This window comes from Cryobacterium sp. TmT2-59 (genome assembly GCF_004403545.1).
Lineage (GTDB): Bacteria > Actinomycetota > Actinomycetes > Actinomycetales > Microbacteriaceae > Cryobacterium > Cryobacterium shii.
In genome coordinates, this window is the sequence record NZ_SOGM01000049.1 from 1 (window position 1) to 55,991 (window position 55,991).

Below are 55,991 nucleotides of genomic sequence, written 5' to 3' on the forward strand. Positions count from 1 at the left end.
TCGGGCGCGATCACGGTCTTCCAGACCAGGGCCTGAATCCGGATCTCGTCCGCGGGCACCGCCACCGGGTGGTCGCCGCCGCCTCCGGTGGCGGCGGCAACGAGTTCGGACTCGGCCGTCTGCACCTGGTCCAGGTCGGTGCAGCGGAGCGTGGGTACCAGGGCGGTCAGGATCGCGTCGACGCTGTCGAGGCCGATCTCCCCGGACGCCAGGCCCGCCGCGGTCGCCGGGAACGCGGGCGGCAGGGCCTGCCTCGCGAGGGTGAACCGGGTGCGCAGCTGCGCGCCCAGCCGGATCCGGCGCTGCGCGGTCGGACGCGAGACCAGCGTCACCCGCTGGATCAGGTCCGACGGGGTGAGGCAGGCCTTCCGGACCGAGAGCCGCCCGGTATCGAGCTCGGGCCGGGACCGGTCGGCGATCGCCGCCGCCGTCGCCACCCGCAGGGCGTCCACCCTTCGGCCGAGCTGCTCCACCGCCGCGGTCACCTGCAGCAGGCCATCGTCATCGCACCCCCGCACCCCCTGAACACCACAGCGTGGCACCCACCTCGCCCGCGAGGGCCGCGAACGCAGCAGCCACCACAGCGGCGTCGAGGGTTGCAGTGGGGTCATCCATANGATTTAGAAGATAAATACTACCCTAGGTCAGGCAGTTGGGCCCGAGCAGGCTCTTCAGCTCCCCGAAGAGGTCCGCGCTGATCTTCACCTGGTGGGGCAGCTCGAACACGCGCGCGGTGTTGCCCTTGATCAATTTGAGCCTGACCTCTGACGTTCCGATGTGGCGGGTGATGACCTCGCCCAACGCCGTCACGGTGTCGGTCGTCGCCCGGGACTCCGCCAGGGTGACGGTCAGCGTCCCCGAGTCGGAGGCCTGCCCGAGTTCCGGCGCGAAGATGCTGTACGCGTGCAGGTTCATCCCGTCGTCGCGCATGCTCACCCGGCCCCGCACGACCACGATGGAGTCGCTGATCAGGTCGGGCGAGAACTCCTGGTAGGCCTTGCCCATGAACATCACGGCGATCTCCCCGCCGAAGTCCTCGACCTGGATGATGCCGTACTGGTTGCCCGACTTCTTCGCGATCCGGTGCTGCACGCTCGTGATCAGCCCGGCGATGGTGACGGTGTCGGCATCCTGGGTCTGCTCCGACGCCATCAGGTCGACGATGGTGGTGCTGGCGTGCTTGGCCAGCGGGATCTCGAGCCCGGCCAGCGGGTGGTCGGACACGTACAGCCCCAGCATGTCCCGTTCGAAGGCGAGCTTCTCCTTCTTGCCCCACTCGGGACGGTCCGGCACCTGCTCGGTTTCCTGCGGGTCGTCGAACAGGCTGTCGAAGTCGAACCCGACCATGCCGTGTTCCTCGTCGCGCTTGATTTTCACGGCCGATTCGACCGCGGCCTCATGGATTTCGACCATGCCGCGCCGGGTCGCTCCGAGGGAGTCGAACGCACCGGCCTTGACGAGGGACTCGATCGTGCGTTTGTTGGCCACCTGGATCGGTACCTTGCGCAGGAAGTCGTGGAACGACTCGAACCGCCCCTTCTCCTTCCGGGCGAGGCGGATGGCGTCGACGACGTTGAAGCCGACGTTGCGCACCGCCCCCATACCGAAACGGATGTCCGTGCCCACGGCCGCGAAGTAGCCGATGGACTCGTTCACGTCCGGCGGCAGGACCTGGATGCCCATCCTGCGGCACTCGTTCAGGTACAGCGCGAGCTTGTCGCGCGAATCGCCGACGCTGGTCAGGAGCGCGGCCATGTACTCGGCCGGGTATTTGGCCTTGAGGTAGGCGGTCCAGTACGAGAGCACCCCGTACGCGGCCGAGTGCGCCTTGTTGAAGGCGTAGTCGGAGAACGGGAGCAGGATGTCCCAGACTGTCTTCACCGCGTCCATGGAGTAGCCGTTGGCGACCATTCCGCCGGAGAAACCCTCGAACTGCTTGTCCAGTTCGGATTTCTTCTTCTTGCCCATCGCCCGGCGCAGCAGGTCCGCCTGGCCGAGGGAGAAGCCGGCCAGTTTCTGCGCGATCGACATGACCTGTTCCTGGTAGACGATCAGGCCGTAGGTGGTGCCGATGACGTCCTGCAGGGCTTCTTCGAGCTCGGGATGGATCGGGATGATCTCCTGCTGACCGGTCTTCCGCAGCGCGTAGTTGGTGTGCGAGTTGGCGCCCATGGGGCCGGGCCGGTAGAGGGCGATGACAGCCGAGATGTCTTCGAAGTTGTCGGGCTTCATCAGGCGCAGCAGGGAGCGCATGGGCCCGCCGTCCAGCTGGAACACCCCGAGGGTGTCGCCCCGGGCGAGCAGCTCGTAGGCCAGCGGGTCGTCCAGCCCGAGCTCCTCGAGCACGGGCCGGTGACCACGGTTGACCGCGATGTTGTCGAGGGTGTCGTCGATGATGGTGAGGTTGCGCAGCCCCAGGAAGTCCATCTTGATCAGGCCCAGGGCCTCGGATGCCGGGTAGTCGAACTGCGTGACGACCTGGCCGTCCGCTTCGCGCTTCATGATCGGGATGATGTCGATCAGCGGGTCGGAGCTCATGATCACGCCGGCGGCGTGGACGCCCCACTGGCGTTTCAGGTTCTCCAGGCCCAGGGCCGTGTCGAAGACGGTGCGGGCCTCGGGGTCGGATTCGATCACCGCGCGGAAGTCGGCCGCCTCGCGGTAGCGCGCGTGGTCCTTGTCGAACATGCCGGTCAGGGGCACGTCCTTGCCCATGATGGCCGGCGGCATGGCCTTTGTGAGCTTGTCGCCCATGCCGAATGGGAACCCGAGCACCCGGGAGGCGTCTTTCAGGGCCTGCTTGGCCTTGATCGTGCCGTAGGTGACGATCTGGGCGACGCGTTCTTCGCCGTACTTCTCGGTGACGTAGTGGATCACCTCACCGCGCCGGCGCTCGTCGAAGTCGACGTCGAAGTCGGGCATGGAGACGCGGTCCGGGTTCAGGAACCGTTCGAAGATCAGGCCGTGGATCAGCGGGTCGAGGTCGGTGATGCCCATGGCGTAGGCCACCATCGAGCCGGCGCCCGAGCCACGGCCGGGACCCACCCGGATGCCCTGCTGCTTCGCCCACATGATGAAGTCGGCGACCACGAGGAAGTAGCCGGGGAAGCCCATCTGGATGATGATGCCGATCTCGTAGTCGGCTCGTTTGCGCACGTCGTCCGGGATGCCCTTCGGGTAGCGCTTGGCCAGCCCGATCTCGTTCTCCTTGACGAACCAGCTCTCCTCGTTCTCCCCTTCCGGGCAGGGGAAGCGGGGCATGTAGTTGGCTTTGGTGTTGAAGTCCACCTGGCAGCGTTCGGCGATCAGCAGCGTGTTGTCGCAGGCTTCCGGGTGGTCGCGGAACAGGTGCCGCATCTGCGCGGCGGTCTTGAGATAGAACTCGTCGGAGTCGAACTTGAAGCGGTTCGGGTCGTCGAGGGTCGAGGCGGACTGCACGCAGAGCAGGGCCGCGTGGGCGGTCGCGTCGTGGGCGTGGGTGTAGTGCAGGTCGTTGGAGGCGACCAGCGGAAGTTTGAGCTCTCCGGCGAGCTTCAGCAGGTCGGTCATGGTGCGGCGTTCGATGTCGATGCCGTGGTCCATGATCTCGCAGAAGAAGTTCTCCTTGCCGAAGATGTCCTGGAAGTCGCCGGCGGCCTTCTTCGCCTCCTCGTACTGCCCGAGGCGGAGGCGGGTCTGCACCTCGCCACCGACGCATCCGGTCGTGCCGATCAGGCCGGTGGAGAACTCGGAGAGCAGCTCCCGGTCCATCCTTGGTTTGAAATAGTACCCCTCCAGGCTGGCCTTGGACGAGAGCCGGAACAGGTTGTGCATCCCCGCCGTGGTCTCGGAGAGCAGGGTCATGTGGGTGTAGGAGCCGGCGCCGCCGACGTCGTCCCGGTTCTGGCCGGAGGCGCCCCAGCGCACCCGGGTCTTGTCGCGCCGGTCGGTGCCGGGAGTGATGTAGGCCTCGGTGCCGATGATCGGCTTGATGCCGGCCTCGGTGGCGGTGCGCCAGAAGTCGAAGGCGCCGAACACGTTGCCGTGGTCGGTAATGGCGACCGCAGGCATCCCCTGCTCGATGGCCGCGTTGATCAGCGGTTTGACGCGCGCGGCACCATCGAGCATCGAGTACTCGCTGTGCACGTGGAGGTGCACGAACGAATCATTCGATCCACCCGACTTATTCTGAGAGGACAAAACGGCTCCGAGGTGTTGAGGTTGGACTCTCCAGCCTAGGCATCGCGCAGCACGTCGAGTGCATGCGCGAGGTCGGCGGGGTATTCGGTGGTGAACGTGACCCAGTCCCGGGAATCGGGGTGGAAGAAGGCCAGCTGCCTGGCGTGCAGCCATTGCCGGGTCAGGCCCAGACGCGCTGTGATCGACGGGTCTGCACCATACATGGCGTCGCCGACGCACGGATGCTGCTGCGCGGCCATGTGCACGCGGATCTGGTGGGTGCGTCCCGTCTCCAGGTGTACCTCCAGCAGCGACGCCGACCGGAACGCCTCCAGGGTCTCGTAGTGCGTGACGGAGTCCTTGCCGCCGGCGATCACCGCGAACTTCCAGTCCGACCGCGGGTGGCGGCCGATGGGAGCGTCGACGGTTCCCGCGAGCGGGTCGGGGTGCCCCTGCACGACGGCGTGGTAGATCTTCTCGACTTCGCGATCGTGGAATGCCTTCTTCAGCCAGGTGTAGGCAGCTTCGGATTTGGCGACGACCATCAGGCCGCTGGTGCCCACGTCGAGGCGGTGCACGATCCCGGCCCGTTCGCTGGCCCCTGAGGTCGCGATCCGGTAGCCGGCCGCGGAGAGGGCGCCGAGGACGGTCGGCCCGGTCCAGCCGACACTGGGGTGCGCGGCGACGCCGGACGGCTTGTTCACGACGACGATGCTCTCGTCGTCGTGAACGATGGTGAGGTCCGGCACCGCGATGGGAACGATCGCCAGGGCTTCCCGGGGCTGCCAGGTCACCTCCAGCCAGGCTCCCCCGTGCAGGCGGTCGGACTTGCCGACCACGGCGCCGTTGAGCGTGACCCCGCCGGCCTCGCACACCTCGGCCGCGAAACTCCGCGAGAAGCCGAGGAGCTTGGCGATGCCGGCGTCGACGCGCACGCCGGCGAGTCCGTCCGGAAGGGGAAGGGAGCGAGTTTCCATAGAGAGGATCAGGGTGCTAACTGGGTGGGAGCCACGTCGGACGTGTCTGAAGCGCTGGTGCGGCGGCCGTCGAGGCCGATGCCGCGAATGGTCAGGTACATGAAGATGATCATGCTCGACACGATGGCCATGTCGGCGACGTTGTAGATGGCGGGGATCAGCCAGGGTGTCGCGATGAAGTCGATGACATGTCCCTGACCGAAAGACGGCTCCCGCAGGAGACGGTCGGTCAGGTTGCCGAGCACGCCGCCGAGCAGCAGACCGAAGACGAGCGACCACGCGAGTGAGCGGATGCGTCCGGCGAACCAGACGATGAGGAACACCACGACGACGGCGATGATGGAGAAAACCCAGGTCATCCCCGTGGCCAGGGAAAAAGCCGCGCCCGGGTTCCGGACGAACTGCAGTTGCAGCACGCTTCCCAGAACCCGGACGACGTCACCCTCGGTCAGTCTCGTGACGACGAGGAACTTGCTGATCTGATCCAGTGCGTAGATGGCCAGCGCCACGAGGGCGAGGACGATCAGCGCAGTGGAGCGTTTCTTCGCTCCGACCTTAGGCGCCAAAGCTCTGGAAGCTCGGCTTCGAGGCGTTGCTCGACTCGACCGGCGACGTGGCGTCGAGGTCGTGCAGCTGGGACTCGATGTAGCTCTTCAGCTTCTGGCGGTACTCGCGCTCGAAGGTGCGCAGGTCATCGATCTTGGTCTCGAGGACCGAACGCTCCTGGTCGAGGATGTTGAGCTGCGCACGCTGCTTGGCTTCCGCCTCGGCGACGAGACGGGCGGCGGTGGCGTGGCCCTCGGCGATGAGTGCATCGCGCTTCTCGGCGCCCTCCTTGACGTGCTCCTCGTGCAGGCGGCGGGCCAGCTGGAGGAGGTTCGTGGTGCCGGCGGTCTCGTCGATGGGCTCGGCGACAACCGGAGCCGGGACGGGCACGGCTGCGGCCACGACGGGCTCGGCAACCGTTTCGGCGATCGGCGCGGACTCGACGGGCTCGGCAACGGGCTCGGAGGCGCCGCCACCGGAGGAAACGCGAGCCTTGAGCTCCTCGTTCTCAGCGGTCAGTCGACGAAGCTCGACAACGACCTCGTCAAGGAAGTCATCGACCTCGTCCTGATCGTAACCTTCGCGAAATTTAGTCGACTGGAACCGCTTGTTGACTACATCTTCCGGAGTTAACGCCATGGCTTTCCACCCTTAAAACTTGAGTTGTGAACATTTGTTTGCGTTCGACCAACGGTACCAAGGTCCGACGTGATGTCGAACCGCGCCGACCGGACGCGTCGTCGGTCAAGAATACATGGCCCGAGTGTGAGGGGGTCTATAACCTCTGCGCGAACGTCATCACGGACATTCCGATGATGACGCAGAGCATGGTCAGGCTCCAGCCGAAATCGAACGCGATGGGGCCGAGCCGGAGCGGCGGCAGGAGCCGCCGGAAGAACTTGATCGGCGGGTCGGTCACGGTGTATACGAACTCGATCAGCACGAGCGTGAAGCCCTGAGGGCGCCACGACCGGTTGACACTGCGCACCAGATCGACGATGAACCGCCCCCACATCACGAAGAAATAGAGCAGCAGAACGAAGTACGCGAGGCCCGCGATGATCCCGATGATGGACACGGTGCGCGCTACGACTGGGCGAAGAAGGACGCCTCGGCGTCGGTTTCCTCAGCCGCGTTGTCGCCGGACACGACGACGTGGGACGGGGACAGCAGGAAGACCTTCGCGGTGACGCGCTCGATCTTGCCGTACAGGCCCTGGGACAGGCCGCTGGCGAAGTCGATCAGACGCCGGGCATCCGCGTCGCTCATCTGGGACAGGTTGATGATGACCGGGATGCCGTCCCGGAAGGATTCGGCGATCACCTGGGCGTCCTTGTACTGGCGCGGGTGGACGGTGAGGATTTCATTCATGTCTGAGGTAGCCACATTCTTAGGGGTGGAAGTCTTGCGCAGCGGTGTCACCGGTGCACGGCCGGCCGAGCCGGCGGAGTGCGACGAGGCGGAGTGCGAAGAGGTGGAGGCGGAGGAGTGAGGAGCCGCGGTCTTCGGGGCCGCCGAGTGCGACGATGCTGGACTGGACGCAGCGGAGTGCGGGGCGGTCGACACGGGCGCAGCAGCGGGCGCCTCGTATTCGAGTTCCTCGTCTGCCAGGCCCAGGTAAACCATGGTTTTCTTGAGCGGGTTGGACATCTCGACCTCCGTGTTGGTGATTCTACTTATCCAGATTAACCGGGTACCGGGCGATTACCGGTGATTGCTGTGCCAATTCGAAGGTGTGTCGCCCCTTCGCTGATCGCCTCCGGGTAGTCCTGGGACATGCCCATGGACAGGAACTTCGCCTCCGGCGCCAGCAGCCGGATGCGCTCGCCCAGCTCACGAACCCGGGCGAAGGCCCGCCTGGGTTCCTCGCCGAGCGGGGCCACCGCCATCAGTCCGAGCAGGCGCAGCCCCGAGGTGGACAGGACTCGTTCGACCAGGGGGTCGAGCAGGCCGGGGTCGACTCCCCCGCGTGCCGGGTCGTCGGTGAGGTTCACCTGCACGAAGCAGTCGATGACGTCGGATTCCGAGCTGAGCGCGTCGACCAGTGAGGCCCGGTCGACGGAGTGAATGACGTCGGCGTAGGCCCGAACCTGTTTGGCCTTCTTGCCCTGGACCTGGCCGACGAAATGCCAGGTCAGGTCCAGTCCGGCCAGGGCCTCGACCTTCGCCTGGGCTTCCTGATGACGGTTCTCGCCGACATCGTGCACGCCGAGGGCGACGAGCTGCTCGATCAGGGTGACCGGGTGGAACTTGGTCACGACGACGGTCACGATGTCCCGTTCGTCGCGCCCGGCCGAGGCCGCCGCGGCAGCGATTCCACTGCGCACGGCGGCCAGGCGCTCCGCCAGGCCGGCCAGGTCGCGCAGGCCGGCCAGGTCGGGGTCACTCATCTCGCCGTTCGCCCCGCTACTTCAGGAAGTCCGGGATGTCCAGGTCGTCCGGGTCTTCTTCGAAGGCGGGGTCGGCGACGGCCGCACCCGGTTCGACGCCGGACCAGACCGAGGACGCGGAGGCGTCACCGACGGAATAGGCGGCGGAATCGTTCGCGTCCGCGGCGGTACCATTCGAACCGGCGCCGTTCGAGGAGACGCCCGCCGCGACGCCGGCGGCGACGAGGTCGGCCCGGCGCACCTCGACGGCCTTGGCACCCGGCTCTCCGCCGTCGAACCCGGCCGCGATCACGGTGACCCGCACCTCGTCGCCGAGGGTGTCGTCGATGACGGCACCGAAGATGATGTTGGCTTCGGGGTGGACGGCTTCCTGCACCAGGCGGGCGGCGTCATTGATCTCGAAGATTCCGAGGTTCGAGCCACCCTGGATGGACAGGAGTACGCCGTGCGCCCCGTCGATGGACGCCTCGAGCAGCGGCGATGCCACGGCCAGTTCGGCGGCCTTGATGGCACGGTCGGCGCCGCGGGAGGAGCCGATGCCCATCAGCGCGGAACCGGCGCCCTGCATGACCGACTTGACGTCGGCGAAGTCGAGGTTGATCAGGCCGGGGGTGGTGATCAGGTCGGTGATGCCCTGCACACCGGCGAGGAGGACCTGGTCGGCGGTGGCGAACGCCTCGAGCATGCTGATGCCGCGGTCGCTGATCTCCAGCAAGCGGTCGTTCGGCACGACGATGAGGGTGTCGACCTCGTTCTTGAGGGAGGCGACGCCGGCCTCGGCCTGCGCCTGGCGGCGCTTGCCCTCGAAGCCGAAGGGCTTGGTGACGACACCGATGGTGAGCGCGCCGATGGACTTGGCGATGCGGGCGACGACGGGCGCACCGCCGGTGCCCGTTCCACCACCCTCGCCTGCCGTGACGAAGACCATGTCCGCGCCAGCCAGGGCCTCTTCGATTTCTTCGGCGTGATCCTCGGCGGCGCGACGGCCCACCTCGGGGTCGGCGCCGGCGCCGAGGCCGCGGGTGAGGTCGCGGCCCACGTCGAGTTTGACGTCGGCGTCGCTCATCAGGAGCGCCTGGGCATCCGTATTGATGGCGATGAACTCGACCCCGCGGAGGCCGAGCTCGATCATGCGGTTGACGGCGTTGACACCGCCGCCACCGATTCCAACAACCTTGATGACTGCGAGGTAGTTCTGATTTGTTGTTGACACGTCCGGCCTCCGGTGGAACCCTAAACCTCTTGTCGAAGTTTAAAGTTATGCTGAGTATGCAATTCCTGTATCGAAGTTATGCGCCAGCCGTGCCGGGACGGGGAGGCGCGCCCGCGTGTCGCGAAGATTCAGCCCAGAACTCAGCGAAGAACTCGCCGATTCAGCGAAGAACGGCGCTGTCGGGCGAGGACACGTCGTATTCGCCGACGGTGCCCACCGGGTGGCTCACGATCAGGGCGGCCAGGACGACCGCCTTGTACTCCGACTTCTCCGCGCTTCCCCAGACCACGCGGGCCCCGCCGACCAGCGTCAGGGTGACATCGTCCTTGGTGGCCGCGGTCACTGTGTCCAGTCCGGTGCGGATGCTCTCCGGCAAAGCGGCGATCACGGCCGTCGCGGCGAGGAAGCCGGCGCTGCCCGACCCCGAGCGCGCATCGATGGTGGCGTACCCGGCCGGGCGCTCCGGGCTGCTCTGGATCACCACTCCGGCCGCGTCGACCAGGTCGAAGCCCGCGCCGGTCGCCAATGCCCCGACCGGCTCGCGCTCGACGATGCGCACCACCAGTGTGGCGGGCGGGCGGCTCTCGGTGACGTAGCTCTGGATCAGGGTGAACTCGGACAGGTCCTTCTTCACCTCGGCCAGATCGACGAGCGGCAACGGCGTGCCGAGCTGGTCGCCCAGAGCCGCCTGAATCTTGTCCGCCGGGATCCGGTTCGCTCCGACGACCTCGATCGTGCGCAGCGCCATCAGCGGCGAGTAGACGCCGACGACGACGAAAGCGGCCAGGACGACGGTGACGCCCAGGGACGCCAGCCAGGCATTGCGCCGGCGGCGTGACCGCCAGGTGAACCGCCTGACCTCCTCGCGCTCGTAGCGTTTCCGAGCCCGCCGGGCGGCCCGCAGCTTGAGCCTGGCCCCGGCCGGTGTGAGGGGCGCCGCAGGTTTGTCGGCCGGCTGCGTCTTCGTCGAGCGCGTGTCCGCAGGCGGCGTGGGTGCGGGGCTCGCGCCCGAGCCCGGCCGCAGTGGAGACACCGAGGCCAGGGGACCCGGAAGGGCGGATGCCGGCTGCACGGTGATCGGCTCGGTGAACGACTCGGTGTTCGGTTCGGTGGACGCGGCGCCACGCGAGGGCCACGAACCGCGCACGAAAGATTGGGCGGCGGGCGGGCGCACGGGGCGACGGATGCCGGCCCCCTTGCGCGCCGGCGGGGCGCTGTCGGTCGGCGTTTCGGCGGGAGGAACGACCGGACGTTCGAAGCCCTGTGGCCGCCTCATGCCCGGGCGCGGCTCATCCGCGCGCCCGCGTGAGCGAGCCGAGGAGCTGGGGAACGATGCGGTACACGTCGCCGCAGCCGAGGGTGACCACGAAGTCGCCGTCCCGGGCGATGGAGGCGACGTAGTCCGCGGCCTCCTGCCAGTCGGGCACGTAGACCACGTGGGACGGGTCGAGGAACCGGTCGGCGACGAGCGTGCCGGTGACGCCGGGCTCGGGGTCTTCCCGGGCGCCGTACACGCCCAGTACGACGGTCTGGTCGGCGCAGGTCTCGAGGGCGTCCGCGAATTCCTGCGCGAAGAGCCGGGTGCGGCTGTACAGGTGCGGCTGGTGCACGGCGATGATGCGGCCGGAGCCGACCACGGTTCGGGCGGCGGACAGGGCTGCGGCCACTTCGGTCGGGTGATGGGCGTAGTCGTCGTAGACGCTCACGCCGCCGACTGTGCCGTGCAGTTCGAACCGGCGCTCCGTGCCGCCGAACTCCGAGATGGCGGCCAGGGACGCTTCAGCCTCGAACCCGAGTCCCACCAGCACAGCGAAGGCCCCGGCGGCGTTGATGGCGTTGTGCCGGCCCGGGATGCGGAGGGTGGCGAAGTAGTCGTGGCCGGCCCACGCCACGCCGAAGCGCACCGGCCCGTCCGTGACCACGGAGTGCAGCCGCACGTCGGCGCCGTCGTCCTCGCCGAAGGTGATGACGCGCTTTTCGGCCAGCTTGCCGGTCACACTGACCGCGCCAGGGTCGTCGGAGGAGATGACGACGAGTTCGGTCGCGTTCTGGGCGAACTCCACGAAGGCCGCCTCGAACGCTTCCAGCGAGCCGTAGTGGTCGAGGTGGTCGGGGTCGACGTTGGTGACCAAAGCCACGGCCGTGTTGTAGAGCAGGAACGACCCGTCGGATTCGTCGGCCTCGACGACGAAGAGATCGTCGGTTCCGCTGGCCGCCGACACGCCGAGGGACTCGATCACGCCGCCGTTGACGAAGCTCGGGTGCTGTCCCAGGCCGAGCAGGCCGGTCACGATCATGCCGGTGGAGGTGGTCTTGCCGTGGGCGCCGGCCACGGCGACCAGACGGTGCTTCTCGATCAGCCAGGCCAGGGCCTGCGACCGGTGCAGCACCGGGAGGCCCTTCTCCCTGGCCAGCACGTACTCGGGGTTGTCCTGCCAGAGCGCGCCCGTGACGACGAGGCTGTCGGCGTCGCCGACGTTCTCGGCCGCGTGGCCGATCGCGATGCGCGCGCCCAGTTTGCGCAGTGCCAGCACGTTGTCCGACTCCCGCACGTCAGACCCGGTCACCGTGTGCCCGGCGTCGATGAACAGGCGCGCGATGCCGCTCATCCCCGAGCCGCCGATGCCCACGAAATGCACCGTTCCGAGATCTCGGGGAATGGTGAGGTTCAGATCGGGCTTGATCACGGTTGCTGCGCTCTTCTCAGTCGGAGACGAATGTGGAGACGAATGGTTGAAGACAGGTGCTCGGTGTGCTGAAACCACGTTAGCCGCCGCGGCCCCGGAATGCCGGATTGACCGCGGCGGGCGCGAACCCGGGCGGTTACCCCCGGACCGCGCCCTGAATGAAGTCGACCATTCTGGCGGCGCCGTCCCTGGCCCCGGCGGATGCCGCCGCGACGCCCATCCGGCGCACCCGCGACCGGTCGCTCAGCACGGGGATGAGCTCGTCCCGGACCCATTCGGGGAGGAAGTCCGCGTCATCGACGAGGATTCCGCCGCCGGACGCGACGACGTCGGCCGCGTTGAAGCGCTGCTCGCCGTTGCCCACCGGGTACGGCACGTACGCGGCCGGGATGCCCAGGGCGCTCAGCTCGGACACCGTGCCGGCGCCGGACCGGGACACGGCGAAGTCCGCCGCTGACAGCGCCAGGTCCATCCGGTCGCAATAGGAGATCATGCGATAGTGCCCCAGACCGGGGTCGCTCACCTCGGACTTGTCGCCGGTGATGTGCAGCACCTGCCACCCGGCGGCGATCAGCGCGGGCGCGGATTGGACGATCGTCGTGTTCAGTCTTCTCGCGCCGAGGGATCCGCCGGTGACGAGCAGGGTGGGCCGCTCCTCGGCGAGGCCGAAGAAGGCGAGCGCCTCCGGGCGAGTCGCGTCCCGGTCCAGCTCGGCGATTTCGGCGCGCAGCGGCATCCCGACGGTGTGCGCGCGCCGGATCCGGGTGCCGGCGAAGGCGACACCGACATGGTGGGTCAACCAGGCGCCCAGCCGGTTGGCCAGGCCGGCCTTGAAATTGGCCTCGTGGATGACGATGGGGATGCCTGACCGGCGGGCGGCCAGGTACGCCGGCGTGGACACGTAGCCGCCAAAACCCACCACGACGTCGACGCCGCGGGCGGCGAGGAGGTCGGCAAGGTCGGCGACCGCCTGGTTGAACCGCGGCAGGAAAGTGAGGGCCTGGCGGTTCGGACGACGCGGGAACGGCAGCCGGGGCACGAACACGAGCTCGTAGCCGCGGGCGGGAACCAGCCTGGCCTCGAGCCCCTCCCGGGTGCCGAGCACGATCAGAGTGGCGTCCGGTTCCCGCGCGGCGATGGTGTCCGCCACCGCCAGCAGGGGGTTCACGTGGCCGGCGGTTCCGCCTCCGGCCAGAAGGTAGGTGGTCACCGGTTCTCTCCCGTCAGCGCTGTGTTGGCCGGCGAGGCCGCGTTGGCCGGCGAGCCGGCATGGTCGCCGTGGGCGAAGGACAGCACGATTCCGATGGCGCCCAGCGTCGACAGCAGGGCTGTGCCGCCGGACGAGACCAGCGGGAGCGGCACGCCGAGAACGGGGAACACGCCGAGGACCACGCCGATGTTGACGAACGCCTGGCCGATCAGCCAGACCATGACGGCCGCGGTGGAGACCCTGGCCTGCATGCTCACGCTGGTGCGCATGATCCGCAGGAACGCGAACGCCAGGAGGATGAACATGGCCAGCACCACGATCGCGCCGATCAGGCCGAGCTCCTCGCCGATGATGGCGAAGATATAGTCGTTGTCGGCGGCGGGCAGCCAGGACCACTTCGCTTTGGAGTTGCCGAGCCCCACGCCGAACACTCCCCCGTTGGCGAGGGCCCAGGTACCGTGCAACGGCTGCCAGCAGGCGGCCGAGATGGGGCCGTCGACCGCGTCGCAGCCGTCACCGAGGAAGCTCAGGATGCGCGTCATCCGGTTGGAGCTGGTCAACGCCATCAGGAGAGCGAGCACGGCACCGACCCCGAGCGGAAGGCCCAGCATGCGCAGGCGCACCCCGGCGAAGAAGAGCGCGCCGAAGAGGATGCCCGCCATGATCATGACGGTGCCGAGGTCCCCGCCGATCAGGACCAGCATGACGGCGCCGCCGCCCACGCCGAAGACGGGGATGTAGACGTGGCGCCAGTCGTCGAGCTTGTTCTGCTTCTGGGACAAGATCATGCCGAGCCAGATGACCAGGGCCAGCTTGATGCCCTCGGAGGGCTGGAACTGGATCCCGCCGATGGAGAGCCAATTGGTGTTGCCGGCCACTTCGATGCCGAGCGGCGTGAACACTACCAGGCACTGGAGCAGGCAGGAGATGATCAGCGCCGGCCAGGAGACGCGCCGCCAGAACTTGAGCGGCAGCCGGCTGATCAGCAACATCAGGGGCACCCCGATCAGGGCGAACCCGCCCTGGCGCAGCACTGTGCCGAAGAACCCGGTGTTCTCCAGGTAGGAGTCCACCGAGGAGGACGAGAGCACCATGACCAGTCCGAACACGATCAGGAACAGGGTCGTGCCCAGCAGCAGGAAGTAGCTGGCGGACTCGGCGTGCAGGACCCGGCCGAGATGGATGCGGGCGGCGTGCCCCGCGTCCTCGGCCTCCGGAGCGGGTCCCGTAGCATGGGGCCCCGCCGTCCGGGTGGCGGCGGTCGCCGCGGCCAGGTCAGGCCTGGGCGCGCGGGTCCGAGGCGGAGTCGCCACCCCGATCACCTCCAAGATATTCGTGCACGGCTTCGGCGAACAACCGGCCGCGCTGGGCGTAGTCGGTGAACTGGTCCATGGATGCGGCGGCCGGCGCGAGGAGCACGACGTCGCCGGTTTCGGCGAGGTCGGCCGCCAGCCGCACGGCCTCCGGCATGACCTGACCAGTGTCGTCGGCCTCGATCTCGAACACCCGCAGCTCGGGCGCGTGTCGCCGGAATGCGTCGCGCAGCACGGAACGGTCGACTCCGATGATGACGGCGCCCCGCAGGTGCCCGACGTGGCCGGCCACCAGCTGGTCGATGTCGACGCCCTTGAGCAGGCCTCCGACGAGCCAGACGACGGAGTCGAACGCGGTCAGTGACGCGTCGGCCGCGTGCGGGTTGGTGGCCTTCGAATCGTCGATCCAGCGGATGCCGGCGGCCTCGGCCACGATCTCGATCCGGTGCGCGTCGAGCCTGAAGTCTTCGAGCGCGTCGTGGATGACCGCGGCGGGCACGCCGAAGGACCGGGCGAGGGCGCTGGCCGCGAGGATGTCGGCGAGGAGGTGCGGCGCACTGAGCCCGTTGGCGCGGAGGTCTTGCACGGTGGTGATCTCCACGGCCGTCTCGTGCCGGTCCTCGTGGAACGCGCGGTCGCAGAGGATTCCGTCCACGATGCCGAGGTCGCTGGGACCGGGCACACCGAGGCCGAAGCCGATCGCCCGAGCCCCCTCGACGACGTCGGCGTCCTCGACCATGCGCATCGTGGCGGCATCCGCCTTGTTGTAGACGCAGGCCGACTTCGTGTTCGCGTAGACCGTGGCTTTCGCGTCGCGGTACGCCTTGGCCGAGCCGTGCCAGTCGAGGTGGTCGTCGGCGATGTTCAGGCAGACGCTGGCCCAGGGCACGAGCGCTCCCGGACCGGTGCGGGGCAGATGGTGCAGCTGGTAACTGGAGAGCTCGACCACGAGCACGTCCCAGCCCTGCGGGTCGCGCACGGCGTCGAGCACGGGCACGCCGATGTTGCCGCAGGGCGCCACCCGGTGGCCTGCTGCGGCGAGCATGGTGGCGGTGAGCTGCACCGTGGTGGTCTTACCGTTGGTGCCGGTGACGAGGATCCATTCGGCCGGGGCACCGACCTTGTCCCGCAGGCGCCAGGCCAGCTCGATGTCACCCCAGACCGGGATGCCGGCGGTCGCAGCCCAGAGCAGTAGCGGGTGGTCGGGGTGGAAGCCCGGCGATGCGATCAGCACGTCCGGCCGGTGCTCGATCAGTTCGGCGGGCACGGTGGCCGGGGCGGCCTGCACGAGGCCCGCCCCGATCACGTCGAGCAGGCGGATGGTCTGCTCCGGTGCCGTCCCGGCCACGACGAGCACCTCGGCGCCGAGTTCGGCGAGGGTGTCCGCGGCCGCGAAGCCGGTGACGCCCAGGCCGAGCACGCCCACCCGCAGGCCGGACCAGTCGGAGTGCCAGCTGGTCAGGCCGTCCAGGCGCGCGGCATCCGCTGCGGCGAGCGAGGCGCCGCCGGAGTGTCTTCCGGTCACTAGCTGGCCAGCCATTCGAGGTAGAACGACCCGACGCCCGCGGCCACCAGGAGGCCGCCGATGATCCAGAAGCGCACCACGACGGTGACTTCGGCCCAGCCCTTGAGCTCGAAGTGATGGTGGATCGGGCTCATCAGGAAAATGCGTTTGCCGCGGGTGAGTTTGAAGTAGGCGCGCTGCACGATGACGGAGCCGGCCTCGAACACGAACAGCCCGCCGATCAGCACTAGGAGCAGCTCGGTGCGGCTGAGGATGGCCAGGGCGGCCAGGGCGCCGCCGATGGCGAGTGACCCGGTGTCGCCGAGGAAGATCTTCGCCGGCGACGTGTTGTACCAGAGGAAGCCGATCAGGCCGCCGACGATGGCCGCCGACACGATCGCCAGGTCGAGCGGGTCGCGCACGTCGTAGGAGCGGTAGAGGTCGGCGACGTCCGCTCCCCCGAACCGGGCCTGGTTGGACTGCCAGAAACCGATCACGATGAAGGCGCCGATCGAGAGGATCGAGGAACCGGTGGCGAGGCCGTCGAGCCCGTCGGTGACGTTGACGCTGTTGGAGGTGGCCGCCACGATCAGGCAGATCCAGATCACGAAGAGGATGGTGCCGATGATGGCGCCGAGCTGCATGAAGTCCAGCGGCAGGTCCCGCAGCAGCGAGATTTTCGTCGACGCCGGCGTCACCCCGTTGATGTTCGGGAACTGGATCGAGAGGAGGGCGAAGGTGCTCGCCACGATGACCTGCCCGATGACCTTGGCCCAGCCGCCGAGACCGAGGCTGCGCTGGTTGCGGGTCTTGAGGAAGTCGTCGATGAAACCGACGAAGCCGAGGCCCACCATCATGAATAGCACCAGCAGCGGCGACATCGGGATGTGGCTCCCGGTGATCCACATGGCCGAGAAGTAGCTGATCACGGTGCCGAGGATGATGATGATGCCGCCCATGGTGGCGGTGCCGCGTTTGGCGTGGTGGCTCTGCGGCCCGTCGTCGCGGATGAACTGCCCCCAGCCCAGCTTCTTGAACAGCCGGATGAACAGTGGCGTGAACGCCAGGGTGAAGACGAGGGAGAAGGCTCCGGCCATCAGCAGTGCTCTCATGAGAACCACTCTCCGAGCCGGTCGCCGAGAAAGCGCAGGCCGGCGGAATTGGACGATTTGACCAGCACAGTGTCTCCCGGTCGCACCGTCTTCGTCAGCAGGTCGAAGGCCTCGTCCGACGACTCGACGAACGCCGACTCCCCGTCCCAGGATCCTTCGTTGATCGTGCTGATGTGCATGCGCCGCGCGCCGCGGCCCACGACGACGAGCTGGGAGATGTTCAGCCGCACGGCCATCAGGCCGATCCGGTCATGCTCTTCGCCGGCCAGCTCGCCCAGTTCGCTCATCTCGCCGAGGACGGCGAAGGTGCGCTGCCCGGGGGCGGCGATCTGGGCGAGTGTCTTCAGCGCGGCGGTCATCGAGTCGGGGCTCGCGTTGTAGGCGTCGTTGATCACGGTCACGCCCTCACGCCCACCCATCACCTGCATCCGCCAGCGCTCGGCGGTCTGCACGGATTCAAGGGCGGAGACGATGTCGTCGATCCCGACGCCGAGGAGTTCGGCGGCGGCCGCGGCGGCCAGTGCGTTCATCACGTGGTGCTCGCCGAGCACCTGGAAGGACACCGGCCGTGACTCCCCCGAGGCCAGCTGCAGGGTGAAGGTGGTGCCGGTCGCGGTCCCGTGCACGTCGGTGGCGCGCACGCCCTCGTCGCAGTACTGGCCGAACCAGACGATCCGGGCCGCGGTGGCGGCGGCCATCCCGGCGACGCGCGGGTCGTCGGCGTTCAGCACGGCGACATCCGTGGCCAGCAGGTCGGTGACCATCTCGGTCTTGGCCAGGACGGTGGCCTCGATGCCGCCGAACTCGCCCGCGTGGGCGAGGCCGACCTTGAGCACGATGCCGATGTCGGGACGGGCCATCCTGATCAGCCGGGCGATCTCGCCGACGGCGCTCGCACCCATTTCGGCCACGAGGAATCGGGTGTCCATCGTGAGTTCGAGCATGGTCAGCGGCGCGCCGACCTCGTTGTTGAAGGAGGCCCGGGCGGCGACGGTGGGCCCGACCCGTTCGAGCACGGCCCGGATCAGGTTCTTGGTGGTGGTCTTGCCGTTCGAGCCGGTGACGCCGACGATCTTCAGGATGCCGGCGGCACGCACGCGGAGCACGACCTCGGTGGCCAGGTCGCCCAGCGCCACCACGGCGTCGGCGACGACGATCTGGGCCACGGGCAGGTCCAGGCGCCGTTCGACGATCAAAAGCGCCGCGCCCTGCCCGGCGGCGGACGGGGCGAAGAGGTGGCCGTCGGTCACGTCCCCGGGCTTGGCCACGAAGATCGAACCGGGCACGGATTCGCGCGAGTCGGTGTGCACCGTGCCGTCGACGACGGACTCGGCGGTCAGCGCGCTGCCGTCGAGGTGGAGGACCCCGGAGACGGCCGCGGCGATCTCGGTCAGGGTGAGGGCGATCATCTACAGCCACCCGGCTTCGCGCAGCGCCTGGCGGGAATCGTCCCTGGCGGAGTACGGAATCTTGACGCCGGCGACTTCGTGATAATTTTCATGCCCTGGTCCCGCGTACAAGATCGCGTCGCCTTCTTTCGCTAGTGAGAGTGCCGTGCGGAACGCCGTGCGGGGATCCGCGACCTCGTAGAACTCCCCGTCGGGGACGGCTTCCCTGGCTGCTGCCAGGAGCGTGGCACGGATGGCCGCGGGGTCTTCGAACCGCGGGTGGAAGTCTGTGACGACCACGATGTCCGACCCGCGCGCCGCGATGGCGCCCATGTCGGCGCGCTTGGTGGTGTCGCGGTCGCCGTCGGCCCCGAACACCATGATCAGGCGGCCGGGCGTGAACTTGCGGATGGCGGCCAGGGTGTTCAGGAACGCATCCGGGCTGTGGCCGTAGTCGATGTAGACGAGCGGGCCCGCGTCGCCCGAGATGCGCTCGGCCCGACCGGGGATGTAGACGTCGATGCCGCCGTCGCGGTCGAGCGTGTGCGCGATGGCCTCGAGGTCGTAGCCGGATTCGACCAGCAGCAGGATGGCGAGGGCCGCGTTGGCGGCCATGAACCAGCCGACCAGGGGAACCCGGGTCTGCAGCCGACGGCCTTCCGGGCCCTCGAGCAGGAACTCGGTGTAGAGCGCGCTCTCGTCGACGATGCTCATGTGCCAGTCGGCGTCGACCGCGGGGTTGCTGCTGAGGGTGGTGACCGGGATGCGGCACTCCTCGACGATCCGGCGACCCCAGCCGGAGTCCACCGTGATCACGCCGCGGCGGGAGCGGTCGGGCTGGAAGAGCTCGAGCTTGGCCTGGAAGTACTCGTCCAGGCCGGCATAGTCGTCGAGGTGGTCGTGGCTCAGGTTGGTGAACCCGGCCACGTCGAAGACGAGGCCGTCGACCCGGTGGCGGCTGAGCGCCTGCGCCGACACCTCGATGGCGACGGCCCGAACCTCGGCCTCGCGCATCCGTGCCAGCAGCGCGTGCAGTTCGGTGGCTTCCGGGGTGGTCAGGGCGCTCACGACGGCCAGCTCGCCGATGCGGCGTTCGGCGGTCGAGGTGAGCCCGGACACGACGCCCAGCTGATTCAGGATGGCGAAGAGCAGGTAGACCACGCTGGTCTTGCCGTTCGTGCCGGTGACGGCGAAGAGCGTCGCCGGGTTGTCCTCCGTGCGGTAGATCCAGGCGGCGACGGCTCCCAGCGCGGCGCGCGCGTCGGGGGTCACCAGGATGGGGAGGCCGCTGCCGGCGGCGAGGAGCGCGCCGGCCTCATCGGTCAGGATGGCGACGGCGCCGGCCTCGCGGGCGGCCGCGGCGAAGGACGCGCCATGGCTGGCCCGTCCGGGTACGCCGACGTAGAGGTCTCCGGGCTGCACTGTGCGCGAACTCAGGCTGACGCCGGTGACCTCGAGGCCATCCACGTCGCCGCGCAAATAAAGTTCGAATTCATCGACCAGTCCCGACAACGATCTGGGGACCGGATGCTGAGGACGGAGAGCCGAGGGTGCCAATTCGGTCACGGGGGCTCGCTTTCTTACCAGGTACCGGGAAGGGCAGGCGCGGTGGCGCCCGATGGAACCGCCCGGTACTTCTTCAGCACCTGGCTCATGACCTCCTGGAAGACCGGAGCAGATGCCGCCGAAGAGTTCAGTTTAACAGGATCGGCGAGGCTGACGGACACGACGTACTGCGGATCGTCGGCCGGGGCGAAGCCGGAGACCGACACCAGGTACCCCTTGGTGTACCCTCCCTGCCCGTCCGGCATCTGCGCCGTGCCAGTCTTGGCGGCCACGCGGTAGCCGGGAATGTTCCACTTCGCGGCCAGCCAGCCCTTCTGGTAGACCATCTCGAGCATGTCGGCGGTGTCGCGCGCGGCGGTGGCCGAGATCACCGGTGTCCCGGTCGTCGGCGGGACCTCGGTCATGGTGCCGTCGGCGTGCCGGCAGCCCGCCACCAGCTGCACGGGCATGCGTACCCCGTTGTTGCCGATCGTCTGGTAGATGCTGGACACCTGCAGTGCCGTGGTCGTCAGACCCTGCCCGAACATGGTCGCGTACTTGGTCTGGTTGTCCCAGTCCTGCCACGGGTGCAGGATGCCGGAGTCCTCGGCGAGGAAGCCCGATTCGGTGACCGCGCCGATCCCGAATTTGGTCATGTAGTCGTAGCGCTGCTCATCGCTGATCATCTCGCCGAACTTGGACATCCCGGTATTGGAGGATTCGATCAGCACGCCGGTCAGGGTGAGGTTCAGGTCGGCGTGGCCGGAGCTATCGTTCACGTTGGCACCGTTCGCCGGGAGGTACCGGTAGGGCGCGACGACCTTGCTGTACGGCGTGGCCACGCCCGCATCGAGCACGGATGCCGCGGTGAGTGCCTTGAACGTCGAGCCCGGTTCGAAGGAGGCCGTGAACGCCCGCGACCCGCGGTCGTCGGGGTTCGGGGTGCCGTTGACGTTGTTGGGGTCCACCGAGGGGTAGTCCGCCACAGCCACCAGCTTGCCGGTCTTCACTTCCTGCACGACGACGTTGCCCCACGCCGCCCCGGTCGCGATGGCCTGCTTGGCCAGCACCTGCTGCACGTACCACTGCAGGTCGGAGTCGATCGTGGTGACGACGTCGCCGCCGTTCTCGGCCTGCCTGGTGGTCACCGTGCTCTGCGGCAGGCGAACACCGTCGGCGCCCTTCTCGTAGGTCTCGATCCCGTTGCTGCTGGCCAGGCAGGCGTCCTGGCCGAGCTCGAGCCCGGCCTGCGCCTCCCCCACGGACGACACGAACCCGACCAGGTTGCCGGCGACGGCGCCGTCGGGGTAGACCCGGCTGGGATTCTTCTCGGCGTACATCCACGGAATCTCGAGCTTGTCGATGGCCCGGAAGACCGAGACGTCCACCGCGCGGGCGACGAAGGCGTAGTCGGAGTCCTTGTTCTCGGCGAGGGCGTCGGCGATGATCTTGAGGATGGCGTCCCCGGACTGCCCGGTGAGGGCGCCGACCTCGGCCGCGGCCTGGGCGACGGTCACGGTCACCTTGCCGGCGTCGGTGGTGCGTTCGAATTCGGCCGCGTTCCGTGGCGACAGGGTGATGTTGTAGCGCATGACCGTGCCGGCCAGGACCACGCCGTTGGCGTCGACGATGTCGCCGCGGGAGCCGTAGACGGGTTGCTCGACCGATCGGTTGCCGAGCGAGTCGGCGTTGAGCGTGTCGGCGCGCACGATCTGGATGTCCACCAGCCGGACCACGAACACGGCGACGAATGCGAACAACAGCACGACCGTCACTGCGATGCGCCGTCTGCCTGACCGGGTGCTGCTCGCCACCTGTGAGTCCTTACTGCGGCCGGGGCCACTGGTTTGGCGGGTTCTGGAGGTGAGCGGCGGGCGAGCGTGCTGGAACGAGACCGCGGTCCGGAACAGCCTAACCGTTACCGGGTCGCGGGCGTCGGCAGTCCGTTCGGCGTGGCCGTCGAGGCGACCGGAGCTGCGGCAGGCGCGGCGGCCGGGGCCGGGGCCACCGAGCCGCCCACGCTGGCACCCTGGCCGCTGCCCTGCGGCAGCTGGGTCACGAGAGGCACCCCGGCGAGGAGGGAGTTGGGCACCAGGCTGGCGGCGCCGCCCTGGCTGCCGGCGGCCGAGGCCGGAGCGCCGAGCACGGCGCCGTCGGACAGCCGGAGGTAGACCGGGTTGGAGTTGCTGACCATACCGAGGGCCTCCGCGTTGGCCGCGAGGCTCTGCGGCGAGGACGACCGCACGAGGTCTTCGGTCACGCTCTCCGCGGTGCGCCCGAGTTCGACCTGGCTGGCCTGGAGCCGGGAGACCTCGTAGGCGGACTGGGAGATCCCGACGCTGAGGAGCAGTTGGGCGAGCACGATCAGTGAGACGCCGGTGACGGCGGAGAGGGCGTAGACGATCTTCGGTCGGGCCCGGCGCTGGCTGCTCGAGGACACGATCTCGATGTGGCGGCGTTCCTCCACCGCGGCGGCGGGCTCGGTCGCCCAGTTCGGTCGTGGTGCGCGTGCGAGGTTGTCGCTCATGCTGCTCTCCTCAGTCGCTCGGCGGCGCGAAGTCGAACCGACGTGGCACGCGGGTTCATCGCTTTTTCGTCTTCCGAGGCCATTTCGGCGCCGCGGATCAGAAGCTTGAATAGTGGTTTGTGTTCGGGCAGCTCGACCGGGAGGCCGGCCGGGGCGCTGGAGCTGGAGGCCTTGGCCAGCAGTTTCTTGACGATCCGGTCTTCGAGGGACTGGTAGGCCATGACGACGATGCGGCCGCCGACGGAGACCGCATCGAGCGACGCCGGGATCGCGCGTTCGAGCACGGCGAGTTCCTGGTTCACCTCGATGCGCAGCGCCTGAAAGACCCGTTTCGCCGGGTGGCCGGCGCGCTGGACGACGACCGGGGTGACGGCGGTGATGACGGCGACCAACTGGGCGGAGCGCACGAACGGCGTCGTTTCCCGAGCTTCGACGATGGCCTTGGCGTAGCGTGCGGCCAGTTTCTCTTCGCCGTACTCGTGGAAGATCCGGCGCAGTTCCTGCTCGCTGTAGGTGGCGAGGATGCGCTCGGCGGTCAGGTCGCTGGTGTTGTCCATGCGCATGTCCAGGGGCGCGTCCTTGGAGTAGGAGAACCCGCGCTCGACCCGGTCGAGCTGCAGGGAGGACACGCCCAGGTCGAAGAGCACACCGGACACCTCCGTGATGCCGAGGCCGGCCAGGGCGTCCTGGATGCCGTCGTAGATGGTGTGCACGAGGTGGATCCGGTCGCGGAACGGCTTCAGCCGCTCCTCGGCGATGGCCAGGGCGTCGAGGTCCCGGTCGAGTCCGACCAGGGTCAGCCCGGGGAAGCGCTGCAGGAACGCCTCGGCGTGCCCGCCCATGCCGAGGGTGGCGTCGACGAGGACCGCGCCGGGGCGCTCCAGCGCCGGGCCGAGCAACTCGACGCAGCGTTCGAGCAGTACTGGGGTGTGGATGTCGTTGATGGCCATAATCCGGGTCAGACCCTGAGTCCTGATCCCCATCCATTCGTTCCTGCCACCGGGGAAGTGTGTCAGGCAGAACGGCTGGGAGTCAGGCGCCAGGAGCTAGATGAGTCCCGGAATCACCTCCTCCGTGATGTTTGCGAATGAGGCTTCTTGTTCGGCGAGGTAGGTCTCCCACGCCGCGCTGTCCCAGATTTCGACCCGGGTGCCCGCACCGATGACCGTGAGCTCGCGGTCGAGTCCGGCGAAGCTGCGCAGGTGGGCCGGGATGGTCACCCGGTTCTGCTTGTCCGGCATCTCGGCGCTCGCACCCGACAGCATCACACGGGCGTAGTCACGGGCGGGCTTGCTCGTGAGCGGTGCCTGGCTGAGCTTCTCGTGGAACGCCTCGAACTCGCGCGTCGTGAAGACGTAGAGGCAGTTCTCCTGCCCACGGGTCATGACGATCCCGGTGGCCAACTCGTCGCGGAACTTCGCGGGGAGGATGATGCGCCCCTTTTCGTCGAGCTTGGGTGCGTAGGTCCCGAGAAACATTCATCACCCCTTCTCTTCCGGCCAAGTTCCAGGTCTTGCTCCACTTTACTCCACTTTCATCCACAAAGTCGGAAATAACCGAGAAAACTCGAGATATTTTCCCCACTGACCCGCACAAACACTGGGCTGGTCCGGTGGAGGGAAAATTGTCATTGAGCACCGGTCCCGCCATCCCCGGGCCGTTTTCGGGCACAAAAAAAGGGCCGATCAGATGATCGGCCCGATTGTTCTCTGCGGTTTGTGTTGCTGCGGTTGGCGTTGCTGCGGTTGGTGTTACTGCTGGCCGTCCTGGCGGCGGTCCCAGCGGTCGTTCATGCGGTCCATGAATCCGCGGTCGGCGGTGCGCTGCGTCGGCTGGCGACGGGGAGGACCGGTCATGCGGCGGCCCGACTTGCCCGGGGTGGTCGCGATCAGGACGCCGGCGAACATGACCACGAAGCCCAAGATGCCGATCCACAACTGCTGCAGGGCCACACCGGCGATCAAGCCACCGATTCCGGCGACGGCAGCCAGAACTCCGATAGCGATCGAGCGGTAGTTGGGCCGGAGGGATGAGCCTCCGACGTTCGCCACGAAGTCGGCGTCGTTGTGGTATAGGCCGCGCTCCATCTCTTCGAGGAGTCGCTGCTCTTGTTCAGAAAGCGGCATCTCATTCCTCCTATTTGGGATCGAGCGGTTTACTCCCCGATTCTAACCCCGCCGGGATGGCTAGGCTAGGCAGGTGGCTGAAAGCAATCAACTGATCGATCTGGTTCATTCTCGCATCGACGATTTCCTCAAAACCCGTCAACCAATTGTGACCAGCATCAGCCCGGATCTGACGCCCCTGGTGGACTTCTCACGGCAGTTTCTCAGCGGTGGCAAGCGCTTCCGGGCCCTGTTCTGCTACTGGGGCTGGCAGAGTGTCGGCACCGGCGCGGGGGGCCCCGGGACCGGCGCATCCGTGCCGGACGAGGGCCGGATCGGAGCGGTCATTTCCGCCGCCGCGGCCCTGGAGATCTTCCACGCCGCCGCACTGGTGCACGATGACATCATCGACAATTCGGACACCCGTCGAGGAGCCGCCTCGGCCCACAAACTCTTCGAGGGGATGCACAGCGACAACGGCTGGGCGGGCAGCCGGTTCGAGTTCGGCCGGGCCGCTGCCATCCTGCTGGGCGACCTCCTCCTGGGCTGGAGCGACGAGCTGCTCGACGAGGGTCTGGAGCTCGCGCCGGATTCGTCGGCCGCCCGGAACGCGCGGGACGAATTCAACCGGATGCGCACCGAGGTCACCGCCGGCCAGTACCTCGACATTCTCGAAGAGCGAGCCTGGCTGACCCAGCCCGAAGCCGAGCTGTTCGATCGGGCGTTGCGGGTCATCGTCTTCAAGTCCGCCAAGTACAGCGTGCAGGCACCCCTCGTCATCGGCGCGGCCCTGGCCGGCGCCGGACGGGATCACCTGGACGCCCTGCGGGCTTTCGGGCTGCCGCTGGGCATCGCGTTCCAGCTGCGCGACGACCTCCTCGGGGTCTTCGGGGACGCATCCGTGACCGGCAAGCCGAGCGGCGACGACCTGCGCGAGGGAAAGCGCACGGTCCTGATCGCACTGGCCCGCGAGGCCATGCCCGACGCAGGCCGGCGGCACCTGGACGCGCTCCTCGGGGATTCCCTGCTGGAGCCCGCCCAGATCGCGCTGCTGCAGGCCGCCATCACGGACAGCGGCGCCGTCGAAGCGATCGAGGATCTGATCGCCTCCCACGTCGCCGAGGCCCTCGCCGCCCTCGAGGGATCACCGATCAGCGCCGAGGTCACCGGCCGCCTGGTCGAGCTGGCGGAAACGGTGACCCGGCGCGCCTTCTGACCCGGCCGGGTCAGAGAAACAAAGGGGTCAGGCGAGGGCCTGGGCGACGCGTCGCACCTCGGCCTTGCGGCCGGCCAGCAGCGCCTGGATCGGGGGAACTCCGAGGCTGGCGTCGACCTCGAGGAGCCAGTCCATGGCCTGCTCGTCGGTGAAGCCGTCGTCCGCGAGCACGATCAGCGTTCCGCGCAGCTCGGGCAGCGGCGCGCCGTCCTTGATGAACGCGGCCGGAACCTGGAGCGGGCCGCCGTCCCGCCGGACCGCGAGCAGTTGCCTGTCATCGATCAGCTGGCGTACGCGGCTCTGGCTGACGCCGAGCTCCCGTACGAGGTCGGGAATGGACAGCCACAGTTGATCTGAAAACGATTCGGTCACGGTTCCAGCCTCCCATGATTCCCAGGACTCGACAAACCCCGCGCCGGTTTTTTGCGCGTGTTGACGCCCATAACAGGGGCCACACTGTTTGACTCTAATAGTCATCTGTGTCAGCGTGACTGGGCACGCAATCAGGACGAGGAGTCCCATGTCGGCAAAAGCCAGCAGGATCAGCACCAACGCGACGCCGTCGCCCGCCGAAGGCCGGCACCGCCAGGCATCGTCCGGCACCCGCCGGGGACTGGGCATCCTGGCTACCGTTCCCCTCGTTCTGATCAGCACCATCGCGATCAGCCTGAACCTGGCGTCGCCCGCGGACGCGGCGACCCTGGCGAAGAAGCCCGTCAAGAGCAGGAGCAACCTGCCCTCGCCGCCCGCCGACCTCGCGCGGCAGGCCCCCGGCACCTCCGGCGTGGCCGCCCCCGGCCAGTACCAGGTGGTCGAAGGTGACACCGTGAGCGGCGTCGCCGGTCGGTTCGGGCTGTCCACGGCATCCGTGCTCGCCCTCAACGGCCTGGGCTGGTCCGCCAGCATCTTCCCCGGTCAGACGCTGATCCTCGGCCAGGCGAAGCCGGCAGCTTCCGCACCGGCCCCGGCCGACATCGCGAAGTACTCGATCCGGGACGGGGACACCATCAGCAGCGTCGCCGCCGCGCACGGTCTCTCCACCGGCGCCGTCCTCAGCGCCAACGGCCTCGACGGCAACAGCACCATCTTCCCCGGCCAGGCGATCGTGCTGCCCGGACCCGGCGAGGCAGCGCCCGCCACCGTGGCCGCTCCCCCGCCTTCGGCCACCGCCGCCACGGCTCCGGGCTCGCACACCATCGCGGCCGGCGACACCATCGGGGCCATCGCTGCCGCGGCGGGCGTGTCGGTGCAGGCGGTCCTCGACGCCAACGGCCTGGGCTGGTCCAGCATCATTTATCCCGGCCAGGTCCTGGCCGTCCCCTTCTCGTCGTCCCCGTCGGTGTCGGCGTCGGCGTCGGCGCTCCCGCTCGAAGCCGTGGCGCCGTCGGCCCCGACCCTGCCGGAGCCGACGGCGATCTTCGGCGTGGTGACGCCGCTCACCGATGACATGCGCCGCAACGCGGAGACGATCATCCTCGTCGGTCGCCAGGCGGGAGTCAGCGACTCGGGCCTCGTCGTGGCCCTGGCTGCCGCCGCCCAGGAATCGGGCCTCCGGAACGTGGCCTACGGCGACCGGGACTCTCTCGGGCTGTTCCAACAGCGCCCGAGTTCGGGCTGGGGCACGACCGAGCAGGTACTGGACCCCGTTCGGGCCAGCCTCGCCTTCTTCGGCGGGGACGGAAACCCGAACGCGGGCGTCACCCGCGGTCTGCTCGACATCGCCGGCTGGGAATCGATGACCGTGACCCAGGCGGCCCAGGCCGTGCAGATCTCGGCCTACCCCGACCACTACGCCAAGTGGGAGACATCCGCACGGGCCTGGCTGGCCGAGCTCGGCTGACCCGGAACATCCCCCCAAAACCCTGACTACCGGGTGTCCTGGCAGCCCGAGGCCCCGGACGATCCCTAGACTCGACTAGTGAGCGATACCTCTGCCGATCCGATGATCGGCCGTCTGATAGACGGCCGCTATCAGGTGCGCTCCCGGATCGCCCGCGGCGGCATGGCCACCGTCTACGTCGCCACCGACCTGAGACTGGAACGCCGTGTAGCGCTCAAGATCATGCACGGACATCTGGCTGACGACAATACGTTCAAGGCCCGCTTCGTGCAGGAAGCCCGTTCCGCCGCACGGCTCGCGCACCCGAACGTGGTGAACGTGTACGACCAGGGCCAGGACGCCGACATGGCCTACCTGGTGATGGAGTATCTACCGGGCATCACCCTGCGTGACCTGCTCAAAGACTACGGACGGCTCACCAGCGAGCAGACCATGGACATCCTCGAGGCAGTACTGAGCGGGCTCGCAGCCGCGCACAAGGCCGGGATCGTGCACCGCGACCTCAAGCCGGAGAACGTGCTACTGGCCGACGACGGCCGAATCAAGATCGGCGACTTCGGCCTGGCCCGCGCCGTCAACAACAACACCGCCACCGGCCAGGCCCTGCTCGGCACCATCGCCTACCTCTCCCCCGAGCTGGTCACCCGGGGAATCGCGGACGCCCGCAGCGACATCTACGCCCTCGGCATCATGACCTACGAGATGCTCACCGGAGAGCAGCCGTACGTGGGCGAGGCGCCCATGCAGATCGCGTACCAGCACGCCAATGACACGGTCCCCATGCCGAGCACGCGGATTCCGACGATTCCACACGAGCTCGACGAGCTGGTGCTCTGGGCCACCGCCCGCGACCCGGAGCAGCGCCCCCGTGATGCCCGGGTCATGCTCGACCAGCTGCTCGATCTGGACAAACTGGTGCGCCCCGCGGCGACCGGGTCCGGGCAGGCGGAGACCATGGTGATGCCCCGCGGGGCCGGCATGGCCGCCGGAGTGGCCGACGCCGACACTCAGATCCTCGGGGCGGCGCCGCTCGCCGCTACCACGGTGCTCGCGGCGGCCGGGGCTCCCCATAACGCCTCCGCATTCCCCTCGGCCGGTGATTCCGGCCCGGCGAACACCGTCGTCTTGACCGACAAGGCCCGCAAGCGCAAGCGCAAGGGTTACTGGCTGTTCACGCTGGTCCTGCTGCTCGCCGCCCTCGCCGGCGGCGGCGGCTGGTACTTCGGCAGCGGCCCCGGGTCACAGGTTCCGGTGCCGAGCCTCACCTCGGCCAGCCCGGAGGATGCGACCTCCCAACTGGCCGAACTCGGCCTGGAAGCCGCGCGCGACGTGGAATACAGCGGCACGATCGCCGCCGGCCTCGTTTCCAGCACCGACCCGGAGCCGGGCACCCGGATCGCCAAGGGCAGCACGGTGACCCTCCGCGTTTCCCAGGGTCCGCAGCCCATCACGCTTCCGGCGCTGGCCGGACTCACGCAGGAGGCCGCGACCGCCGCCGTCACCGACCTCAAGGCCGCGATCGGCAGCACGGATTCCGTTTTCGACGCCGACGTCGATGCGGGCCTCGTCATCTCCGCGAGCCGCGAAAGCGATGGCGGCGACGTCTCCCCGGGCGGAGGCTACTTCGAGGGTATGAACGTCAACCTCGTGCTCTCACTCGGCGCCGTACCCGACGTGTCGGGCAAGTCGGTCGACGACGCGACGGCAGCCCTCGGCGACAAGGGACTGCTCGTCACCGCCGGCGGGGAGGAATTCAGCGACTCGGTCGCCGACGGTGACGTCATCAGCGCCCGCCCCACCAAGGACGGCCCGGTGCGCGCGGGCGACACGTTCACGCTGACCACGTCGAAGGGGCCGGCCCCGGTCGAGGTCCCCAACGTCGTCGGCAAGTCGTGGGGCGAGGGCAAGAAGATCCTCACCGACCTGGGCTTCAAGCTCAAGTACAACGCGCTCTGGGACACTCCCGGCTTCGCGATCGTCGTGCAGTCGACGGACCCCGCGGCCGGCACACTGGCCCCCAAGGGATCAACGATCAGCCTGGCTGGCTCCCTGGCCTAGCCTGCTGGCTTCTCCCCCTCGTCACCCGCCCGCTCGCCCTCACGGTCCGTCCGCCCGCTCGCACCGCTCGCACCGCTCGCACCGCCCGCTCGCACCGCTCGCACCGCTCGCACCGCTCGCACCGCCGAGCCGGCGCGGTTCTCGGCCGCTTGCTCCGCCCGCCCTGAACCAATTCGACGGAGATTCTGCCCGAATCGGCCCGAAACCGGCCAAAAGTGCCTTTTTAGAGCGATATATCCGTCGAATTCGTTCGCCGACTCCGGCCTCAGGACCGGTGGATGCGGGTCCGGGACCGGCCATAGCCGGTCGGTTCGCAGGCAAACGAGAGCACCCGTTCCGGTCGAGAGTGCCCGGCTGAACGGGTACTCTCGACCGGAACGGGCACTGTGGCGCCGCGGCGTTGGGGTGGGACTAGCGGGCGGCGAGTTCCTCGGCGACCAGGAAGGCCAGTTCCAGAGACTGCATGTGGTTCAGGCGCGGGTCGCAGAGCGACTCATACCGGGTGGCCAGCGCGGCCTCGTCGATGTGCTCCGAACCGCCGAGGCACTCGGTGACGTCGTCGCCGGTGAGTTCCACGTGCACGCCGCCCGGGTGCGTCCCGACGCTGCGATGCGCCTCGAAGAAGCCGCGCACCTCGTCGACGACGTCGTCGAAGCGACGGGTCTTGTAGCCGGTGGGGGTCGTGACGCCGTTGCCGTGCATCGGGTCGGCGACCCACAGCGGCTTGGCCTCGCTCGCCTTGATCGCCTCGAGCAGGGGCGGAAGGGCATCCCTGACCTTGCCGGCGCCCATCCGGGTGATGAAAGTGAGGCGGCCGGGCTCGCGGTTGGGGTCGAGCTTGTCGACCAGGCGCAGCATGTCGTCGGCGGAGGTGGTCGGGCCGAGCTTGACCCCGATCGGGTTCCGCACCCGGGAGAGGAAGTCCACGTGGGCGCCGTCGAGGTCGCGGGTGCGTTCGCCGATCCAGATGAAGTGGGCCGAGGTGTTGTACGGCGTGCCCGTGCGGGAGTCGATCCGGGTCATCGGGCGCTCGTAGTCCATCAGCAGGCCCTCGTGGCTGGTGTAGAACTCGGTGCGGCGCATCGCCTCGAAGTCGGCCCCGCAGGCGATCATGAACTTGATCGCACGGTCGATCTCCTTGGCCACCTTCTCGTAGCGCTGGTTCGCCGGGTTCGCGGCGAAGCCCTGGTTCCAGCTGTGCACCTGGCGCAGGTCTGCGAAACCGCCCTGGGTGAAGGCGCGGATCAGATTGAGGGTGGATGCCGCGGTGTGGTAGCCCTTGACCAGGCGGGCCGGGTCGGCCTCGCGCGATTCGGGGGTGAAATCGTAGCCGTTGACGATGTCGCCGCGGTAGGCGGGCAGGGTGACGCCGCCGCGGGTTTCGAAGTCACTGGAGCGGGGCTTGGCGAACTGGCCGGCCATCCGCCCCATCTTGATCACGGGCATCGAGGCGCCGTACGTCAGGACGACGGCCATCTGCAGCACGGTCTTGACGCGGTTGCGGATCTGCTCGGCGGTCGCGCCGCTGAAGGTCTCGGCACAGTCCCCGCCCTGGAGCAGGAACGCGTGGCCGCTGGCGGCCTCCGCGAGGCGATCCCGCAGGATGTCGACCTCACCGGCGAACACCAGCGGCGGCTGCGCGGACAGCTCGGCGGACGCGGCGGCGACCGCGTCCGCATCCGGCCAGGTCGGCTGCTGCTTGATCGGAAGAGTGCGCCAATAGTCCAGGCCGGCAACCACAGATCGATCTGCGACGACGACTGGTTCGGTTGGGTCTACCACGCGGCTATTCCTGTTTTCTCTGGGCCGGCGCGCACAACTCCGCACCGAACGATGGCTTTGGTGGCCGGAATCGGCCACAAGGCAATGGAGCGATCTTATCGCGAAAGGCTCGCGCGCTTTTCCTTCACGCTGGTCGCATACACGTCCACGTACTCCTGCTTGCTCAGCGCCTGCAGCTCGTACATCAACTCGTCGGTCACGGAGCGGAGCACGAAGCGGTCACCCTCCATGCCGGCGAACCGGGTGAAGTCCAGGGGCTTGCCGATCACGATGCCGATCCGGCGCACCTTGGGGATGCGCGTGCCGGTGGGCATGGCCTTCTCCGTGTCGATCATCGCGACGGGCACCACGGGCACCTCGGCTTCGAGCAGCATCCGGGCAACGCCCGTGCGGCCCCGATACATCCGGGCATCGGGGCTGCGGGTTCCCTCCGGGTAGATGCCGAGCACGCCGCCGCCGGAGAGGATGCGCAGCCCGGTGTTCAGGGAATCCTCTGACGCCTTGCCGCCGGACCGGTCGATCGGCAGTTGGCCGGTCGCCTTGAAGAACTGGCGCGTGGCCCAGCCATTGAGTCCCTTGCCGGTGAAGTACTCGCTTTTCGCCAGGAAGACAACCCGCCGGGGTACGACCAGCGGGAGGAAAACCGAGTCGATGAACGACAGGTGATTGCTCGCGAGGATGACACCGCCCTCTTTGGGGATGTTCTCGAGACCGACCACCCAGGGCCGGAAGATCGCCAGCAGCAGAGGGCCGATGACAATGTTTTTCATGAACCAGTAGAACATCGTTGCCTCCCTCGGTGACCGGCACAGCCTACTGCGCGAAGACGTGTTTCCGCGCGAGGTCGGCCGCGCCCACGACACCGGCGTCGTTGACGAGTTGGGCGATGGCGAATTCCGCCTCGGGGTGATAGCCCCGGGCCGGCAGGTTTTCGAGGTACGCGGCGCGGATCGGCTCCAGCAACAGTTCACCGGCAGCGGCGACTCCGCCGCCGAAGACGAACAACTGCGGGTCGAGCACGGCCGCGAGACTGGCGCACGCCTGGCCGAGGGACCCGCCGAGCTGACGCAGGGCGGCGAGGGCGCCGTTGTCGCCCTCCTGGATCAGCCGGCCGACCTCCTTGCCGGTGAGCTTGCCCTTGCGCTCCCGCGCGGCGGCGAGCCCGAGACCGATTCCGCCGGCGTCAGCCAGCTCGGTGGCGATGCGGAGCAGGGCCCGGCCCGAGCCGTACTGTTCGATACAGCCGTGCGCGCCGCAGCCGCACAGTCGCCCATTCGGCACCACTCGCAGGTGCCCGAGCTCCGCCGCGCAGCCGAAGCCGCCGCGGAAGAGCCGGTGGCCGGAGATGATCGCGCCGCCGACGCCGGTGCCGATGGTGAGCGTCACCATATCGCTGTAGCCGCGACCGGCGCCGAAGACGAATTCCGCCCAGCCCGCGGCGTTCGCATCGTTCTCGATCAGGATCGGCATGTCGAGCCGCGCCTCGAGCGTGGCTCTAAGCGGCTCGTGGCGCCAATTGACGTTGGGCCCGTAATACACGGTGGACTGGGCAGCGTCGATGAAGCCGGCCGCGGCGATGCCGGCGGCGACGACCTCTTCACCGGCGGCGAGTTCCGTGATCATCTCGACGACGGCATCCTCGATGCCGCGCGGATCGCTCGCGGTCGTCGGACGACGGTCCGAACGGATGATCGAACCGGACTCGTCAACGAGAGCCGCGGCGATTTTTGTGCCGCCGATGTCAATCCCAATGGCGTGCACAGCATTCTTCTTTCGTAGGGGGAACAGGGGAATCAGGCCCCCGAGCGAGCGGCAGTGCCGAAGCATGCCCTTTAGAGTGTACTGAGTCAACACACCGCACGGCGAAACACCAGCCTCATTCGTCCCACGCGGATAGAGTGGTCGGAAATGCCCGCCCGGTACCAGAGGAGTTACCGTGAAACAGTTCGATCTGCCCGCAATCGTTCCTGCGGATCCCGCAGCCAACGTCACCGACCTGCTCGTCGACCGCCTCGCGGCAACCCCGGAGTCCGTGCTGTTCTCCCTGCCGCAGAACGGCGCCTGGCTCCCGGTGACCACCAGCCAGTTCTACGGACAGGTCATCGCCCTGGCCAAGGGCCTCGTCGCCGCCGGCATCCAGCCCGGCGACAAGATCGGGCTGATGTGCAAGACCCGCTACGAGTGGACGCTGATCGACTTCGCCGCCTGGTTCGCCGGCGCCGTGCTCGTCCCCGTCTATGAGACCAGCTCCCCCACCCAGATCCAGTGGATCCTGGGCGATTCCGACGCCGTCGCCGTGATCGTGGAAACCCCGGAGCACTTCTCCCGCCTCGATGAGGTGCACCCCGAGCTCCCCAGCGTGCAGCGCGTCTGGCAGATCAATCTCGGCGACCTCGACAAGCTCGGGGCTGCCGGGGTCGACGTGCCGGACGAGGAAATCGAGCGACGCCGCTCCCTCGCGGTGGGCGCCGACATGGCCACCCTGATCTACACGTCCGGTTCCACCGGCCGGCCCAAGGGTTGCGTGCTCACCCACGCCAACTTCGTCGAGACCAGCCGCAACGCGGCCGTCGCGCTGGACGAGGTGCTCACCGACGAGCATGGCGCGTCGACGCTCCTGTTCATCACCACCGCGCACGTCTTCGCCCGGTTCATCTCCGTGCTCTGCGTGCACGCCGGTGTGCGCGTGGGCCACCAGCCCGACACCAAGAAGCTGCTCGAATCCCTCGGCACGTTCAAACCGACCTTCCTGCTCGCGGTGCCCCGGGTCTTCGAGAAGGTCTACAACTCCGCCGAACAGAAGGCGCTCGCCGCCGGGCGCGGCAGGATCTTCGAGACCGCGGCCCAAACGGCCGTCGACCACTCGATGCTGGTCAACGCGGGCAAGCCCGTTCCCCTGATGATGAAGATCCGGTTCACCCTGTTCGACCGGCTCGTCTACAGCAAGCTGCGCGCCGCCATGGGCGGGAACGTGAAGTACGCCGTGTCCGGTTCGGCCCCCCTCGGCATGCACCTCGGCCACTTCTACCACAGCCTGGGCATCAAGATCCTCGAAGGCTACGGGCTGACCGAGACCACCGCCCCAACCACCGTGGGCCGCCCCGCCCAGTTCAAGATCGGAACCGTGGGGCCGCCCCTGCCCGGCGTCTCCGTTCGGGTCATGGACGACGGCGAGATCGAGGTCAAGGGCGTCAACGTCTTCAAGGAGTATTGGAAGAACCCGGAGGCGACCGCGGCCACCTTCAACGACGGATGGCTCCGCACCGGTGACATCGGCGACTTCGACAGTGAGGGTTACCTGACCATCACCGGGCGCAAGAAGGAGATCATCGTCACGGCGGGTGGCAAGAACGTCGCCCCGGCCGCGCTCGAGGACCCCATTCGTTCGAACCCGCTGATCGGCCAGGTCGTCGTCGTCGGCGATCGCAAGCCGTTCATCGCCGCTCTCGTCACCCTCGACCCGGACATGCTTGCGGTCTGGCTGAACAACAACGGCGAGGATGCGGGCATGTCGGTCGCCGAGGCATCCGTCAACACCAAGGTTCTCGCCGAGGTGCAGCGAGCGATCGACCACGCCAACGACCATGTGTCCCGGGCCGAGTCGATCCGTAAGTTCACGGTGCTCTCGACGGAGCTCACCGAGGACAACGGTTATCTCACGCCGAAGCTCAGCATCAAGCGGGACATCATCCTGCGGGACTTCGCCGACACCATCGAGGCCATGTATATCGGCGCCCCGGTGACCGGGACGACCCCGGTCAAGGGCTAGGTGTACAGCCAGGCCGGGTAGCCGGACACGTTCTGGTCGGGTCCGCCCGGACCCGACCGGCATCGATCAGAACCAGGTGGACTCGCGGACTTCCTTCATGGCCGCCCGGCGGTTCTCCTTGTCGAGGCGGTCGAGGTAGAGGAAGCCGTCGAGGTGGTCGGTTTCGTGCTGCAGCGCCTGCGCCATGATGCCGGTGCCGGAGAGTTCGACGGCGTCCCCGTCCAGGTCCACACCGGTCACCCGGGCGAACGGGTAGCGCCGGGTCGGGTACCACAGGCCGGGCACGGAGAGGCAGCCCTCCTCCACGAGTTCGGGCTCGCCGGAGACCTCGACCAGGACCGGGTTCAGGATGTACCCGATCTTGCCGTCGATGTTGTAGCTGAACGCCCGCAGGTTGACGCCGATCTGTGACGCCGCGACCCCCGCCCGCCCGGGCAGGAGCACGCTGTCGAGCAGGTCCTCGACCAGGCTCTCCACCCGGGAGTCGATGGTGACGATCGGGTCGGAGACGGTCTTCAGGACGGGATCTCCGAAGAGACGGATCTGGCGCTCAGGCACAGTGGAACTCCAAGTCGTTGGTACAGGGGATGCAAGGGGCGAGGGAAGAGCAGCCCGTGGCGATCACACGCCGCGGTCGGCCGGAAGGCCTTCCACGACCATGGCGGCCAGGGTGCGGGCGGCGAGCCGCGTGATCGGCTTCAGATCGTCGAACGAGATGACACTTCCCGCGGCCAGCTGCGGGTCCCAGGGGATCCGCACGATCTCCCGCACCCGGGACCGGAAGTGCGACTCGATCTCCTCGAGCTTGACCAGGTTGGTGCCCTGGGTCGCCGTATTGAGCGCGACGATGGCGTTCTGCACCAGGTCGCCGTAGCCGTTCGCCTCGAGCCAGGTCAGGGTTTCCGAGGCCAGCCGGGCCTCGTCGACGCTGCCGCCGGACACAATGACGATCGAATCGGCACGCTGCAGGGTCGCCCGCATCACGGAGTGCACGATTCCCGTGCCGCAGTCGGTGAGCATGATCGAGTAGTACCGGGCGGCCAGGTCGGCGACGACGTTGTAGTCGTCCTCGTCGAAGGCCTCCGACAGGAGCGGGTCGGTGTCGGACGCGAGGATGTCGAGCCGGGTGGCGTCCCGGGACACCAGGGCGGAGAAGTCGGTGAAGCCGCCGATGGATGCGGCCTTCGTGACCACGTCGCGCACGGTGGAACGCGTCTGCTTGGTCACGCGCTCGGAGAGCGTGCCCCGGTCCGGGTTGGCGTCGACGGCGATGATCCGGTCTTCACGGGCATCCGCCAGGGCCATGCCGAGGAGTGCGGTGACCGTCGTCTTGCCCACGCCGCCCTTGCGGGTCAGGATCGGGACGAAGCGGGTGCCGCCGTCGAACTCCTTGCGGATGCGGTCGTCGAGTTCCTTCTGCGCCCGCACCCGGGCGGAATCGCCCAGGTTCACCAGGTGCAGGGTCGCCGCGAAGACGAAGGTGTTCCAGGCGCCGCGGGGCGGCGGCTTGGTGCGCCGGTTGACCGCCAGCAGGCGGTCGGAGGTGAGCATCGCGGCGGATTCGGGCGAGGAGCTCGTTTCGGGGCGGAGCCGGTCACGGCGGGTTTGCTGGGTCGCGGTCTCGGCGGCGGGTGCGGACAGGGCCCGCACGGCGCCGGTGACGGCCGCCGAGGAGCGCTCGGCACGGGGCACGGCCGGGGTGCTGATTTCGATCGTGTGGGTCGTCGGGTGGCTGGGTGCGTCGGCGGGACGGGACAGGCCGACAGGTCCCCTGCGGGCGGCAACCGGCGCCGAGGCCGGCAGAGCGGCCGCGAGGTTCACGATCGTGTGCGGCGGCAGCTCGCTGTGGTACTCGTCACCCGGCTGGGTGAGCGGCACGGCCGAGGGTTCCCGACCGGAACCCTCGGCGCCTGTGCGCTTTTCGGACAAAAGATCAGCCCCTTCGTCGGAGATCGGCCCCAATCTTAGCGCGGCAGCACCACCACGAGCAGATCCCCCGCGTCGACCTGCTGCGTTTTCGGGATCGCGACGCGCTCGACGACGCCCGCGATGGGCGAGGTGATCGCGGCCTCCATCTTCATGGCCTCGATCGAGGCGACACTCTCACCGGCCTCGACGAAGGCGCCTTCCTCGACCTTGAGGGTCACCACTCCGGAGAACGGCGCGGCGATCTGGCCCGGCCGGTTCGCATCCGCCTTCTCCGCCGCCTTGCTGCTGACGGTGATGCTGCGGTCACGCACGAACACCGGGCGCAGCTGGCCGTTCAGGGTCGTCATGACCGTGCGCATGCCCTTCTCATCCGGCTCGCCGATGGCCTCGAGGCCGACGTAGAGTCGCACGCCCTTGTCGATTTCGACGGCATGCTCGACGCCCTGCTGCAGCCCGTTGAGGTAGTCGACGGTGTCCAGTACGGAGAGGTCGCCGAACAGTTCGCGGATCTGCTCGAACTGCCTGGTCGGAGCGGGGAACAGCAGCTGGTTGAGCATGGCGCGGCGGGTGAGGCTGTCGCCGTTCAGGGCGCCGCGCTCGTCCGCGGTCAGCTCGGTCACGCCGATGCGGACGGTGCGTCCGGCGAGCACCTTGCTGCGAAAGGGCTCCGGCCAGCCGCCGGGCAGGTCACCCAGCTCCCCCGCCATGAAGCCGATGACCGAGTCGGGCACGTCGTAGTTGCCGGGGTTCTCCGCGAAGTCGGCGGGGTCGGCGCGCACCGCGGCCAGGTAGAGGGCGAGGTCGCCGACCACCTTGGACGACGGCGTCACCTTGGGCACGCGGCCGAGGATGTCGTTGGCCGCGGCGTACATGTCCTCGATCAGTTCGAAGTCGTCGGCGAGGCCGAGGGCGACCGCTTGCGTGCGCAGGTTGGACAGCTGCCCGCCCGGGATCTCGTGGGTGTACACCCGCCCGGTCGGCGCCCGCAGGCCCGATTCGAAGGGGTGGTAGACCCGGCGCACGTCTTCCCAGTACGGTTCGAGGTCACAGACGGCCTTGAGCGAGATGCCAGTGTCGCGTTCGGTATGGGCCAGCGCGGCGACGAGAGAGGATGCCGAGGGCTGGCTGGTGGTGCCGGCCATCGGGGCGCTGGCCACGTCGACCGCGTCGGCGCCGGCGCGTGCCGCCGCCAGCAGGGTGGCCAGCTGGCCGCCCGGGGTGTCGTGGGTGTGCACATGGACCGGGAGGTCGAACCGGTCCCGGAGAGCGGTGACGAGCTTCTCCGCGGCCGCGGGCCGGAGCAGGCCGGCCATGTCCTTGATCGCGAGGACGTGCGCGCCCGACTCGACGATCTGCTCGGCGAGCCGCAGGTAGTAGTCGAGGGTGTACAGCTTCTCCGCCGGGTCGAGCAGGTCGCCGGTGTAACAGAGCGCGACCTCGGCGACGGATGATCCGGTCGCGAGCACGGCATCGATGGCCGGGCGCATCTGGGAGACGTCGTTGAGGGCGTCGAAGATGCGGAAGATGTCGACACCGGTCGCGGCGGCCTCCCGCACGAAAGCGTCGGTCACCTCGGTCGGGTACGGCGTGTATCCGACCGTGTTCCGCCCGCGCAGCAGCATCTGCAGGTTGATGTTGGGCAGAGCCTCCCGCAACGACGCGAGCCGCTCCCACGGGTCTTCGCCGAGGAAACGCAGGGCCACGTCGTAGGTGGCGCCGCCCCAGGCCTCGACCGAAAGTAGCTGCGGGGTCATCCGTGCCACGTAGGGCGCCACGGCGACGAGATCGCGGGTGCGCACCCGGGTCGCCAGCAGCGACTGGTGAGCGTCGCGGAACGTGGTGTCGGTCACGGCCAGGGCCGTCTGGGCGCGCAACGCGGCGGCAAAGCCGGCCGGGCCCAGCAGCTGGAGTCGCTGGCGCGAGCCGGAAGGTGCCGGCTCGGCCAGGTCGAGCTTCGGCAGCTTCTCGGCCGGGTTCAGCAGGGTGATCGGCACCCCGTTGGGCTTGTTCACCGTGACGTCGGCGAGCCAGTTCAGGATCTTGGTCCCGCGGTCCTTGGATGCCCGACCGCGCAGGAGCTCCGGCCGCTCGTCGATGAAGGAGGTGCTGAGGTTGCCGGCCGCGAAGTCGGGGTCGTCGAGGACGGCCTGCAGGAACGAGACGTTCGTGGACACGCCGCGGATGCGGAACTCGGCCAGGGCGCGCTTGGAGCGGGTGACCGCGGACGGGAAGTCACGGCCACGGCAGGTGAGCTTGGCGAGCATCGAGTCGAAGTGGGGGCTGATGTGGGCGCCGGGGTTGATCGTGCCGCCGTCGAGCCGGATCCCGGCGCCGCCGGGCGAGCGGTACGTGGTGATCTTGCCGGTGTCCGGGCGGAAACCCATGGTCGGGTCCTCCGTCGTGATGCGGCACTGCAGCGCGGCCCCGCGAAGCTGGATCTTGTCCTGGGTCAGTTCGAGGTCGCGAAGGCTCTCGCCCGCCGCGATGCGGATCTGGGACTGCACGAGGTCGACATCCGTCACCTCTTCCGTCACGGTGTGCTCGACCTGGATGCGCGGGTTCATCTCGATGAACACGTGCTGGCCCTCACGTTCGCCGACCGTGTCGAGCAGGAACTCGACGGTGCCGGCGTTGACGTAGCCGATCGACCGGGCGAAGGCGACCGCGTCGGCGTAGAGCCGCTGGCGGATCTCGTCGGACAGGTTCGGCGCGGGAGCGATCTCGATCACTTTCTGGTGGCGACGCTGCACGGAGCAGTCCCGCTCGAACAGGTGCACGGTCTCGCCGGTGGAGTCGGCCAGGATCTGCACCTCGATGTGGCGGGGCCGGAGGACCGCCTGCTCCAGGAACATCGTCGGGTCGCCGAAGGCACTGTTCGCCTCGCGCATGGCCTCTTCGAGGGACCCGCGCAGCTCGCTCATCTGGGCGACCCGGCGCATGCCGCGCCCGCCGCCGCCCGCGACGGCCTTCGCGAAGATCGGGAAGCCGATCTCCTCTGCCGCGGCGATCAGCTCGTCGACGTCGCGGGAGGGCGCGCTGGACTTGAGCACGGGCACCCCGGCGGCGATCGCGTGCTCCTTGGCGGTGACCTTGTTGCCGGCCATTTCGAGCACATGCTCGCCCGGGCCGATGAACGTGATGCCGGCCTGCCGGGCGGCGAGGGCCAGCTCCGGGTTCTCGGACAGGAAGCCGTAACCGGGGTAGATCGCGTCGGCGCCGCTCTCCTTGGCCACCCGGATGATCTCGCTCACCGTGAGGTAGGCACGCACCGGGTGACCCGGTTCGCCGATCTGGTACGCCTCGTCGGCCTTCAGCCGGTGCAGGGAGTTGCGGTCCTCGAACGGGAACACCGCGACCGTTTTCGCGCCGAGCTCGTAGGCGGCCCGGAAGGCCCTGATCGCGATTTCACCGCGGTTGGCAACAAGGATTTTCGTGAACATCAGGACCTCTCAAGCGCGGAGCCGCACACAGCCAACGGTTAGGTTCTCCAAGACTAGTGAAGGTAACGTATCTACTTGTGCACGTACTAAGCGTTAGCTCCCTCAAGGGAGGAGTAGGCAAGACCACAGTGACCCTGGGTCTGGCGTCTGCTGCCTTCGCCCGCGGCGTGCGAACCCTGGTTGTGGACATTGATCCACAGTCGGATGTGTCGACGGGGATGGATATCGAGGTCGCCGGCCACCTCAACATCGCCGATGTGCTCGCCTCTCCCAAGGAAAAGGTCGTTCGCGCGGCCATCGTTCCCAGCGGGTGGACCCGCGGCCGGCCCGGCACCGTCGACGTGATGATCGGCAGCCCGTCCGCCATCAACTTCGACGGCCCGCACCCCAGCATCCGGGACATCTGGAAGCTCGAGGAGGCTCTCTCCACGGTCGAGAAGGACTACGACCTGGTGCTGATCGACTGCGCCCCGTCCCTGAACGCGCTCACGCGCACGGCGTGGGCAGCGAGTGACCGGGTGGCCGTAGTGACAGAACCCGGCCTCTTTTCCGTTGCCGCCGCCGACCGCGCCCTGCGCGCGATCGAGGAGATCCGGCGCGGACTCAGCCCCAGACTCCAGCCGCTCGGCATCATCGTCAACCGGGCCCGAGTCGCCTCCCTCGAACACCAGTTCCGGATCAAGGAGCTGCGGGACATGTTCGGTCCGCTCGTGCTCAGCCCCCAGCTTCCCGAGCGCACCTCCCTGCAGCAGGCTCAGGGCGCGGCGAAGCCGCTGCACACGTGGCCCGGAGACAGCGCCCAGGAGATGGCGCGCTACTTCGACCAGCTGCTGGAGCGGATTCTGCGCACGGCCCGCATCGCCGAGTACGCGGAGCAGCGCTGACCTGAGCGCGCCCTGTCTTGAGGACGGCGCCCGAGCGGGCACCGGCCTGGCGTGAGCCGGCCGGGTGGTCTCAGCTGGTCTCGGCTGTTCTCAAGAGACCTTGCGGCTGCCACGGCGGACGGCGAGTTCGTCCGCGGGGTCGACCGCCTGGGTGTCCAGCTCGACGAGGGTCGTCTCGACCTCGCGGAGCACCTTGCCGACGGCGATGCCGAAGACGCCCTGGCCGCGGCTGACCAGGTCGATGACCTCGTCGTTGGACGTGCACAGGTAGACGCTGGCCCCGTCGCTCATGAGCGTCGTCTGGGCCAGGTCGCTGACGCCGGATTCGCGCAGCTGGTTCACGGCGGTGCGAATCTGCTGGAGGGAGATTCCGGTGTCGAGCAGTCGTTTGACCAGCTTCAGAACCAGGATGTCGCGGAATCCGTAGAGACGTTGGGTGCCGGACCCGGCAGCGCCGCGCACGGTGGGCTGGACCAGTTCGGTGCGGGCCCAGTAGTCCAGTTGGCGGTAACTGATCCCGGCGGCCCGAGCCGCCACAGCGCCGCGGTAACCCGATTTGTCGTCGAGCTCCGGCATCCCGTCGGTGAAGAGCAGACCCTCGCTGTAGCGAGAGCCCTCGTCACGCTGATGGAGCTCGCTCATACGTTTTGCCTCTCGGGGTGGGACTGCGACGCAGATGATCGCTGGATCAACGCTACCGAGGTGGGCGGCCCTGATCAACGACATCCGGTCGAACACTTTGCGTGTCGGGCCGAAAAGGTCGGGTCAGGCCCAGTGTAGGACTTACTTGGTCAGTCGGCCCAGGGCGGAGCGTATCAGGCTGCCGCGAATCACCTCGAGCTGTCCGGCGATTTCCACCGCCATCTCGGCGGCCTTGGCGCGGCTGGAGGCGTCCTTGCGACGGGACAGCGGAACGAGGGCGCTCTCGATCAGGCCGAGTTCGCGTTCGGCCGCCCCGCGGAAACTGCGGAGGTGGCGAGGCTCGATGCCGCTGCGTTGCAGTTCCACCAGGGCGCGGAGCACACTCAGTGCATCGTCGCCGTAGACGTCGGCCGGCAGGATGATCGACGCTGACACGGCGTCGTGGAGCAGGGAGGCGGAGGCCCCGGCCTCGCGAGCGAGCTCGTCCCGGCTGAGCCGGCGCGCCGTGGTCAGCATCGAGGGGCCCGGCGTCACCCCGCCGGGGAGGACCGGCGACAGCCCGGCATCGAGATCGTCGAGGTAGGCGCGGATGACCTTCAACGGGAGGTAGTGGTCCCGTTGCATGGAGAGCACCAGGCGGAGGCGATCCAGGTCGCCCGCGCAGAACTTGCGATACCCGGATTCGGTGCGGGCAGGCGAAACCAGCCGCTGTTCCTCGAGGAACCGCAGCTTCGACGGAGTCAGGTCCGGGAATTCCGGCGTCAGCCGGGCCAGCACCTGTCCGATGCTCAAGAGTGACGTCGCGCCCGGCGCTCTGGCCTGGGCGGAGGACGCCGACACTAGTCGCTCGCCAGGAGCTTGAGGTCGTGCCGGGAGGCGTAGAAGGTGAGGCGGAATTTGCCGACCTGGACTTCGGCTCCGTCGTGGAGCAGCGCGGAGTCGATCCGCACGCCGTCGAAGTAGGTGCCGTTGAGGGAGACGAGGTCCTTGACCTCGAAGGCGGTTCCGTGCCGCAGGAATTCCGCATGCCGCCGCGAGACGGTGACGTCGTCGAGGAAGATGTCCGCGTTGGGGTGGCGACCGACCGTCGTCACGTCCGCGTCCAGCAGGAAACGCGCGCCGGCGTTGGGACCCCGACGCACCACGAGCAGGGCGGACCCTGAGGGCAGAGCCGCGATGGCTTCCTGCTCCTCGGCCGTCACTACGCCGTCGATCGCGGCCAACTGCGCCGCGAACTCCTGCCCGAAGGTCATGGTCGTGTCGGTGTTGGCAAAGTTTTGCGGCGCAGCCTTGCGCTGGGGTTCATTCGTCTTTTTGGAATCAATCACCGTACACCTCCTAGTCCTCCAGCGTATCGGATCGGAGGGCCGGATTTACCCGCGGAAGGCGAATCACCCTGGCCGTCTCGATTGCGTAGATAATGCCCGCCCACCAGTAAAGAAAAGCTCCCCACAGCCCGAAGGCCCAGCCCACGGGCATCGACCACCAGGCCACCGCCGGGAAGGCCTCGCCCAGCATGATCATGGGCAGGGCGTAGAAGAGGCAGAACGTGGCCACTTTGCCGAGCAGGTGCACCGGGAGGGGCCCGAACCCGAAGTTCGCCAGGATCACGCCGAGCCCGAGCAGGAAGATGTCCCGCCCCACCACGACCAGCACGATCCACCACGGCACGAGGTCGCGCGAGGCCAGCCCGAGCAGCGCGGCGAAGATGTACAACCGGTCGGCCGCGGGGTCGAGCAGTTGTCCCAGTCGGGTGATCTGACTGAACCGCCTGGCCAGGAAACCGTCGAGGAAATCGGTGAAGCTGGCGACGGCCAGGACGAGGAGAGCCCAGGCATCCTCACCTTGGATCAGCAGGACCAGGAAGACCGGCACCAGGGCCAGTCGGAGCATGCTGAGCAGATTGGGCAGCGTGATGACCTTCGTACTGACGTTGGTTCCCTCTGACCCGGCCACGATCCCGAGTCTACCGAGGCACCGCCGGATCGGTCTGCGCCATCCCGTCAGCCGACCGACCCGCGTTTTTGGGCCCGTCCGTGTTCCGGCTTCTTCTGCTCCGAACCACGGTCCTGCTGCCCGCTGCGGCTCCGCTCCACGCTGCGGCGCAGGGCCTCCATCAGATCGAGGACCTCTCCCCCGCCCTCCTCGCCGGTCGGACGGCCGAGGGTGGCCTCGGTGTCCACCGCGTCCCCGGCCGCGAGTTTCGCGTCGAGGAGTTCCCGCAGCTGGTCCTGGTAGTCATCCCGGAAATCCTCCGGGGAGAAGTCGGAGGCGAACGATTCCACGAGGGCGGCCGAGAGCTCGAGTTCCTGGGCCGAGATGCGCACCGGCTCGTCGAGGGCGGGAAAGCGGGCGTCCCTCACCTCGTCGCTCCAGAGCAGTGATTGCAGCAGCAGGACGTCATCGCGCACCCGGAGCGCCCCGAGGCGCGTCTTCTGGCGCAGCGCGAACCGCGTGATCGCGGTGCGATCCGTGGCCTCGAGCGCCCGGCGCAGCAGCACGTACGCCTTGGCCGACGACCCGTCCGGTTCGAGGTAGTAGCTGCGCTCGAACATGATCGGGTCGAGCTGTTCGCTGGGCACGAATTCGACCACCTCGATCTCGTGGCTTCGCTCGGCCGGCAGCCGGCTCAGGTCCTCATCCGAGATGATCACCGTCCTGTCGCCGCTGTCCCAGGCCTTGCCGATATGGGCGTAGTCGACCACGCGGCCGCACTTCTCACACCGCCGCTGGTACCGGATGCGCCCGCCGTCCGCGTCGTGCACCTGGTGCAGCGCCACGTCGTGGTCTTCGGTCGCGCTGTACACCTTGACGGGCACATTGACGAGTCCGAAGGTGATCGCGCCTTTCCAGAACGATCTCATTCCCTCAGTAGACACCGGTCACGGGCCCGGGGCTAGCCTGCACGGCCTAGCGGCGCCGGGGACCGGAGAGCATGCTGACCTCATGAGCGAGGTGCCGGAACACGGGGGTTCGAGGCAGGTCGTGATGGTCGGGGGGCGCCGGATCACGCTCACCCACCTCGACAAGGTGCTGTACCCGGAGACGGGCACGACCAAAGCGGATGTGCTCGGCTACTACGCCGCCGTGGCCGACGTGCTGATCCCGCACGCCGCCAACCGGCCCGCCACCCGCAAGCGGTGGGTGCACGGCGTCGGGACCGCGGAGGGACCGGGCCACGTCTTCTTCCAGAAAAACCTCGACAGTTCCACCCCGGATTGGGTCAGGCGCGGCCGGCTGCAGCACACTCACCACGTGAACGAGTACCCGCTGGTGAACGACCTGGCCACGCTGACCTGGCTGGGCCAGATCTCCGCCCTCGAGATCCACGTGCCGCAGTGGCAGTTCGGGCCGGACGGCAGTCCGCGCAATCCCGACCGGCTCGTGCTCGACCTCGACCCGGGCGAGGGGGTGAGCCTGTCCGAGTGCGCGGAGGTCGCCCGCCTGGCCCGGGCGATCCTGCGGGACATGGGTCTCGACCCGCTGCCCGTTACCAGCGGAAGCAAGGGCATCCATCTGTATGCGGCCCTGGACCTGAGCCACACGTCCGAGCAGGTCTCGCAGGTCGCCCACGAACTGGCGCGGGCACTCGAGGCCGACCACCCGGACCAGGTGGTCAGCGATATGCAGAAGGCGAAGCGCCCTGGCCGGGTGTTCGTGGACTGGAGCCAGAACAACAGTTCCAAAACGACCATCACGCCGTATTCCCTGCGCGGGACGCTGCGCCCCATGGTCGCGATGCCCCGCACCTGGCGCGAGCTGGCCTCCCCCGGCCTCGCGCAGGTCGATTTTCGGCAGGCCATGCACCGGGTCGAGCGCGGGGGCGATCCGCTGGCCGGCCTGCTCACCGCGCACTCGGGTGGCGGGGACCCGGCCGGTGTCTCCGCCGTCGGCGGGCCGGGGGCGGATGCCCTGGCCGTCTACCGCAGCAAGCGAGACGCGTCCACGACCCCGGAGCCGATGCCGGCCGGCGTCGTGACGGCGGGCGACGGCCGGTCCTTCGTGATCCAGGAGCACCATGCCCGCAATCTGCACTACGACCTGCGCCTCGAGCACGAGGGGGTGCTGGCCTCCTGGGCCCTGCCGCGCGGCGTGCCGACTGATCCGGCGAAGAACCGGCTCGCCGTCAGGACGGAGGACCACCCGCTCGAATACGGCGCGTACGAGGGCGTCATCCCGGCAGGTGAGTACGGTGCCGGCACGGTCAGCATCTGGGACCGAGGCGCGTACGACCTGGAGAAATGGCGGGACGACGAGGTGATCGCCACCCTGAACGGCGAGCCGCGCGGAGGATTGAACGGATCGGCCCGGTTCGCGCTGATCCGCACCGGCGGCAAGAACTGGCTGATCCACCTGATGAAGCCCCGGCCCTCGTCCGGGTCGTATCCGCCGGCGCGTTCGGGGAGCGTCGGTTCCTCCGCCGGGGCCGACCGGCGCATCCGTTACCGGCCCATGCTCGCCACCCTCGGCTCGGTGACCGATCTGCCGGAGGACGACGCCTGGGCCTTCGAGATGAAGTGGGACGGGATCCGTGCCCTGGCCTATGTCCGGGCGGAGGACGATCCCGCCGCGGAGGTGCGCCTGCTGACCCGAAACGGCAACGACGTCACGCCGGCCTATCCGGAGCTGGTGGCGACGCTGCCCGGCGCCCTCCGGGCCGATTCGGCCGTGCTCGACGGGGAGATCGTCGCCCTCGACCGCGCCGGGCGGCCGGATTTCGGCCTGCTCCAGACCCGGATGGGCCTGACCGACCGACGCCAGATCGACGCCGCCGTCGCGGCGACGCCGGTGCGGTTCATGGCCTTCGATGTGCTCGAACGCGACGGGGAGCCGCTCCTGGACCGCACCTACGCCGTACGCCGGGCCGTCCTCGCGGACATCCTGGAGGTGACCGGCGCGGTGCAGGTTCCGCCGGCTTTCGACGGCGACTCCGCCGAGGCCATGCGATCCAGCCGGAACCTCGGTCTGGAGGGCGTGGTCGCCAAGACCCTCGACGGCCGCTACCAGGCCGGGCGCCGCTCCCGGTCGTGGATCAAGATCAGGCATCATCTCAGCCAGGAGGTCGTCATCGGCGGGTGGCGGCCCGGCAACGGCCGGCGGTCGGGCTCGGCGGGGTCTCTGCTGATGGGAATCCCGGATGGGGGCCGGCTTCGCTATATCGGCCGGGTGGGTACGGGCTTCCGGGACCGGGACCTGGACGACCTCCGGGCCCGGCTGGACCCCCTCGAAACGGCGGACGGCCCGTTCGCGGACGTGCCCGTCGCCGACGCCCGGGACGCCCGCTGGGTTCGTCCGGTGCTCGTCGGCGAGGTCGAGTTCGCGGACTGGACCGCGGCCGGCCGCCTCCGGCATCCGTCCTGGCGCGGGTGGCGCCCGGACAAAACGCCGGCGGACGTGGTCAGGGAAGCGCCGTAGCGCGGCTCAGGCGAGACGGGCGCGCAGGGCGGGCCAGCTGGCGGCGAATCCCGGATGCAGCGGAAGATCCCCGACCTGTTCGGTGGGGACCCAGCGGAGCGCAATGCTCTCCTGGTCGCTGATCACCGGGTCGAAGGGCTCCGTGGCCCGGACCACCACCGTGGTGTACGACCAGAACCCGAGGTCCAGGACCGAACTGAACTGCACCGTGACCAGGTCGGCCGGGACGCCGGCCTCTTCCCCGGCCTCGCGCAGCGCCGCCTCGAGGGCGGTCTCGTGTTCGTGCCGCGCTCCCCCGGGCAGCCCCCAGGTGTCCCCTTGATGGCTCCAGAGAGCGCGGTGTTGCAGCAGCACCCCCAGCTCGAGGTGGTGCACCAGCAGGCCGGCAGCGCCGAACAGCCCCCAGAACTTGCCGCCATCGGGCCCGTACACCCACCTGTCGCCGTTACTGCTCATGGCACAAGCATGGGGCACCCCGGCCGTGAAAACCCTTCGTGTTGCCCGGTGTCACCCGGTCGTCGGGCGACCGTGCCCGTTCCGGTCGAGAGTGCCCGGCACAGCGGCCACTCTCGACCGGAACGGGAACTACTAAAGGGCCACGATGGCGTGCACGGGGGCGTCGCCGAGGCGGGACCGGCCGACCAGGTCGGTCAGCTCGAGCACGACGCCGACCCCGGCCAGGTGGTAACCGGCCCGCTCGACCAGGCGCGAGGTGGCGGCGATGGTTCCGCCGGTGGCCAGGACGTCGTCGAGGACGAGCACACGCGAGCCGGCGGCCAGCTGGCCGATCTCGAGCTCGAGGCACGCCGATCCGTATTCCAGGTCGTACTCCTCGCTCAGCACCGAGCCGGGCAGTTTGCCGCCCTTGCGCACGGCGAGCACGGCGACATCCGCCGCGTAGCCGACGGCGGCGGCCAGCAGGAAGCCGCGAGCCTCAATGCCCGCGACGGCGTCGAACTGGCCGTCGAACCGGCCGGCCAGTTCGTCGATCAGGGACCGGAACGCCTTGGCGTCGGCGAACACCGGGTTGAGGTCGCGGAACAGGATGCCCGCTTGCGGGAAATCGGGGTACGAGGCGAGGAGGGCGTGCACATGGTCTGCTGCGGGGGTGTTCACCCCCTCAGTTTAAGCGTTCTCCGGCTCGCCCTGACCCGCCCCGCTAGTCCCCCGGATGACGCGTCCGCACGGTGCTGCGTGCTAGCCTCAGATTTAGCTAACAAAGTTAGACACTTTTTCCGGTATCTTTGCTGGAACGCCAGAAAGGGCAGCTATGCAGGGGTCGAAGTGCTAGAGGAACTCGTGGTTCTGCTGGATGAAGCGGGGCATGAAATCGGCACTGCCCCCAAGCTCATCGTGCACGACACGAACACGGCGTTGCACCTCGCGTTCTCCTGCCACGTGCTCAATCCGGCCGGCGACGTGCTCGTCACCCGGAGAGCCCTGGCCAAGAAGACCTGGCCGGGCGTCTGGACCAACTCCTTCTGCGGCCACCCTCTGCCCGACGAGCCGATGACGGAGGCCATCACGCGCCGTGCCCGCTTCGAACTCGGCCTCGAGGTCACGGACCTGGCCGTCACGCTGCCGGACTTCCGCTACCGGGCCGTCGACAGCAGCGGCATCGTCGAGAACGAGATCTGCCCGGTCTACCTGGCCCGCGCGGACGCCGACCCGGTTCCCAACCCCGACGAGGTGATGGAGTTCGCCTGGGTCGACCCTGCCACCCTTCAGCGTGCCGTGCGCGACGCCCCCTGGGCCTTCAGCCCCTGGCTCGGCCTGCAGCTGGCCGAACTGACGAGCTTCGATGCATGAAATCCAGACCGTCGGGGTGGAAACGGAACTGGGACGCTTCTTCGCGGCGGCACGCCTGCGGGCCAGTGACTACGGGGACCACTATGTCGCCCTCTGGGACTGCCTCGAGCGGGCCAGCACGGGCGGAAAACGGGTGCGCCCCGCCCTCGTGCTGGCCGCGTTCTCGGGCCTCGGCGGCACCGACCTCACCCTGGCAACCCCCGTCGCCGTGAGCTTCGAGCTGCTGCACACCGCATTCGTCATCCACGACGACGTGATCGACCGGGACCTGGCCCGACGCGGCGTGGCCAACATCGCCGGCACGTTCGCCGAGCGGGCGCTCGCCCACGGAGCCGAAGACCAGGCGGATGCCTGGGCGGCGACCGCCGCCATCCTGGCCGGCGACCTGGCCCTCAGCGAAGCGCACCGCGCCCTCGCCCTGCTTCCGGTGGAGCTCGAACTGCGCGGGCGACTGCTCGACCTTCTCGACCGGGCCGTGTTCGTGTCCGCTGCCGGGGAGCTGGCGGACGTGACCAACACCGCCTCGAAGCATCCCCTGTCGGTGGACCGGGTGGTGTCGACGCTGGAGCAGAAGACGGCCGTGTACTCCTTCGAAGCACCCCTGCAGGCCGGCGCGGTCCTCGCCGGCGCCTCGGCCGAAGCGATCGACGCCCTCGGTGCGTTTGGCCGGCTGATCGGGGTGGCCTTCCAGCTCACCGACGACATCCTCGGCGTGTTCGGGGACCCGGCGGTGACCGGCAAGAGCGTGCTCACCGATCTGCGTGAAGGCAAGCAGACGGCCCTGATCGCCCATGCGGGCACCACACCGGCCTGGACCGGCATCGCCCCCTTCATCGGAAAGGCAGACCTCACCGAGGCGGAGGCCGAGGCCGTTCGTGCCAGCATCCGGGACTGCGGCGCCCTGCAGTCGGCGACCGAGCTCGCCGCGGACCACGCCGACCGCGCCGCCCGGGCGCTGGACACCCCCGCCATCCCGGCGGCGCTCCGGGCGCTGCTCACCACCCTGGCCGGCACCGCAGTGAATCGCAGCCGATGATCCGGGACACCCCCGCCGAGCACACCGGCATCGCCAAGTACAACGCCGCCGCCCGGGCCAGTTCGGCCACGGTTATCGGCCATTACTCCACCTCGTTCGGCCTCGCGGCCCGGCTCCTGGAGCCGCGCGTGCGCAGCCAGGTGCGCACCATCTACGCCCTCGTTAGGATCGCCGACGAAATCGTGGACGGCGCCGCTAGTCAGGCCGGGGTCAGCGTGGGCGGCCAGCGGGAGCTGCTGGACGGGCTCGAACGGGAGACCGGCCGGGCCATCGAGACGGGCTTCAGCACCAATCTGGTCGTGCACGCCTTCGCCGCGACCGCCCGGGAGGCCGGGATCGGGACGAGCCTGACCGCGCCCTTCTTCGCCTCGATGCGCCGCGACCTCGACCCGTCGCCGTTCGATGCCGCCGGCGTGGCGGAGTACATCTACGGTTCGGCCGAGGTGATCGGGCTGATGTGCCTGCGCTGTTTCGTTCAGGACACCCCGCGCACGGCCGCCGAGCTCGAGGTGCTCGAGACCGGCGCCCGCAGCCTCGGCGCCGCGTTCCAGAAGGTCAATTTCCTGCGCGACCTGGCCGCCGATCGGGACGCCCTCGGACGCAACTACTTCCCCGGCGTGAACCTGCTCACCCTGACCGAGACACAGAAGAACGAGCTCCTCGACGATATGGACGCCGACCTCGACGCAGCCGCACGCGTGCTGCCCATGCTTCCGGTGGGGAGCCGCCGCGCGGTCGCCGCCGCACACCGCCTCTTCGCCCGCCTGTCGGCGAAGCTGCGCGTCACCCCCGCGCGAGCACTGATGAGCGCCCGGGTACGGGTGCCGGATCCGGAGAAAATCATGATTGCACTCGCCGCATCGTTCGGCCCGGGAGCGTGGAAGCGATGAGCAGCACGGCTGGACACGCCGCTGGGCACACCGTCGTCATCGGCGGCGGCATCGCCGGGCTGGCCAGCGCCGCCCTGCTGGCCAGGGACGGCCACCGGGTCACCCTGCTCGAGGCGCACGCGACCCTCGGCGGCCGGGCCGGCTCCTGGGAGGTGGACGGGTTCCGATTCGAAACCGGTCCGTCGTGGTACCTGATGCCGGAGGTGTTCGACCACTTCTACCGTCTGTTCGGCACGTCCTCCGCCGAACAGCTCGACCTGACCCGGCTGGACCCCGGCTACCGCGTGTTCTTCGAGAACACCCGCGAGCCGGTGGACATCGCGGCCGAGCGGGCCGACAACATCGCCCTGTTCGAAAGCCTGGAACCCGGCGCGGGTGCCGCCCTCGACCGCTACCTCGTTTCCGCCAAAGAGACGTACGACATGGCCGTCAAGCGCTTCCTGTACACGAGCTTCGCGAGCTTCCGGCCGCTGCTGGTTCCGGATGTCCTCCGCCGGCTCGGTCGGCTGGCGCGCCTGCTCCTGCAGCCGCTGGACCGGTTCGCCGCCGGCTATGTGAAGGACAACCGGCTGCGCCAGATCCTCGGCTACCCGGCCGTGTTCCTCGGCTCCTCCCCGGACCAGACCCCCTCGATGTACCACCTGATGAGTCACCTCGACATGGCCGACGGCGTGCTCTATCCCCAGGGCGGGTTCACACGGCTGATCGACAGCATCGCCGACATCGCCCGCGCCCAGGGCGTGACCGTGATCACCGGGGCGAGAGTCACGGCCATCCGCACCACCCCGGGCGCCGGGACCGCCGTCGCCGGCGTCAGCTACCGCACGGAGGACGGCACCCTGGTCACCCTCGACGCCGACACCGTCGTCTCGGCCGCCGACCTGCACCACACCGAAACCGAGCTGCTCCCGGCCGCCTCCCGGACCTACCCGGAGAGCTGGTGGCGCAAAAAGGTCTCCGGACCCGGCGCCGTGCTGGTGATGCTCGGGATCAGGGGCGACCTTCCCGAGCTGAAGCACCACACCCTCTTCTTCACCGAGGACTGGGCCGAGAACTTCGGCCGCATTTTCGGCAAGACGACCAGCGTGCCCTCGCCGGCCTCCTTCTACGCGTGCATGCCCAGCGCCACCGACCCGGGCGTCGCCCCCGAGGGGCACACGAACATGTTCCTGCTGGTGCCGATCCCCGCCGACCCGGGCCTCGGCCACGGCGGGATCAACGGCGCCGGTTCGCCGACGATCGAGAAGATCGCGGACGACACCATCCGTCAGCTCAGCGAGTGGGCCGGCATCCCCGACCTGTTCGATCGGATCGTGGTGCGCCGCACCGTGGGCCCAAGCGACTTCGCCGACGACCTGAATTCCTGGCGCGGCGGGGCCCTTGGCCCGGCGCACACCCTGCGTCAGAGCGCGTTCCTGCGCGGCTCCAACGCCTCCGCGAAGGTCGAGGGCCTGTTCTACGCCGGCGGCACCACCATTCCGGGTATCGGGCTTCCGATGTGCCTGATCAGCGCTGAGATCCTGCTCAAACGCATCAACGCGGACACGTCCACCGGACCGCTGCCGGAGCCGCTGCCCGACAAACCGATGCCGAACTCCGTGCGGCACGCCCGGCCGGAAGCCCGGTAGCGGTGCAGGTCGCCTACCTGCTGACCCTGCTGGCGAGCCTGGGCGCGATGGTGCTGCTCGACGCGCGCTTCCGGCTGTCCTTCTGGCAGAACCCGGTGCGGGCATCCGTGGTGCTCGGCGCGGGGGTGGCGTATTTCCTGCTCTGGGACCTTTTCGGGATCGGTCTGGGCATCTTCTATCGCGGCGAGACCGACCTGATGACGGGCCTGCAGCTGGCCCCGGAGCTGCCGGTGGAGGAACTCGTCTTCCTCACCTTCCTCTGCTACCTCACCCTGAACGCGGTGCAGGGCGCGCGCCTCCTCCTGGGGCGGCGGGGCGCCCGGCCGGCCCGCCCCGGCGTCGACGACGGGACACACGGATGACGTACCTGCTCCTGAACAGTGTCTTCCTCGTGCTCGCGGCGGCCGTGTACCTCGTGGCCGTTCGCCGCGGCGCGCTCTCCCGGCGCGGGATCGCCGCCACCCTGATAGCTCTGGCCGTCGTGATCGTGCTGACGGCCATTTTCGACAACATCATGATCGCGATCGGGCTGGTCGACTACGATCCGAACCGGATCTCCGGGCTGCGCATCGGTGTGGCCCCGATCGAAGACTTCGCCTATCCTGTGGGGGCAGCGCTCCTGCTGCCCGCGGTCTGGGCGCTGCTGGAAAGAAAACGAATGACTGAGACCGATGACTGAGACCCCCACCCCCACGCTGTGGAAGACCCGCCAGGTGTTGCTCTCGTCGCGGCCGCTGAGTTGGGTCAACACGGCCTACCCGTTCGCGGCCGCCTACATCGTGACCACGGGCCGGGTCGACGCCCTGCTCATCGTGGGAACGCTGTTCTTCCTGATTCCCTACAACCTGCTGATGTACGGCATCAACGACGTCTTCGACTACGAGTCCGACCTCCGCAACCCGCGCAAGGGCGGCGTCGAGGGCGCCATGCTCGACCCGGGCCTGCACCGGCTGGTGCTGGTCGCCGGGGTGGTGACCGCGGTTCCCGTGCTCGCGGCGATGCTCCTGCTGGCCGGCACGGGGCATCCGTTGTCCTGGCTCGTGCTCGCGATCAGCCTCTTCGCCGTCGCCGCCTATTCGGTGCCCGGCCTCCGGTTCAAGGAACGCCCGTTCATCGACTCGGCGACGTCGAGCACGCACTTCGTCAGCCCCGCGGTCTACGGCCTGGTCGTGGCCGGCGCCGTCTTCACGCCCGGGCTGGTGGCCCTGCTCCTCGCGTTCTTCCTCTGGGGCATGGCGAGCCACGCGTTCGGCGCGGTGCAGGACATCGTGCCGGACCGGGAAGGCGGGATCGCCTCGATCGCGACCGCACTCGGCGCGGCGCGCACCGTTCGCCTGGCGATCGCGTTCTGGGCCCTCGCCGGGCTGCTGATGCTCTTCACCGGCTGGCCCGGACTGCTCGGCGCGGTGCTCGCGCTGCCGTACATCGGTGCGGCCTGGCCGTTCCGCTCGGTCACGGACGAGCGCGCGGAGACCGCGAACGCGGGCTGGAAGCGGTTCCTCTGGCTCAACTTCCTGACCGGTTTCCTGGTCACGATGCTGCTCATCGCCTGGGTGATGCTCGGACCGTTCTAGCCGCCTGGCCTAGAGTCGAGGCATGGAACCTCTGGGCTCAGCCCGCGTCGACAGCTGGACCTGGGGCGTGCGGATGTTCAAGACCCGCTCCCAGGCCACCGCGGCCTGCCGGGCCGGTCACGTCAAGGTCAACGGCGAACGGGCCAAGTCGGCCCAGCCCGTGCGCGTGGGCGACGAGGTGCGGGTGCGCAGCAGCGGCTTCGACCGGGTGCTGGTGGTGGCGAAGATCGTCACCAAGCGCGTCGGCGCGCCGGTCGCGGCGGAGTGCTTCGTCGACATGACCCCGCCGCCCCCGCCCCGGGAGGAGGTGGCGCTGCTCCCGATGCGCGATCGCGGCGCCGGGCGCCCGACCAAGCGGGAACGCCGGGAGATCGACCGCCTCCGCGCACCCGAACAGCCGGCCCGGTACGAGACGGATGAGGACTGACCCCGAGCCGTGGCGCTGCTCAGGCGCGGGCGCTGTCGGGTGCCGTGCTGTCGGGCGCGAGCGACGGGAACGCGTCGAGGCCGAACTCGTGCCGCAGGACCAGGGTGGCCGCGTACCATCCGTTCATGCCGTGCACGGCGGGACCGGGCGGGGTCGACGCCGAGCAGAGGTAGAGGCCGGGGACCGGCGTCCGCCAGGGCCGGGATGACACCACCGGGCGTTTGACGAGCTGGCGGAGCGACACCACGCCGCCGAGGATGTCGCCGCCGACGAGGTTCGGGTCCTGCGCGGCCATCCCCCGGGCGGACCGGGCGGTGCTGGCCAGGATCGTGTCCCGGAATCCGGGCGCGAAGCGCTCGATCTGCAACACGATCGCCTCGGTCAGGTCCTCGTCCGAGCCGGGCGGCACGTGGGCGTAGGCCCACAGCACGTGGCAGCCCGCCGGCGCCCGCGTGGGATCGAGCACGCTGGGCTGGGTGACCAGCACGAACGGATGCTCCGCCGACCGCCCCCGGGCCACCTCGCGTTCGGCGCCGACCACCTCGGCCCGGGTGCCGCCGACGTGCACCGTGGGCGACCGGGCCACATCCGGATTCGTCCACGGGACCGGGCCGGAGAGGGCGAAGTCGACCTTCGCCACCCCGGCGCCGTAGCGGAAGCGCGCCAGTGCCCGGCGGTACCGATCGGGCAGGCGGGGGCCGGCGAACCGGGCGAGGAAGCCCGGCGACGTGTCGAGCAGGGTGACCCGGGCGGGCTCCAGGTCGGACGGGGAACGCACCTCGGTGTCCAGCCGCAGGCTGCCGCCGTGCGCGAGCAGATCGGCGACGAGCGCGTCGGCGATGGCCTGGGAACCGCCGACCGGGTACCCCCAGCCGCGGCCGTGGGCGTGCGCGGCGAGCAGCAGCCCCGCGCCCGCCGAGGCCGGGGACGGCTGCCGGCCGGGGGTGTGGGCGGCCACGCCGGCGAAGAGCGCCGCC

At 68.8% G+C, this 55,991-nt stretch carries 51 protein-coding genes; 14 read left to right on the forward strand and 37 right to left on the reverse strand.

Going from position 1 to position 55,991, the window contains the following annotated elements; genetic code table 11:
* From E3T24_RS08030 to E3T24_RS08135, 22 genes are all read right to left on the reverse strand, one after another.
* Window positions 1–518 (reverse strand): DUF222 domain-containing protein (locus E3T24_RS08030; protein ID WP_166789190.1); only part of this gene is annotated, 518 nt, incomplete at its 3' end.
* 121 nt (window positions 519–639) lie between these two features.
* Entirely contained in the window at window positions 640–4,137 is a 3,498-nt protein-coding gene (gene dnaE, locus E3T24_RS08035; RefSeq protein WP_255572880.1) for a DNA polymerase III subunit alpha, read from the reverse strand.
* Between the two features lie 77 nt (window positions 4,138–4,214).
* Entirely contained in the window at window positions 4,215–5,135 is a 921-nt protein-coding gene (locus E3T24_RS08040; protein WP_134367398.1) for an RluA family pseudouridine synthase, read from the reverse strand.
* Between the two features lie 8 nt (window positions 5,136–5,143).
* Window positions 5,144–5,701, reverse strand: coding sequence for a signal peptidase II (gene lspA, locus E3T24_RS08045; protein WP_241975793.1), 558 nt, complete (start codon window positions 5,699–5,701; stop codon window positions 5,144–5,146).
* Complete coding sequence (locus tag E3T24_RS08050) at window positions 5,691–6,320, reverse strand: DivIVA domain-containing protein (RefSeq protein WP_134367400.1); 630 nt, start codon at window positions 6,318–6,320, stop codon at window positions 5,691–5,693. Before E3T24_RS08050 ends, lspA begins: the two co-directional genes overlap by 11 nt.
* Window positions 6,321–6,456: 136 nt before the next feature.
* Window positions 6,457–6,759 carry a YggT family protein gene (locus E3T24_RS08055; protein WP_134367402.1) on the reverse strand — a complete coding sequence of 101 codons (303 nt, stop codon included), beginning with the start codon at window positions 6,757–6,759 and terminating at the stop codon, window positions 6,457–6,459.
* A gap of 8 nt (window positions 6,760–6,767) precedes the next feature.
* Window positions 6,768–7,331, reverse strand: coding sequence for a cell division protein SepF (sepF, locus tag E3T24_RS08060; protein ID WP_134367404.1), 564 nt, complete (start codon window positions 7,329–7,331; stop codon window positions 6,768–6,770).
* Window positions 7,332–7,366: 35 nt separating this feature from the next.
* On the reverse strand, window positions 7,367–8,071 hold the full coding sequence (locus E3T24_RS08065; RefSeq protein ID WP_134402428.1) for a YggS family pyridoxal phosphate-dependent enzyme: 705 nt from the start codon (window positions 8,069–8,071) through the stop codon (window positions 7,367–7,369).
* A 16-nt stretch (window positions 8,072–8,087) separates the two neighbouring features.
* On the reverse strand, window positions 8,088–9,284 hold the full coding sequence (ftsZ, locus tag E3T24_RS08070) for a cell division protein FtsZ (protein WP_134367408.1): 1,197 nt from the start codon (window positions 9,282–9,284) through the stop codon (window positions 8,088–8,090).
* A 160-nt stretch (window positions 9,285–9,444) separates the two neighbouring features.
* Window positions 9,445–10,560: an FtsQ-type POTRA domain-containing protein gene (locus tag E3T24_RS08075; protein ID WP_134367410.1), complete on the reverse strand. Its 1,116-nt coding sequence runs from the start codon at window positions 10,558–10,560 to the stop codon at window positions 9,445–9,447.
* A gap of 13 nt (window positions 10,561–10,573) precedes the next feature.
* Window positions 10,574–11,971, reverse strand: coding sequence for a UDP-N-acetylmuramate--L-alanine ligase (murC, locus tag E3T24_RS08080; protein WP_134367412.1), 1,398 nt, complete (start codon window positions 11,969–11,971; stop codon window positions 10,574–10,576).
* 136 nt (window positions 11,972–12,107) lie between these two features.
* Window positions 12,108–13,181, reverse strand: a complete 1,074-nt coding sequence (locus tag E3T24_RS08085) for a UDP-N-acetylglucosamine--N-acetylmuramyl-(pentapeptide) pyrophosphoryl-undecaprenol N-acetylglucosamine transferase (protein ID WP_134367413.1) — start codon at window positions 13,179–13,181, stop codon at window positions 12,108–12,110.
* Window positions 13,178–14,494, reverse strand: coding sequence for a putative lipid II flippase FtsW (gene ftsW, locus E3T24_RS08090; RefSeq protein WP_134367415.1), 1,317 nt, complete (start codon window positions 14,492–14,494; stop codon window positions 13,178–13,180). The genes E3T24_RS08085 and ftsW overlap by 4 nt, the downstream gene beginning before the upstream one ends.
* Window positions 14,457–16,019, reverse strand: a complete 1,563-nt coding sequence (murD, locus tag E3T24_RS08095) for a UDP-N-acetylmuramoyl-L-alanine--D-glutamate ligase (RefSeq protein WP_241975794.1) — start codon at window positions 16,017–16,019, stop codon at window positions 14,457–14,459. The genes ftsW and murD overlap by 38 nt, the downstream gene beginning before the upstream one ends.
* Window positions 16,019–17,110: a phospho-N-acetylmuramoyl-pentapeptide-transferase gene (gene mraY / locus E3T24_RS08100; protein WP_134367419.1), complete on the reverse strand. Its 1,092-nt coding sequence runs from the start codon at window positions 17,108–17,110 to the stop codon at window positions 16,019–16,021. The genes murD and mraY overlap by 1 nt, the downstream gene beginning before the upstream one ends.
* Complete coding sequence (gene murF, locus E3T24_RS08105; RefSeq protein ID WP_134367421.1) at window positions 17,107–18,519, reverse strand: UDP-N-acetylmuramoyl-tripeptide--D-alanyl-D-alanine ligase; 1,413 nt, start codon at window positions 18,517–18,519, stop codon at window positions 17,107–17,109. The genes mraY and murF overlap by 4 nt, the downstream gene beginning before the upstream one ends.
* Window positions 18,520–20,064, reverse strand: coding sequence for a UDP-N-acetylmuramoyl-L-alanyl-D-glutamate--2,6-diaminopimelate ligase (locus tag E3T24_RS08110; RefSeq protein WP_134367423.1), 1,545 nt, complete (start codon window positions 20,062–20,064; stop codon window positions 18,520–18,522).
* 14 nt (window positions 20,065–20,078) lie between these two features.
* Entirely contained in the window at window positions 20,079–21,857 is a 1,779-nt protein-coding gene (locus tag E3T24_RS08115) for a penicillin-binding protein 2 (protein WP_241975795.1), read from the reverse strand.
* 104 nt (window positions 21,858–21,961) lie between these two features.
* Complete coding sequence (locus tag E3T24_RS08120) at window positions 21,962–22,570, reverse strand: hypothetical protein (protein WP_134367425.1); 609 nt, start codon at window positions 22,568–22,570, stop codon at window positions 21,962–21,964.
* Window positions 22,567–23,520, reverse strand: a complete 954-nt coding sequence (rsmH, locus tag E3T24_RS08125) for a 16S rRNA (cytosine(1402)-N(4))-methyltransferase RsmH (RefSeq protein ID WP_134367513.1) — start codon at window positions 23,518–23,520, stop codon at window positions 22,567–22,569. The genes E3T24_RS08120 and rsmH overlap by 4 nt, the downstream gene beginning before the upstream one ends.
* A 96-nt stretch (window positions 23,521–23,616) precedes the next feature.
* On the reverse strand, window positions 23,617–24,048 hold the full coding sequence (gene mraZ, locus E3T24_RS08130; protein ID WP_134367427.1) for a division/cell wall cluster transcriptional repressor MraZ: 432 nt from the start codon (window positions 24,046–24,048) through the stop codon (window positions 23,617–23,619).
* Between the two features lie 273 nt (window positions 24,049–24,321).
* Entirely contained in the window at window positions 24,322–24,696 is a 375-nt protein-coding gene (locus tag E3T24_RS08135) for a DUF3040 domain-containing protein (RefSeq protein WP_134367428.1), read from the reverse strand.
* Between the two features lie 73 nt (window positions 24,697–24,769).
* Here E3T24_RS08135 and E3T24_RS08140 point away from each other — a divergent pair, with 73 nt between their 5' ends.
* A complete protein-coding gene (locus tag E3T24_RS08140; protein ID WP_134411320.1) occupies window positions 24,770–25,891 on the forward strand; it encodes a polyprenyl synthetase family protein in 1,122 nt (373 codons plus the stop codon).
* 27 nt (window positions 25,892–25,918) lie between these two features.
* Here E3T24_RS08140 and E3T24_RS08145 read toward each other — a convergent pair whose 3' ends face one another.
* Window positions 25,919–26,263 carry an Rv2175c family DNA-binding protein gene (locus E3T24_RS08145; RefSeq protein ID WP_134367432.1) on the reverse strand — a complete coding sequence of 115 codons (345 nt, stop codon included), beginning with the start codon at window positions 26,261–26,263 and terminating at the stop codon, window positions 25,919–25,921.
* A 148-nt stretch (window positions 26,264–26,411) separates the two neighbouring features.
* Here E3T24_RS08145 and E3T24_RS08150 point away from each other — a divergent pair, with 148 nt between their 5' ends.
* Both E3T24_RS08150 and pknB read left to right on the forward strand, forming a co-directional pair.
* Window positions 26,412–27,731, forward strand: coding sequence for a LysM peptidoglycan-binding domain-containing protein (locus tag E3T24_RS08150; RefSeq protein WP_134367434.1), 1,320 nt, complete (start codon window positions 26,412–26,414; stop codon window positions 27,729–27,731).
* Window positions 27,732–27,809: 78 nt separating this feature from the next.
* The gene (gene pknB / locus E3T24_RS08155) at window positions 27,810–29,789 is read left to right on the forward strand and encodes a Stk1 family PASTA domain-containing Ser/Thr kinase (protein WP_134367436.1); all 1,980 of its coding nucleotides are present in this window, start codon (window positions 27,810–27,812) and stop codon (window positions 29,787–29,789) included.
* 411 nt (window positions 29,790–30,200) lie between these two features.
* Here pknB and E3T24_RS08160 read toward each other — a convergent pair whose 3' ends face one another.
* The 3 genes from E3T24_RS08160 to E3T24_RS08170 form a co-directional block, all read right to left on the reverse strand.
* A complete protein-coding gene (locus tag E3T24_RS08160; protein WP_134367514.1) occupies window positions 30,201–31,529 on the reverse strand; it encodes a 3-deoxy-7-phosphoheptulonate synthase class II in 1,329 nt (442 codons plus the stop codon).
* Between the two features lie 137 nt (window positions 31,530–31,666).
* Complete coding sequence (locus E3T24_RS08165; RefSeq protein WP_134367438.1) at window positions 31,667–32,356, reverse strand: lysophospholipid acyltransferase family protein; 690 nt, start codon at window positions 32,354–32,356, stop codon at window positions 31,667–31,669.
* 28 nt (window positions 32,357–32,384) lie between these two features.
* Window positions 32,385–33,332 (reverse strand): ROK family glucokinase, encoded by a 948-nt coding sequence (locus E3T24_RS08170; protein WP_134367440.1) that lies wholly within the window; start codon window positions 33,330–33,332, stop codon window positions 32,385–32,387.
* 175 nt (window positions 33,333–33,507) lie between these two features.
* Here E3T24_RS08170 and E3T24_RS08175 point away from each other — a divergent pair, with 175 nt between their 5' ends.
* Window positions 33,508–35,340 (forward strand): AMP-dependent synthetase/ligase, encoded by a 1,833-nt coding sequence (locus E3T24_RS08175; protein ID WP_134367442.1) that lies wholly within the window; start codon window positions 33,508–33,510, stop codon window positions 35,338–35,340.
* Between the two features lie 66 nt (window positions 35,341–35,406).
* On the opposite strand, the gene def is transcribed toward E3T24_RS08175, so the two are convergent.
* The 3 genes from def to E3T24_RS08190 form a co-directional block, all read right to left on the reverse strand.
* Complete coding sequence (gene def, locus E3T24_RS08180) at window positions 35,407–35,898, reverse strand: peptide deformylase (RefSeq protein WP_134367444.1); 492 nt, start codon at window positions 35,896–35,898, stop codon at window positions 35,407–35,409.
* A 63-nt stretch (window positions 35,899–35,961) separates the two neighbouring features.
* Complete coding sequence (locus tag E3T24_RS08185; protein WP_241978654.1) at window positions 35,962–37,218, reverse strand: MinD/ParA family protein; 1,257 nt, start codon at window positions 37,216–37,218, stop codon at window positions 35,962–35,964.
* Window positions 37,219–37,304: 86 nt separating this feature from the next.
* Window positions 37,305–40,709: a pyruvate carboxylase gene (locus tag E3T24_RS08190; RefSeq protein WP_134367446.1), complete on the reverse strand. Its 3,405-nt coding sequence runs from the start codon at window positions 40,707–40,709 to the stop codon at window positions 37,305–37,307.
* A gap of 77 nt (window positions 40,710–40,786) precedes the next feature.
* Here E3T24_RS08190 and E3T24_RS08195 point away from each other — a divergent pair, with 77 nt between their 5' ends.
* Complete coding sequence (locus tag E3T24_RS08195; RefSeq protein WP_134367518.1) at window positions 40,787–41,593, forward strand: ParA family protein; 807 nt, start codon at window positions 40,787–40,789, stop codon at window positions 41,591–41,593.
* A 90-nt stretch (window positions 41,594–41,683) separates the two neighbouring features.
* On the opposite strand, the gene E3T24_RS08200 is transcribed toward E3T24_RS08195, so the two are convergent.
* The 5 genes from E3T24_RS08200 to E3T24_RS08220 form a co-directional block, all read right to left on the reverse strand.
* The gene (locus E3T24_RS08200; RefSeq protein ID WP_134367447.1) at window positions 41,684–42,235 is read right to left on the reverse strand and encodes a MerR family transcriptional regulator; all 552 of its coding nucleotides are present in this window, start codon (window positions 42,233–42,235) and stop codon (window positions 41,684–41,686) included.
* 141 nt (window positions 42,236–42,376) lie between these two features.
* Window positions 42,377–43,075 (reverse strand): MerR family transcriptional regulator, encoded by a 699-nt coding sequence (locus E3T24_RS08205; protein ID WP_134367449.1) that lies wholly within the window; start codon window positions 43,073–43,075, stop codon window positions 42,377–42,379.
* Window positions 43,075–43,488, reverse strand: a complete 414-nt coding sequence (locus E3T24_RS08210) for an FHA domain-containing protein (protein WP_134367520.1) — start codon at window positions 43,486–43,488, stop codon at window positions 43,075–43,077. The genes E3T24_RS08205 and E3T24_RS08210 overlap by 1 nt, the downstream gene beginning before the upstream one ends.
* 85 nt (window positions 43,489–43,573) lie before the next feature.
* Entirely contained in the window at window positions 43,574–44,191 is a 618-nt protein-coding gene (locus tag E3T24_RS08215; protein WP_255572881.1) for a CDP-alcohol phosphatidyltransferase family protein, read from the reverse strand.
* A gap of 47 nt (window positions 44,192–44,238) precedes the next feature.
* Complete coding sequence (locus tag E3T24_RS08220; protein ID WP_134367451.1) at window positions 44,239–45,099, reverse strand: Ku protein; 861 nt, start codon at window positions 45,097–45,099, stop codon at window positions 44,239–44,241.
* Window positions 45,100–45,181: 82 nt separating this feature from the next.
* Here E3T24_RS08220 and E3T24_RS08225 point away from each other — a divergent pair, with 82 nt between their 5' ends.
* Window positions 45,182–47,650, forward strand: coding sequence for an ATP-dependent DNA ligase (locus E3T24_RS08225; RefSeq protein ID WP_134406078.1), 2,469 nt, complete (start codon window positions 45,182–45,184; stop codon window positions 47,648–47,650).
* A 6-nt stretch (window positions 47,651–47,656) separates the two neighbouring features.
* Here the strand turns inward: E3T24_RS08225 and E3T24_RS08230 are convergent, their stop codons facing one another.
* Together E3T24_RS08230 and E3T24_RS08235 are read right to left on the reverse strand one after the other, a co-directional pair.
* On the reverse strand, window positions 47,657–48,106 hold the full coding sequence (locus E3T24_RS08230) for an NUDIX hydrolase (protein ID WP_134367455.1): 450 nt from the start codon (window positions 48,104–48,106) through the stop codon (window positions 47,657–47,659).
* A gap of 132 nt (window positions 48,107–48,238) precedes the next feature.
* The gene (locus tag E3T24_RS08235) at window positions 48,239–48,766 is read right to left on the reverse strand and encodes an adenine phosphoribosyltransferase (protein WP_134367456.1); all 528 of its coding nucleotides are present in this window, start codon (window positions 48,764–48,766) and stop codon (window positions 48,239–48,241) included.
* A 183-nt stretch (window positions 48,767–48,949) separates the two neighbouring features.
* Here E3T24_RS08235 and idi point away from each other — a divergent pair, with 183 nt between their 5' ends.
* From idi to E3T24_RS08275, 8 genes are read left to right on the forward strand one after another with little or no spacing between them, the layout of a single operon-like run.
* The gene (idi, locus tag E3T24_RS08240) at window positions 48,950–49,459 is read left to right on the forward strand and encodes an isopentenyl-diphosphate Delta-isomerase (protein WP_241978655.1); all 510 of its coding nucleotides are present in this window, start codon (window positions 48,950–48,952) and stop codon (window positions 49,457–49,459) included.
* The gene (locus tag E3T24_RS08245) at window positions 49,452–50,495 is read left to right on the forward strand and encodes a polyprenyl synthetase family protein (RefSeq protein WP_134402437.1); all 1,044 of its coding nucleotides are present in this window, start codon (window positions 49,452–49,454) and stop codon (window positions 50,493–50,495) included. Before idi ends, E3T24_RS08245 begins: the two co-directional genes overlap by 8 nt.
* Window positions 50,492–51,385, forward strand: coding sequence for a squalene/phytoene synthase family protein (locus E3T24_RS08250; protein WP_134367462.1), 894 nt, complete (start codon window positions 50,492–50,494; stop codon window positions 51,383–51,385). Before E3T24_RS08245 ends, E3T24_RS08250 begins: the two co-directional genes overlap by 4 nt.
* Complete coding sequence (gene crtI, locus E3T24_RS08255) at window positions 51,382–53,013, forward strand: phytoene desaturase family protein (RefSeq protein ID WP_134434505.1); 1,632 nt, start codon at window positions 51,382–51,384, stop codon at window positions 53,011–53,013. The genes E3T24_RS08250 and crtI overlap by 4 nt, the downstream gene beginning before the upstream one ends.
* Before the next feature lie 2 nt (window positions 53,014–53,015).
* Window positions 53,016–53,375, forward strand: a complete 360-nt coding sequence (locus tag E3T24_RS08260) for a lycopene cyclase domain-containing protein (RefSeq protein ID WP_134367466.1) — start codon at window positions 53,016–53,018, stop codon at window positions 53,373–53,375.
* Entirely contained in the window at window positions 53,372–53,692 is a 321-nt protein-coding gene (locus E3T24_RS08265) for a lycopene cyclase domain-containing protein (protein ID WP_134367468.1), read from the forward strand. Before E3T24_RS08260 ends, E3T24_RS08265 begins: the two co-directional genes overlap by 4 nt.
* Window positions 53,685–54,587 carry a prenyltransferase gene (locus tag E3T24_RS08270; RefSeq protein WP_134367470.1) on the forward strand — a complete coding sequence of 301 codons (903 nt, stop codon included), beginning with the start codon at window positions 53,685–53,687 and terminating at the stop codon, window positions 54,585–54,587. Before E3T24_RS08265 ends, E3T24_RS08270 begins: the two co-directional genes overlap by 8 nt.
* Window positions 54,588–54,609: 22 nt before the next feature.
* On the forward strand, window positions 54,610–55,014 hold the full coding sequence (locus E3T24_RS08275) for an RNA-binding S4 domain-containing protein (RefSeq protein WP_134367472.1): 405 nt from the start codon (window positions 54,610–54,612) through the stop codon (window positions 55,012–55,014).
* A 19-nt stretch (window positions 55,015–55,033) separates the two neighbouring features.
* On the opposite strand, the gene E3T24_RS17325 is transcribed toward E3T24_RS08275, so the two are convergent.
* On the reverse strand, window positions 55,034–55,991 hold a 958-nt coding region (locus tag E3T24_RS17325), incomplete at its 5' end, for an NAD(P)/FAD-dependent oxidoreductase (protein WP_166789191.1).

Bases quoted from the DNA above. Each gene is read 5' to 3' on its own strand.
- E3T24_RS08040 (WP_134367398.1), bottom strand. From the start codon at position 5,135: ATGGAAACTCGCTCCCTTCCCCTTCCGGACGGACTCGCCGGCGTGCGC.
- E3T24_RS08050 (WP_134367400.1), bottom strand. From the start codon at position 6,320: ATGGCGTTAACTCCGGAAGATGTAGTCAACAAGCGGTTCCAGTCGACT.
- sepF (WP_134367404.1), bottom strand. From the start codon at position 7,331: ATGTCCAACCCGCTCAAGAAAACCATGGTTTACCTGGGCCTGGCAGAC.
- E3T24_RS08065 (WP_134402428.1), bottom strand. From the start codon at position 8,071: ATGAGTGACCCCGACCTGGCCGGCCTGCGCGACCTGGCCGGCCTGGCG.
- E3T24_RS08075 (WP_134367410.1), bottom strand. From the start codon at position 10,560: ATGAGGCGGCCACAGGGCTTCGAACGTCCGGTCGTTCCTCCCGCCGAA.
- mraY (WP_134367419.1), bottom strand. From the start codon at position 17,110: ATGAGAGCACTGCTGATGGCCGGAGCCTTCTCCCTCGTCTTCACCCTG.
- murF (WP_134367421.1), bottom strand. From the start codon at position 18,519: ATGATCGCCCTCACCCTGACCGAGATCGCCGCGGCCGTCTCCGGGGTC.
- E3T24_RS08120 (WP_134367425.1), bottom strand. From the start codon at position 22,570: ATGAGCGACAACCTCGCACGCGCACCACGACCGAACTGGGCGACCGAG.
- rsmH (WP_134367513.1), bottom strand. From the start codon at position 23,520: ATGGCCATCAACGACATCCACACCCCAGTACTGCTCGAACGCTGCGTC.
- mraZ (WP_134367427.1), bottom strand. From the start codon at position 24,048: ATGTTTCTCGGGACCTACGCACCCAAGCTCGACGAAAAGGGGCGCATC.
- E3T24_RS08135 (WP_134367428.1), bottom strand. From the start codon at position 24,696: ATGCCGCTTTCTGAACAAGAGCAGCGACTCCTCGAAGAGATGGAGCGC.
- E3T24_RS08150 (WP_134367434.1), top strand. From the start codon at position 26,412: ATGTCGGCAAAAGCCAGCAGGATCAGCACCAACGCGACGCCGTCGCCC.
- E3T24_RS08165 (WP_134367438.1), bottom strand. From the start codon at position 32,356: ATGTTCTACTGGTTCATGAAAAACATTGTCATCGGCCCTCTGCTGCTG.
- E3T24_RS08190 (WP_134367446.1), bottom strand. From the start codon at position 40,709: ATGTTCACGAAAATCCTTGTTGCCAACCGCGGTGAAATCGCGATCAGG.
- E3T24_RS08200 (WP_134367447.1), bottom strand. From the start codon at position 42,235: ATGAGCGAGCTCCATCAGCGTGACGAGGGCTCTCGCTACAGCGAGGGT.
- E3T24_RS08210 (WP_134367520.1), bottom strand. From the start codon at position 43,488: ATGACCTTCGGGCAGGAGTTCGCGGCGCAGTTGGCCGCGATCGACGGC.
- E3T24_RS08220 (WP_134367451.1), bottom strand. From the start codon at position 45,099: ATGAGATCGTTCTGGAAAGGCGCGATCACCTTCGGACTCGTCAATGTG.
- E3T24_RS08225 (WP_134406078.1), top strand. From the start codon at position 45,182: ATGAGCGAGGTGCCGGAACACGGGGGTTCGAGGCAGGTCGTGATGGTC.
- E3T24_RS08230 (WP_134367455.1), bottom strand. From the start codon at position 48,106: ATGAGCAGTAACGGCGACAGGTGGGTGTACGGGCCCGATGGCGGCAAG.
- E3T24_RS08245 (WP_134402437.1), top strand. From the start codon at position 49,452: ATGCATGAAATCCAGACCGTCGGGGTGGAAACGGAACTGGGACGCTTC.
- E3T24_RS08250 (WP_134367462.1), top strand. From the start codon at position 50,492: ATGATCCGGGACACCCCCGCCGAGCACACCGGCATCGCCAAGTACAAC.
- crtI (WP_134434505.1), top strand. From the start codon at position 51,382: ATGAGCAGCACGGCTGGACACGCCGCTGGGCACACCGTCGTCATCGGC.
- E3T24_RS08265 (WP_134367468.1), top strand. From the start codon at position 53,372: ATGACGTACCTGCTCCTGAACAGTGTCTTCCTCGTGCTCGCGGCGGCC.
- E3T24_RS08270 (WP_134367470.1), top strand. From the start codon at position 53,685: ATGACTGAGACCCCCACCCCCACGCTGTGGAAGACCCGCCAGGTGTTG.
- E3T24_RS08275 (WP_134367472.1), top strand. From the start codon at position 54,610: ATGGAACCTCTGGGCTCAGCCCGCGTCGACAGCTGGACCTGGGGCGTG.